This window comes from Halomonas sp. PAMB 3264 (assembly GCF_031954245.1).
In the GTDB taxonomy this organism is placed as follows: Bacteria; Pseudomonadota; Gammaproteobacteria; order Pseudomonadales; family Halomonadaceae; genus Vreelandella.
Map to the genome: position 1 here is coordinate 1,427,662 of NZ_CP134866.1, position 57,671 is coordinate 1,485,332.

Genomic DNA, 57,671 nt, shown 5'->3' on the forward strand with positions numbered 1-57,671 from the left:
CAGCCGATCACCGCTTTAATGATGAGCATATGCGTTGTAAAAGTAAAACGACATCTCGGCGAGTTGGTCGGAAAAATAGCGCGGTTGTACAGCTATTGGCATGGAGCATTAGCGGAGTAGCCTTCCAGCTGACCCAGCAAGGTCAGCTGGAAGACCACGATGGCGTATATCTCGATCACGGCGCATGTTGACTCCTTTGCTTCGGTCTTGGAGTAATGGTCAAGATCGTATTTAGACGGTAGTCATCGGGGGTGGTATAGATACGGGGATTATCGTTTAATTGAAATATTTCGTGTAATTACATGCTGGCCTCGATTGTCAGTTGAACGGTGGTTCAGGAGTTGAGTTTAGCCTTCAAGGCTATCACCGTCGCTCAGTACCTTTCGCACCTGATCAATCAAGGCAAGCCGTTTTCGCCAGAAAAAAGGACAGAGGCGAAGCCGCGGGGTCAGCTCCAGTTGAATGCCACGTTGATGGCCCCGGTTGCAGATATTATGGCTACCACGGCCGTGAAACACAGGATGCGGCTGGCTCTTCACACCGGCGCGATTCAATTCAGCTTCAAGCTGTTGCCGGATTTCAACGTTATCGCCGCCGGTGTAGGCAATGGCGCCACGGCCCATGCAACCGTGAATCGTGACCACTACCCTTGAGCGGCTTGCGAGCGCCAGTGCGGCAGGCTCGTTAAACGCCGTGCTGGTGATGTGTAAATCCCAGTTGTGGAGCCTCTTGTGTCCGCCAAAACTGTAATAGTTAAACGTATCGCCTGCGATTCGCTTAGCAAGTGACGATGTACCCGGCTCTATTTTGCCGCCATGAATAGCCATGATGGTGATTGGTGAGCCTCTATCTGCAATCTCAATCGAAAATGCCCCGTGGGGTTGCTCGCTTTTTAACTCCGCAAAGCTGTTATAGCGGTCTCCACGTTGGCGAATCCAGCCCTTTCGGCGTAGCCAAACGGTCGCGTGGCCCAGCATGGGCTGTAAACGCATTTTTACCATTCCCCGTTCTCGATACGTGTCTCGTGCTTAGTCTCGGCATTGTAGAGGTAACACCATGCCTCGCCGTGTTGGGTAGGAAAAATAGCGCGGTTATATAACCCTTTATGTGGGGCATGCGCGAAGTAGCCTTCCAGCTGATCCAGCAAGGCCAGCTGTTCAGTATTGATTGTGTAGACCTCTACCACGGCACCCGCTGACACCTCCGCTTTGGCCCCAGGGTAAGGGCCAAGGTTATAGAGAGTGAGGGTAGTTAGACGGTCATGGCCGAGTAGGGTCGCGCCTTCAAGCCAATAATGGTTATGGCAACCATGCTTGAGCGTGCCGTACACGGCAACGCGCGGGCAGCGCTGTATATCGCGTTGCAAGTGATCCATGGTGTTGGCTCCTTTGTAAGCCGCAGTGAATGGGTGGTTGCGCTACACAAACCCTATCGGCTGGTGCTCACCATGCTGTTCCCGTTCTTCCAGAGTTAGCGCATCTAGCAGTGTATTCAAGCGAATAGGCAGCCCGCGTAAATCCAGTTGGTCTAGCGCGGTGCGCACGTTGCCGGGTGTTAGTCGCCGTTGGGCCAGATGGTTCGTGGGAATGTTTGCTAAACGCATGTGATCGCGTTCAGGCAGTACCGCTTTTAACAGTTCGCGCAGCGGCTCCGGAGCTAGCGGTAAAAACTCCACTTTCAGATCAAAGCGACGCATCACGGCGCGGTCTAAGCTGTCCACGCGGTTGGTGGTGGCTAATAAGATGCCGTCGAAGTTCTCAATTTGTACCAGTAGTTCGTTTGTGTGAGAAATCTCCCAGCTTTTCATGCTGTTATCGCGCTGCATCAGCAGGGTGTCTACTTCGTCCAACAGCAGCACGGCGCCTGTTTTCCGTGCTTTGGCAAATAGCTCGGCGAGCTTTTCTTCCGTCCCGCCAACGTATTTATCCAATAAGCTGCTGGCGTGAGCGGTAATCAGCTCGCGGCCTAGGCGTTTAGCTAAATGTTTTGCTAAGGCGGTTTTACCGCTGCCCGGCAGGCCGTGCAGGCATAAACGACCACGCTGGCGGCGCGTTAGGCGGTTGACGATATTCTCAAGCCCTGGGCGAGTATTGAGCCACTCCATGCGGTAAGCAGGCATGGCAGGGCCGGTGGAAGTGTTAGCACTGGTCGTTATGGGCGCGGCCGCTTTACCTAGCGCCTGCAGGCGTTGTGCCATGAGTGTCTCAATATGCTGTTCATTACGCTGTGGAGTGCGTGGGTTAAACAGCGTGCCTAGTCGGCACAGCTGTTTAGCCGCCGCTGGGGTCATCCACGGCTGTTCTGCCAAACGCTGTCGACCTATGGGAGTGACGGGCAGTGTTTCAATTAACTGCTGGTAATGAGTATTCATCTCTTCGTTGCGATTGGCCTTCACTTCGATAATGAGGTCGAAGCGGCGCAGGTAAGCGGGGTCGAGCCAATGCACGCTGTTACTTACCCACAGGCCAGGGGTCGGGTTGTTCTCCAGCAGCTGGTTCATCCAGCCTTTGGGAAGTGCTTCTTCGTCGTTGATGACGTCTTCAATCTCATCGAACATCAAAAGCCCAGTGCGCTTCCCAATCAGCGCTTGCACGACTTGGTAGCGGCCTAGGCGTTTGCTGGGAGTAAGCACATCGTTATCTTTTTCTGCCACTGGCACGCCGTATAGCGGAACCTTGAGCAGCGTGGCGAGCGATTTTACAAACTCCGTTTTTCCCACGCCCGGCGCGCCGTAAATTAGTACGTTAGCACCGGTTTGTTGGGTGTCGATCGCGTTACGCAGGTAATCTAATGCCAGCTGGCGCAGGGGTACAGCACCAAAACTGGCGAATGAATACGCGCCAGCAGGCTGGATAGGGCAAAGGCTCATAAGACGTTCAGTGATTAAGCTGCGTAACGTGCTGGAAGCAAGAGTTGCAACATCGTGGTTCACTAGTGGCGCTAAGCTCCGCAGCATCGGGCCTGGCGATAAGGTATCGTCTAAGTCTAGTAGGCGGTGAGTGTGGGTCGTATTCAGCAGCCCGAACATTTTTAGGCGGCTTTGTTCTTGTAAACACAGGTGCACGTCATCGCTGCCATGGCGGGTCAGCTGTGCTAATAGTTTCTTAGCATGGGTGTCTTCAATGCAGGTAAGCGTAGGGTTCATTTGTGGATAGCGCAGCCGTAGCCAGCTAAGAGTGAGCAAATGCGTTTCAAGCTCAGAGAGCTGTAGCAAGCTCGCGATCTGTTCACACAGGATCACGAGTGGGTTGTTCAGATGAGTGGATGGGTTGATGGTGCCGCTCGTACGTTTCCACCAACGCTTTAGAGAGGCGCTGTAATCTTGGTAGCGATGGCTACCCTTTGCAGCGGCCGGTACTTTGAGGCCGAGCCAGCCAAACAGGCTTTCCCAATCGTCATCGTCCAGCGAGCAGTTTTTGCCTTGGAACAGAACCACGCGCACAGCAATAAGCTGCGCCATAAGACGTTCTTCTGGGTGGTGTGTCTCGTCATCACCCGAGTTGGTATGAAGATTTAAGATAGTGTCCCACTGCATGGCCGTCTCCTTTGCTGCTTATGTCAGTAGCGTAACCCTTAGGTGCGACGTTCCATGTCGCAGGAGAAACGGATGCCCTTCGTTAGCGAACGCTCTTTGTTAGCCAGTGCCAATTCAAGCGTTGTGGGAATGATTCGTTGTGAGGACTATTGGTCTGAAACGGCAAATAGGCGGCTGTAGCGCTCAATGCGCCGTTCAATCGCGCGTGTTAGCACCTCACTGTGGGTGTCGAGTAACGTAAACGTATGCTTAGCCCGCGTCACGGCGGTATAAATCAATTCTCGGGTGAGTATCGGCGAGAGTGAATCCGGCATCACCAGCGCGGTATGGCTAAACTCCGAGCCCTGCGACTTGTGAACGGTCATAGCGTAGACCGTTTCAATGCGCTGCAAACGGCTAGGCAGCACCCAGCGAATACCGCCTTGGCCATCGGGGAACGCCACACGCAGCGTTAACCCGTTCTCTTCTTTGGGTACTGTCTTGGTGTTGGTCGTAAAGTGACGTGGTGCGTTCAGGGTAATGCCGATATCCCCATTCATTAGCTTTAAGCCGTAGTCGTTACCGGTGACTAATACTGGACGGCCTTCATACCAGTGGCTTTCAGCCGCTGAGGCATCAATCCATCCCCCACGTATCAGTGCCTGCTCAATACGCTCATTGAGCGTTTCCACACCCCACGGCCCTTGGCGCAGCGGTGTTAATAGCTGAAACGTGCTGTGTGCTTTGAGAATAATGGCCGCCCAGTCGTCCCAAGTGGATTTATCGTCTTCTAGGCCAGGGCGGGTGTCTGTTTGCTGAATGCACTGCAGGTAGTGGCTAAGGCCGAGTGCGTGAGGGTTATTTTTTCGTCCTGCGACCGCTAATGTCGCTAGCTTGTGGTAAGGCGCGGTTGCTGACAGCGATAGGTGGGCAAGGTCTTGATAGCGGGCGTCTGCCAGTACGGCGTTCGCCTGCTTGGCATTGCCTGCGTTGATGGCGTCGGCGAGGTGCCCGATGCCACTTTGGCTATCAAAGCGAAAGCTGTGGCGCAGCTTGGCGACCGCCTGATCCAGCGCCTGGCCCGAAGGGTTCGTCAAGGAAGTGTCGAGCGTGTAACCCGTGGTGGCGGTGATCCATTGAGCGGTAGGGTCGCTGTAGTGCCCCTCATCAGCGCGTTGGCACAAACTGCCCAATACGGCACCGGCTTCTACCGAGGCTAGCTGATCTTTATCGCCAATTAATACCAGTCGAGCGTGGGAGGGCAGCGCATCCAGTAGTGCTGCCATCATCTCAATATCCACCATAGAAGCTTCATCCACCACCACCATGTCATAAGGTAGCGGGCGGTTAGCATGATAGGCATAGTGGCGCGTATCTGGGCGGGCACCTAGTAATCGGTGCAGTGTTTTGACCTCCTTGGGCACGGATTGCTGCGTGCCGTCAGGGAGCTCAATATCGTTCAGCGCAGCCACCTGTTGGGCAATTGATTCGTTGAGTCGAGCGGCTGCCTTACCCGTCGGTGCCGCCAGCGCAATCGTCAGCGCGGGCTGTTTAGCGAGACGCGTTAACCCTTGCAGAAGCGCCAGCAGACGAATGACCGTGGTGGTTTTTCCTGTACCTGGGCCACCGGTAATCACAGCAAAGGGGGCGCGTGCGCCAATCGCACACGCCATTTTTTGCCACCGTACATCGTCCGCATGAGGTACATCAGGCGGAAACAGACGGTTCAGCAGGTCGGCGGCTTGATCGCTGGGCCAATCGGTCACGTGTTCAAGGCGCGCGTTCACTGCCGCGGTGATGCGCTGCTCGTGCTGCCAATAGCGGCGCAGATAGAGCGTGGAGCCGACCAGTACAAGAGGCTCATTGCCGTTAGTGCCGGTGCCCACCGCCGACCAAGCCCGTAATGCTTGTTCCCAGCCGGTGTCTGCATAACGGGCAATAATTGCGTCGGGTGTGGGCAGCTCGGGCATGGCCTCCTGAGCTTGTACAGCGATCAGCGAGCGGGGCTGTTTGGTTAACGTTTTCAGATCGAGCAAGAGATGCCCTTGCCCGGCTAAATGGCTGACCATCGCCGCCGCTAGCAAGCAGGGGCCATCGGCCTCTGGCGCAAGCCGTGCTAGCTGGTCAGCGAACGCTGCATCGAGATCGCGAATCCACCCCGCGCGTGCCCAGTCGAAAAGCGTGGTCAGTAAGGATTCGTTATCCGATAAGTGCAGGGTATTCATACCGCCACCTCCTTGTGATTTTCTCCAGCCATCAGGTCATCCAAGCGCTCGATAAACGCAAGGGGTGGCTTAACACGCAGAACGCCACGGCTAGGCGCTTGTATGCCCCGCAGAAAGACCAACATGGCACCGCCAATGTGATGGTCATAGTCGTAGTCAGGCAAGGTTTGGCGCAGATGGCGATGCAGTGCCAGCAAGTAAATACACAGCTGCATGTCGTAGCGCTTATCCAGTGCTGCTCGCGCAAGTGCGTCTTGGGTGTAAGCCACTTCAGAAGGCCCCAGCCAGTTCGATTTCCAATCAATCACGTAATACTGGCCGTTGTGTTCTGCGAGTAGGTCGATAAAACCTTTCATCAAACCGTTGAGCTGTTGAAAGCCCAGCGCTGGCCGTGGCTCTCCTGGAAACAGCGTCTCCTTCACTAGCTTATCGAGTACCGGGGTCTTGGCATTGACCGTTGCAAACCAAAAATCAGGTTCAGCGCGGTAATGTGTGAGCGATGCCAACACCGGGCCTTCCTCGCCTTCTGCTGCTAGTGGGGTATGTAACCACGCCGTGATACCAGCTTTTAAGGCAGGTGCATGTGCTTCCCAACCTCGTTGAGCGCAGCGCTGCAGCATACGCTGAGTAAGCTCTGGGTCACGGCTAGCGTTATCAAAACCTTCGTTCGCCAGCGTTTCTAATACGCCGTGCAAAAAGGTGCCGGGGTTAGGGCCTTTAGGAAACGCATGCAGCGAGCCCACTTCAGGCGTGCCTTGGATAAAGGCGGTGCGTATCGGCTGATGCTCTTCCGTTTCAATTTCTGCCTGAGGCGTTTCAGGGGCATTCACACCTTTTTGCTGCAGAGCCGAGTAGCTGGCAATCCACCATGGGGTGAACGCTGGGTGGCTCGGTGTTCGTGCGGTCTTTAACTCAGGGTTGGTCGCCTGTACTTGGTAGCTAACCTCCTCGCTTGTGGCAGGATGGGAGGTAATGTGGAGGCAGGCTTCTGAGTGTACCTGCCACGCGCTTTTAATCGACCCAAGGTCGGGTAATACCTTCCCACCACCTAACAGATAACCAATACCGGATTTATCGATTTGAGCTTGTTTGCTGCGACCATGCTTCAGGGCGGCTAACCCGATAAACGTCGCGTGGCGGGCGCGGGTTAGCGCGACATACAGCAAGCGCATATCTTCAGAAAGCCGCTCATCATTAGCCGCTTCAAAGCCCTCTTTCGCCTCATCTTTACTATTGGCTAACTCTAAAAACGCGTTGCCGCTTTCATCGTGGAACAGAGGCGTGCCCCATTTCCCGCTAATTTCTTTAAACGTCGCGATAAAGGGCAGAGCGACAATCGGGTACTCCAGTCCTTTCGATTTGAAGATGGTCACCACCTGGATCAGGTCGGCATCGCTTTCTAGGCGCAGGATTTGCTCATCGCGTTTTGGGTCTTGAATATGTTCACCGAGAACGCGAATCAGCGCCTGGTCACCGTCTAAGGTATCGCTCGCCTGTTGGGCCCATTCGGCAAGGTGCAGCAGGTTAGTTAAGCAGCGCTCCCCTTGGGGTTTAGCGAGCAGCTGCTCCGGCACACGATAATCGTGCATCAGCTGACGTAAGGCAGGCAGTACGCCCTGGCGATGCCAGCGTGCGCGATACTCAGCAAAACGTTCTTGCGTTGCTTCCCAGGCGAGCTCGTTATGGTGAAGTTCATCTAGTTGAGCAAGGCTCATTCCCAGCGTTGGCGTGGCAAGTGCTGCGCGAAGCGTCGAGACCGATTCAGGATGAGCAATGGCTTTAAGCCAGCGCCAGCAATCTTTCGCTTCTGGGGTAGCAAATACGCTGTCGCGGTCAGATAGATAAACACTAGCTAGCTGGCGTTCGCTCAATGCTGAACGGATAGCAGCTGCCTCTATGCGGTCGCGCACCAAAATAGCAATGTCGCTCGCCTGAAGTGGCCGAAACGCTTGGCCGGTAGTGTTTTCAAAGCCTGAGGCGTTTGAGGCAGCGTCGTTAAGCCAGCTGGCGATTTGATTCGCGCAGTGGCGTGCGGCCTGCGCAAGGTAGCGCTTCTTATTCACCGGTTCGTCATCTTCACCCACCCACCACGCTGTCAGCGCCGCTGCCGGCTTGCTATTCAGTACTAGCGCTTCTTTTCGGCCATTCGCACCTGCCGGTGTAAACGGCATGGGGTTTTCTTGGGTTGTTTCGTTGGCAAACCTGAAGGCTTTTCGCGTAAACGTAGTTTCGGCATGCCGAAAAAGCTGATTAACAGAGGCCACCACGTTCGTGCTTGAACGGAAGTTCGTTGCCAGGGTGTGATGACGAGGATACGTGGCAGCACGCGCCTTTAAGTACGTATAGATATCGCCACCGCGAAAGCCGTAAATGGCTTGTTTGGGATCGCCAATCAGGATCAGTGCCGACGAAGGGTCGTTCTCTTGCACTTGATAGATTGCATCAAAAATACGGTATTGCGCAGGGTCGGTATCTTGGAACTCATCGATCATCGCCACGGGAAACTGCGTGCGTAGCCTGTGTGCGAGTGCATCGCCGCCTTTGCCGCTAAGGGCATCAGCAAGGCCTTGGATCATACCGTCAAACCCCATCTCAGCACGTTGTGATAGCTGCTTGTTTACTCGGTTGGAAACCCACTCGCGTGCGTCGGCCAGTACCAGCGGCTTCAGTTCTTTGGCTTGAGTGTGAAGACTAGTGGACAGCTCATGCCATGCCTCTAGCGCCTCATGAATCTCAAAGGGGGGTAGCGTGGTGCCTTTATTGACTAACAGCTGGCTGGTGGCGAGTTTAGGAACAAACTTACACGCGGCCAGGCAACGCTTTCCCTGCCCCCAGGCGTCCAGCTCTTCTAACCAGATGGCAAACGTTGCATCGTCATTCTTACCCGTAAACCTTTTACCATTGAGTTTGGGACGAAGGGTGTGCAGTGCTTGGTGTATCGCTTCTGCGTCCTGGCAATAGGCATGCCGTGCCTTATCTTCGGCCTCATTGAGCGCTTCACGATCGGTAAGCAGTCCCCGTAGCTGTACCTCCAGGTCTTTTTTGGGTAACGGCGCGCCTGCAAAGCAGAGTTGAACATCATGGCGCTGTAATAAAGTGCGTAAGGCACCATGTAGCGCTATTGGCGATGCGAATAACTCCATCATCACTCCTGCCATAGGAGCGTCCATGGGGTAAATGCGTGTCCGCCAATAATCAAATACGGCCTCCTGCGTTAAGGAGGAGAGGTCTTTCACTATCTCTTGATGAAACAGTTTCCCGCTATCGAAGGCATGCTCCTTGAGCATCCGCTGCGCCCAGCTGTGGATGGTAGAAATAGCGGCGTCATCCATCCACTCGGCGGCCACTTCTAACCTGCGGGCGCAGAGCGGCCAATGGGCGCGAGGATAATCGTCGCGCAGCTGCGCCAGCAGGGGGTCGTTTTGATGCAAGCCATCGTCACCCTCTGTTGCCCTAAACGCCTCTGCGGCTTGCACCAAGCGGGCACGGATGCGGTCTTTCAGCTCTTGGCTAGCGGCTTCTGTAAAGGTGACGACCAAGATATCCGGCGGCACCAGCGGCATCGTGAAGCCATTAGTGAAGGAGTGGCTGTCATCATCGGGCTGTCCGTGGCCGAGTACCAAGCGCACGTACAAGAGCGCAATCGTAAAGGTCTTACCCGTACCGGCACTGGCTTCAATGAGTTGGCTACCACGCAGGGGAAGGCCCAGGGCTAATGGGGTAGAAGACGACTCAGTTGAAGGGAGCGTGGTCATTAGCGTGCCTCCTGTTCAGTATCTGGCTGCTCAGCGGTTGGATGCTCAGTGGCTGTTAGCTCGGCTACCCAGTCGTAGAGGTCACGGTAAACATCCTGACAAGCAGTCAAAAACTGGTCGTTAGATAAAAAATCTTCCAGGGTAGGTAACTCACGCACTGTCATAGGACTTCGCTGCAGTAGCTGGTCGCACGCCTTTTCCCATTCCTCCACTAGCTTCTCGCTTTGGCATAACGCCTCTATGTCGAGTGGGTTAACGCCGTCAGGTGCGTATTCAAATAGCGTAAATGCCAGTGAAGAATGCGTGGGTAATGGCGTCTGCATGGCGCTAAACCATTGACAAATTAACCTATCCAACCACTCTGCCGCCTGGGCTTTGGAAAAGCCAGGTATGGTCAAGGTACCGCTTGGTGAGACCAGGTGCGTAGTTGATTCTGGGTGGGTGAGCTGTAGCGCTAGATGTGCTGGCCAGTGGCGCATGATCTGGCTCCAATGCCAGCTGTTACCTTGGTGCAGATGGCTGGAAAGTAATACGATCCGTACTGTTTCCGTCTCGCTACAGAACACATTATCCAGCGTATCGCTCAGGGTGATATGCACCGGCTGAGTTTGGTCAAAAGGCGCTAGCGTGTCAGGTGTGATCTCTGCAGCGTGAGACACCGAGACCACCGGGTGAGCGGCGTCAGGATAGCGACGCAGCAGTGTCTGGTAGGCTGAGAGGGTGTCAGGCAAATGCTCTAACAATGCGTGTTGCACAATGGGGCCTACCGGTGAGGGCGGGTAGTGGCCTGCGCGCTGGCGTGTATTGACCGTTTGTTGAAAAAGCTTGTCGATGTCGGCATTTCGATCACTAGTGAGGCGCTGGCCCAGATAATGCAATATGGCGTCGCGCTGTTGCCACTTTTCAAGAGAATCAAAGTCAAACGGTTCGTCGTCCTCACTCGTCGTGTGATCGTCATGCATGGACGTTGCTAGCCGCTGCTGAAACAGTGCACTCACGGGGTCGCGCATAAAGCTGGCCAAGGCACTCAGCGTCACCGTGCTTTCTGGTTGCCATAGCGGTAGCGGGGCAGAGGCTTGCAACAATGTGGTCTCAGCAGTTGTTGAGCGGACGCCTTGCCACTCGCGGGCATACGTAAACAGTGGTGAGGTTTTATCAAAATACGCATGACCAAAGGGCTGAAGCGGGTGCTCCACGGTTAAGGTGGCCAGCAGGCTACGCCGCTGTTTTTCGCGCTCATCGGCGGATAAACGCGCTGGCGTATCTTGCGCTGCTAGCCGCCAACCAGCGGCAATATGGTCACGCAGTTGCCCCACTAGTACGCTAGGCGGCTGTTCTTGGTTATCTTGTGCGCTAAAACCACACCAACTAATCACTAGTCGCTCGCGTGCTGACAGCAACGCTTCGAGGAACAAATATCGATCGTCGTCACGTCTTGAGCGATCACCAGGGCGGTAGTGTCCGCGAATGGCCATTAGGTCAAAGTCGGGTGCTTGGCTTTTACGAGGGTAGGCGCCTTCCTGCATACCCAACATATACACGTGGCGGAAGGGGATCGCGCGCATTGGCATAAGTGTCGCAAAGGTGACGCGCCCCACGATAAAGTTCTGTGCCAGCTGAGGTTCATCGATACGCGACAGCCAGCTCTCGCGTACCACGGCCAAGTTAATAGGCAGATCCATTTGAGCGTCGTGGATCTCTTGCTGCCACGCGTCTAACGTGGTTTGCACGTGCCCTAACAGCTGTTCTTCGCGTGGAGAAGTAGGCGCTAAGAAGGTAACGATCAGTTGGCCTAATACCGCTGACCAGTCGTCCGCTGACGGTGAGGTATCCAAGCGCTCTCGATAGTCTTCAAGGGCGGAAATGAGCCGGTAAAGCGAGCCGGCAATGCGTGCATCTAGGCCGGCAACTTCATCAAACGGCACAATGCCTTCCCAGTCATCGCCGGCCTCAGCAGGGGCACCAATGGCATACCCCATGAGCATGCGCTCAAGGCCAAAACGCCACGTATGTAACTCATCGTGCTCGGGCAGATCGAGTGAAGCGCGTTGCTGAGCAGTGAGTCCCCAGCGGATATTGGTGTCACGAACCCAGCGCTGAAGAATGGGTAGATCGCTCTCTTCAAGCCCAAAGGCATGCCGTAATGGTGGGATATCAAGGAGCTCCAACACTTCGCTGGTGCGAAAGCGCCGCTGTGGTAGCGTTAATAACGTTTCGAGCGCGACTAAGAGGGGCTCTCGGTGGCGGTACTGTTGGTCGGCAAGATGATAAGGCAGGTAGCGGCGTTCATGGGGCGAAAACTGGCCGAATACGGCTTCAATGTACGGGGCATAGTCGTTGATGTTCGGCACCATGACGATAATATCGCGTGGCTGTAGCGTGGCATCCTCCCCAAAGGCCGCTAACAGCTGGTCGTGGAGCACTTCCAGTTCGCGCTGCGGCCCATGACAGACCGTAAAGGTGATTGAACGATCCGTGGCGCTCAGCGCTGGCCAGCGGCTCTGGCTTTCAGCCACCGGCCGTAAATCTAAGAAGTCATCCTGTAACTGGCCCAATAAATAACGCGTATCCGGTGCGACAAAGCAGTCAACGGGTTGTTGGAGCGCCGTAAAGGCGTCTTGATACTGTTCTGTCGCGTCGTATTCGCTGAGCAGGTGTAGGTAATCACGCCCCTGCTTTCCCCAGGCGGCCAGAAGCGGATGCGCATGTAGATGCAGCGCTTCCGGTGTCGCGTGTAGATCGGCAGGCATGCCTTTTTTACGACGCTGTCGATGATGGCGCCGCAGTGCATCTCGCGTCTCAATAATATCGCCCCAATAGTGCTGGCAAGGATTGAGCAAACACAAAATCACTTCTGATAGCGGCGAAAGCGCGGCAAGCACTTCGATCATCTGAAGGGGCAGGGATGAAATGCCAAACACCACGATTCTGGGAGAGAGGCCTTCTGGTCGTTGAGAGAGTTCGTTAGCCGCCGTTTTAAAGCGCTGATGTATCGCGCCGCGGTGGCTATGGCGAGCCTCTTCCCCCAAGCGCTCGGCAATCGTGTCACCCAGTAAGCGCCATAGCGTGGGTTGCCATAAGTGCTCATCGTCTAACGGCTGTTGGCGTGCTGCGCTATCTAAAACCCCCTGCGTGAGGATGTCATCGCCTCGTTCCCAAGCCGTTAGCCAGTCTGCGCGATAGACCTGATACTGATCGAACAGATCGGCAATGCGTTCGGCTAACTGATACCGCTTGCGTGTATCTGGATCCTCCTCAAGATAGCGAGCCAGTGGCTCAAAGCAGGGATCCCTTAACACGTCGGGCAATAGAGTGAGGATCTGCCAACGTAGCTGGCCCTTATCAAAGGGCGAGCTTTTGGGCACGCTGTTGTCACCCGTAACGGCGTCAATCACTTGGCGGTATGCTTGCCACTGGAAGCGCGCTGGCAGCATGACATCTGCGCCAAGGCTGATGCCTCTGCCTACTCCACCCTGCGTCTCGGCCATAGAAATCTTCAGCCATTGGGCAATGCCGTTGCTTTGTACTAGAAACGTGGTTTTCTCCAGCGGATGCAGGGGGCGGTAGGCTAGCCACGCCATCGTGACATCACGCAGATCTTCCATGCGGTTGCCCTGAAGGACAATAAGGCCTTGGGTTCGTTTTTCATGGGCATTAGGAGCAGAGTAGGCAGCCATAAGAACTTCCTTGTTAAGAAAGATTTAAACGCCAGTGTAGCGCCAAACTAAGTGTATTGAGAGTATCAGTATGTCTGAATAATGCGACACAGAGCGTCGCACCCGTGCCGTATGCTGCTCCTTATGCAACGAAGAGGAGTGGGCATGGATACATTATTGCTGGACGATAATGGTGGCGGTGCTTTGGTAGGTGAATGTGGTAACGCGCATCAAGGTACTTGGCTAGTTGTTAAAGAGATGCATCTACGTGCCTTGGATATCCACGATGATCCGGTGCTGGAAGTGTTGGACTTTCGCGACTGTGGCGCGCAAACACACCTGCACATACAGCTAGACCGACTGCCTAACTTGCGCATGATCTATTTGCCTGAACTCTCCCAAGGTGCCGTTATCCATCTGTTCTGTACGGATGTGCCACGCTCATTATTCATTCATGGAAACGTCACTGAGTTAGATGCGGATTGGCAAGCTGGGACGCTGCGTTTGGTAGCTGATAAGGCTGCCTACGCGGGTGTGCGTCTTTTGGGGCATGATGCGCACAGTGACGATCTTTACCCTTCTGCAGGAAAGAAGAGTGAGGGCGGTGCATTAACGGTCAATCCCAATCAATTGTCCGTTGTGCTCAACCCAGGTCTTTTGCCTGCATGCCTACGGCTCTCAGGCGAGGGCACATGGATGCTGCCCGATGCGTCTCATGTCGAACAGTGCGTCATTGATGGCCCTGCTAAGGTGAATATAGAGAAAGCATCCGTTCTTGAAACACTGACCATTCAATCTAGCGGTTCCTGTGAGGTGTCAGGAATAAAAGCTTTAGCGACCGTAAAAGGAGCGCATAATCAATTACGTGAGACGCCGGACGCTCGGCCTCCCTCATCCTTACGCCATGCCGCTCGCAAATACCTCACGTTACGAGGGAGCGTAAAAGCACTAACCTTCGCCGACGCCTGGGATCATGTGCAGCTGCATACGCCACACTTAACAACACTCACGCTCAGCTGGGCAAAACATATCGCGTTATATCATTGCCGCGCTTTGACCACCGTATCGCTGCCCGATGGTGTGCCCGTAGACTGCTACGGCAGTGTTCCGCACTTACTGTTGAACCAGGCGCGCTTTTTTATTGATGAGTCGACGCTGGCGCAGTGCTTGACTCGAATAGAGGCGGGAGAGCATGGATTACTAGAGGGTGTGTTAAACGTGGTTGCGCAGCGCCACACTCCTCATGGCGTGTTTTACACATTAAGTACGCTGTTACGTTTGGCCAAACAAGGCATAGCGCTCAACGCGCTCTGGCAGTGCCGACGCTCTTTAAGTGGCTGGCAGCGCTTGGGTGGACGCAAGCGCAAACGCCTATCTTTAACCCACCAAGACTATCAACGTGCTGATAAGCGTTGGGCCTGGCAGCTGCCTGTGGATCGTGTTGAAGAAGGCTTTAGTGCGGATTTACACCTTTGGGCGTTGTGTATATCTCATAGTTCTGATGCTCGGGCATATCGCAAAACTCTGTTAAAAGAAGCACAAAAACGTGACTGTTTAGTTCACCTCTTACGTGTAGCAACCGTGGAGCAAGGCTTGCCCGCCTTAGTGGAGTTAGCGACGGACGTACTCGTCGCGCTGTATGGTCAGGGGGAATGGCCACGATTGTCACTACCGAATAGCCAGGCAGGCGTTGCACGCTATTTGCCACGGTTGCTACGTGCGCGAGACTTAACGCCATCGCAAACGACGGCCCTATTAAATGCTATCGCTAATCTTGCTCCTTGGATATCACTACCGGCGCTGTTAGCCCATCAGCTCGCCTACAACTCAGGTCCTACTCGGGCGCTGCTGATGACGTTATCTCGCCAGCCCGATGAATGGTTTCGGTGGCGTATGTCGGGGTTTCCAAACAGCCAGACCATTACGGCGGCTAAACAACAATTGCTGCAGTTAGCGTTAATGCCTGTTTCAAGAGCGCATGATCTGGCTCGGCTTATGAAGCATAAATAGCCGAACATAAATTTTCCGCTATGCTTATAATCTTGACGATTGAACCAGGACATTGAGTATGACATTACGCTTTGTACGATCTCTGTGGGACGCTGACCTTTAAGGCGCTGATAACGATCTAAACGCATGGAAAAAAGCCTGTCCTGCGTCGCCGTTCCCATGCCATTGTTCTGGGCTATCAGAACACACTCATGTGCCTAAAGTGTTATCAGGTTACGGCAGAGAGTATCAGATTTCTTTTGTATATTTACTTACGACATAGATATTACCCATCAAACGTGGACGCTGGTTTCAACGGTCATTCGAGCTTCAATGATACAGGACGCATCCGAGTAGGTGATTTCTAAAGTAGCGACTAGGGAGTTCGAGCGGTATTCATCCCATTCATGTTATTAACTGCGCAACATGAATGCACCTGAGAATGGGGTCACATCGGGTGTCCACTATTGCTGTGCGAGGCCAGACATCTACCACCGTAGCAGCCGTGACTCAGCTGAAGATGTGTTCAAAGAACGGATACGCAAACGCATCTTCAGCAAAACGACATTAGACGAAGGGGTGCACCCAGTTACAACTGCTTGTCGCAAGTTCTACTGCATCGTCTCGCTAAGCGGTGCCGGAAGTGCGAGCACTTTGTCTAGCCTTGTACGGATCTGACGGGCAGCTGTTTCTGCATCTTCTTCAAAACGTTTTATACCAGCATCCAGCTTCTCGATTAACGTATCACGGTGCAGGTCTTTTTTGACGAACATTAATAAAATGTTAATGCCCGGCAATAAATGCATAATTGAATTTGCGAAGTGGTCGGAGGTATCCCAGGTGATGCTGCTTGTATCCAAAAAGGCTTTGCCATTGAGGGACGTATCACGTCCAGCGCCGACGCTTTCCGGGCCGAGCTGCTCGCCGACTAAACAATAGATTACCGTCGCATCTCTAAGCGCCTGGGTTATCCACTGACGAATATCTGTTCCCAGGCAGCGGGAACCTTCCTGCACAATCGAGCCCACTTCACTCAGTACGCTGGCGTACATGCGGGTAATTCCCGCCTCATTGTCATAGTGCGCGAGTGCGTCTCGCCGCAAGGCAGCCGAACCTTCTCGGGCACGCAGCAAGAGTTGTGCTGGTATCTTCTCAATTAAGTTCTGACGAAGATTGGCCAGAATCGCCTCCAGCATTTCCTCTCGGCCGAATGCTTCTGTGCGCTGACCGCTGCGCAGAACCTGACTAAGGCTGCTTATTTCAATGATTCCGCTGTTGCAGGGAACTTGGCGGGTCAGGACCTCACGCAGCGCCTGCTTCTCCGGTTCGGACGCGATATCGGCTTTGGTCAGCACGAACAGTATGCGGTTGCCCTCGGAAATCAGGGGGGCAATGATCTTATCGAGCTCGAAATCCTCAATCCGGGCACCCTTAGCGCTGATGCAATAAACGACTGTGTGGATCCAGTCACTGATACTGTGCGAAGCGTCGCACTTTCGAGACTCTTGCTTAATCAGCGCTACCCACTTTTCAGCCTTGTTAGCCTCCATGCCCCAACTATCGTGGATTATCAGCTGCAAACCGTCCAGCGTCACCGGAGGATGGCGGTAGATGCCCTGGCTTACCCCATTGGACTCGGGCGTTACTGGACGCCCAGTCCCGACCTCTGCAACCTTGGCTCCCCATAGGTAGTTGAGGAGCGAGGACTTTCCGCAGCCAGATTTCCCGAGAATTAGCACGTTGACTTTAAGCATTTGCAACCCCGCGCCGCATGGCCTGTTTTACCATCTCGGCCATGATCTCAGTGTTGAAATATTCCGACAGCTCCTTCATGCGTCCACCTTTGAGCTCGTCGGTGACGACCTGCTCGCATATTTCCGTAATGGCATAGCCGATCGCACCAGTAAGAGCTGAGGCAACCGATGCATTCATTGCACCACCGACCCAGCTACCCACACCGGGGATGGCCTTGGCTAGATTGCCGGCAAGCGTCCGTCCAAGCTGACTCACCAGCATGCCGAATGCGCCACCGCCGGCTACCGTTTGCAACCCTGGCAAATCCCAGATAGATGCAAGTCGCGCCAGCATCGCCATTTGATTGCCAACGAGCAAAGGCGCGTCAGAGAATGGGATTGGGCTCGCCCCCATAGCTGCAGCAGTTGCAGAATGCTGCGCTACGATTTTGTGCGACTCTCTACGCTTCAGCTTAATCGCTTTTTTACTTGCAGAGATAAAACCGATCCGCAATGCTTCAGACAAGTTGTCATGCGCCCACTGAATCAGTGGATCAACGGTTAAACCGACGTCAGGATTGGTAGAGATTTCGAAAATGGTGACGCCCGGGCAGTTGTCTCTCACGGTGGCCAACATCTGCGCACTATCGGACTCTGACACCTGGTCAGCCTGCGTCATTACCACGGCGAGAGGCACTTGCATTGCGGCAACGGCGCGGACAGTCTCAAGGTCTATGTCGAACACACGGTGGTTGGCCTGACTAATGCAGTACCAAACTAAATGCACACGAGCCGTGAGGTCGCTTTCCTTCTCTTTGATGAAATTAAGGACGTGTGACTTGAAGCGTTCCTGCTGTTGCTGGCCGGACTCATAGCCTTCGCTATCATAAATACGGACCAACTGATTCTCGTAGGCGAGAACGCCCTCGGTGACGGGCTTGCCGGCACCGACCGCCGCCAGTTCCTGACCGAAGACCAGATTCACAACCGAACTCTTGCCGGCACCGGTAGCCCCCATCACAAGGATATTCGGCCGCTTTATATCTCGGCGTAACTTGTTGAATTCTTCAGAGAATTGGCCACCAAAATCATACTCGTCGCGCTTTTCCACTAGGATCCCCTATAGATTTTCGTAATGATTGCTCAAATTGTTCGGTGGAGTAAGAAGACAACGGACGTTGCTTCGGCCTCAGCCGCCTATTGCGAGGTTATCGCATAGCGTCTGCAGTACAGACATATATATCGGTGAGCCTTGTACTTTTGTACAGTTTCCCCTTTAGTAAAAAAATAAAGCGAAAGCACCGTATTGGCTTGGCACTACATGGTTGAAATATCGGCAGATGGTAAAGTAACTTTAGCCGAGTGTTGCGACGACTTATGTCGTAGCGGTAGATTTTTTCCTTCAAGACGTGCGTAAGGTGCTAGCATGGCTCTTCGCAAGTGAGCAGGCGCTCGGCTGCCAGTGCTGGGCAAAATCTCGTGGATCCGACTTATCTTCTGTGTTGGTAGGTTAGCCCGCACGTCTTTCAAATAGGCGTGCGGTTAATGGTTATTCAGCTTATTGGTCTGGATCAGTCTCATGATGTTGGGGGTGAGTGGGTCGCTGCATAGCTAGGCGGAAACTCAGCGTTTTATGCTTATAACATTAGAGTATTGCTCGTATGCGACACTTTGAGCTACGACTTCTCCCCAGCGCCGCCATACGTCTACTTGTGACTTCCAGCGAGCAGCACGGTTATAGGTTCCTATTAGCTTCGGTGGAGCGTGGGCAAGCATCATTTCCACCAAAAGTGGATCTGCCATGAGTAGTTCAGTGGCTTGAGTGGCAAAGGAACGCCTTAGATCGTGAGTGGTGAAGTGCTCAAGATAATAAAGAGGCGCGCTGTCATCGTGCTCTTTTCTGGCACGGCCTTGTAAGCGCGCGATGGTGGTGCTCAAGCTATCCGGGTGAATTGGCTTACCAGTGCCTTGAGTTGATGCAAAAACGAATTCACCTGCTGCTAGCTGGCGCTGTTCTGCCAGCAGTTCAAGCGACAACTGGCTAAGGTGAACCTTATGTTGGCGGCGTGATTTAGTGCGTTCAGCGGGTATTGTCCATTCTGTTTTCTTGATTTCATCCCAGCGCATAAATGCCACTTCACTACGGCGGCAGCCTGTCAGGATCAGCAGCTTTAGCGCATTGGCTACGGGAATACTCAGCACCGCGGTTGTAGCTTTGCCTTCGTTATCGGCACGGGTGTCATCTATCGCTTGCCACAGTTGACGTAGTTCAGGCAGAGAGAGGTGGCGTTGACGTGGAGCAGACGCAGACGCAGCAATATCCGATGGCGTTACACCATCCGTTGGATTCACGTCGATTTGCTCACGCTTTTGGCAGTAGCGTAAAAGTTGACGTAATAAGTTGAGGCTATGACGGGCTTCAACTTTGGCCTTTTTGGACGCTTGTTCTAACACTTCGATAATCAAACGTCGGGTGACATCACGCACATAAAAATCAGCGAGCTGCGGGGCTAGATGGCGTCGCCAACGTCCTTGCTGCTGAGATACCGTCTTAGTAGTGGGGAGCTGTTTATTTCGCCCAGGTGTTTGTTGGTAGGTTTCTATCCAGCGCTCAAAAGCATCCTGCATTGTCCATGCAGCCAGATTGTTGGCCTTTTCAGAAGCACGCTGTTTTCTTGGATCTAAGCCTTTTTCCACGACCTTTACAGCTTCTCGATGTGCCTGGCGGGCCTCTGCTAATGTCATAGCTGGGTAAGTGCCTAGTTGCAGCTCAAATTGCTTCCCATTGATGCGGTAGCGATAAATCCACGCCTTAGATATTCGGTCATTACGTGCCTCTAAAGCCAGTCCACCTACGCCACGATTAGTAACGCCTTCCCTTATTTTTTCCTTGCCAACCGAGGGCTTGAAGGCAATAACTTGTTTTTCAGTGCTCAGCATCGTGTCTCCTTAAATGATGGTTTTCCGCCCCCACAGGCGCCCCCACAGCTGTGGCAGTATAGCGGTGGAAAGCATGAGACACCATAAGACGATATTTAGTTTTAAATTTATGATTTTGTTGAATTAATGGGTACTTAAAGGAATGCTTAACAATGTATGAAACTAACTAAAATCCTGCTCCTAAGCGGCAGGTCGCAGGTTCGACTCCTGCCAGGGGCGCCATTCATACCGCAAAGTCTCGCCTGCCAATAGCGCCTCGAACGCTCATTGCCTGCATTCACTTTTAAAATCGTTTCTACAGTGTTTGTGTTTCAGTGCGGGATCGCCGGCAACCTGCGCTCCGGCTGCTATGGTTAAAGCGCTCACGCCGTCAATGGCGGCTACCCAGCCAGGCATGAAAACACATCAGGAGCGCCCATGAAAAAACGTCTCGGAACAAGCTTGTTACTGCTTCTCTCATGCCTGCCATGCATCGCCTTGGCGCAGGAGAGTACCGAAGGCTACACCCGTGAGTACACTGATTGCATGGAGGCGGCCGGTAGCGTGACACAATCGATGGTCGAATGCATAAGCGATGAAGTCGACGTGCAGGACAAGCGCCTTAACGATGCCTACCGTGCTATTCGTCGTGAACTACCCGAGGCTCGGCAAATAGCTCTTCGGGATGCTCAGCGCCTTTGGATTTCGTACCGGGATGCCAACTGTGGCTTCTACGCCACGGGGGAGGGCACGATGGCGCGTTTAATAAGCAACGACTGCTTTTTGAGCGAAACCGCCGAGCGCGCCACGGAGCTTGAGAACATGGTGGCGCACTAGTCGTGCCGGGCTCGAGTTTCGTGACGCTTGGCAGTAGCGGCTATAGTGAGGCGCAGGCTTGGATAGGGCGTTTGGCCCACCCCGGTTACGGCTGAGCACTGAAAGGAGATGGGAATGATTCGCTATGGATTGATACTGGTACTGTTGGCACTCATGGGTGGCTGTGCGACCCAGAACTCAAGCGGGCAGGATCAGGCCCAGCAGCTTGCCGTTGATTTCTGCGAACGCGAGGGCGGGGAAGTGGAAACCCGCCAGGAAAGCTACACTATGCGCCAGTACTGCCACTTGATGGAAGGGCGGGTGATCGAGGTGAACCGGCTTTACCGCGCCGAAGGGTTGACCATCGATTAATCGAATTACGTGTATAAACGACAACGCCAGCATTCGCTGGCGTTGTCGTTTTGAAGAAAGGTCGTAAAAAACAGGTATCAGCGCGAAGTGAATGTCCGCTTATTGGCCGAACTTCTCATTCTCGCCCATATCCGGCGTTTCATTCTTTTTGATGTTGGCCTTGGCGATTTCGTAAAGCTGATACACCTTACTTTCGTTGGCCTTCCAGTGCTCGCCCATGTGAATCTTGATTTCGAGTAACGCTACATCCGGGTCGTCCTTGCCTTCCGGGAACCAGGCGGCGATGAAGGGGCTCCAGTACTTGGCCATCAGGTCGCGGTCATCGGACAGAGTGGCCGTACCGGACAGGGATACGTAGGTGCCGTGCTCCTGGTCGGAAAAGCTCAAGCAGACGTCGTGATCCTTTTCCGCCTCGAAAACCTTTTCAGCACTGCGCCGCGTGAAGAACCATAGGGTGCCATCGTACTCTTCCTGTACCAGGTGCATGGGCCGTGCGCGTGGCATATCGTGGTCGATAGTGACCAGCATACCCACTTTGATATCCTTGATCATTGACCAGATTTTTTGCTTGTGCTCGGGGCTCGACATCGCTTCATACTCCTTATGAATGGCTCTCGATCCAGCGAAGGTCATATCACGCTTCGCTTCCAATGAGTGTAGAAGAGTCGTGCACGGTCGTCCTCTTAAAAGAGGTTAACCGGGTTACATTCATACACATAAAGCCATCGTTCGAAATATTCAGAAAGCTTATTAAACATAATTTTGTTTCTATCAGCTCTTAAATTGACGCTATAAATTGCCTCTAATAGTGTGATGAAAATAAGGTCAAAAACATTACGCTAGTCATAATAAATAGGCAGCTACTCATTTAAATCGCGTTTCTCTAATAAGTAGAGCAGTAAAGCAACGTGCTCGAGCGCGTTTGATTATCGGGCTTTGTATACAAGGCAGGTTTGTTGGATGCATTCAGGCCGGTGGTTAATCACTACAAGGATTCGTGCCGATTTACTACAAGCCGTTTGGCTTAAAATAAAAGGTGGGTTCCATGCCCTTTTTAGCAAAAGTTTCTCCATTGGATGGCAATGTACAGGCTTCGCAAGCGTTCGAGTTTGCCAACGATATGGCGTTGTCTGAGCCCAGCCGCGTACTTTTGCAGGTATCGCCGGATGAAGTTGCTTCCATGGTGCGAAGCGGCAACGATCTTGTCATCGAGTTGACCAACGGAGAAACTCTGCGCATTGCCGATTTCTATTCGAGCCTGGCCGAAGATGTGTCAAGCAAGCTCTATCTTACCGGCGAAGAAGATCAGTTCCTGCCGATCGACAAAACGGTGCTGTCCAATGGCGAGGTATCCTTCGCTCCGCAGTATCCGGCGGGGGAGTACTCGGGCTTCGAAACGGCGCGTGAAGGTTTTGCATTCTTTACAGGTAATAGCGCCGTTACTACCGCGGCCGGCGGCATTGGTTTGGGCGCGACCGGTTTAGCCGCCAGTTCAGCGCTGTCATCGTCCTCGGATTCTGGAGCAGGCAGCGATATCGACGAGCCTGCGATCCCCGGTGCCCCGGAAGAGCCGACCCTACCGGGTAATGACGAGGATCCTCAACCGGAGCCAGAGCCACAACCCACGCCCGAGCCCGGTCCGACGCCAGGGCCCACCCCTGCGCCTGAGCCAGATCCTGCGCCCGTACCCGAGCCACAACCGACGCCAGAACCTGTTCCAGAGCCAGAGCCAGAGCCAGAGCCAGAGCCAGAGCCAGAGCCAGAGCCGAACCCTGCGCCCGAACCGGCGCCCCAGCCAGAGCCACCCATCAATCCCGGCGTGCCGGCGGTACCGCTGGCGCTGCGGTTGTTTCTCGTTAATGACACCAGCGAAGGGGCCATGACGACCAGCGACGGCAGCCTTCGGATCAGTAACGTGCAAGCGGGCGCTCGCTGGTCCTACTCTCTGGATGGCGGCACGACATGGCTCACCGGCCAGGGCACGCGTTTGGTCCTGCCCGAAGGCGAATACGCCGCCGGTCAGGTACTGGCACGCCAAACCAGCCCCGAGGGGATAACCGGCCCCGCGGGCCAAATGGCGGCTGTTGTGGTCGATATGACGCCACCGTCGGCGCCTGGTGCGATACTCGCCAATAACACCGGCGTCGTCGCTGGTGTCACGAGCGACGGCAACATTACCGTGGGCGATATCGAAACAGGCGCGACCTGGTGGTACAGCATCAACGGCGGTGCTACCTGGCAGCAGGGAGGCGATAGCGCCTCTTTCTCGCTGGATGAGGGTACCTATGCCACGCGTCAGGTGCTGGTTCGCCAAATCGATCTAGCGCGAAACGTCAGTGCCGAGGGCAACCTGGGCGCGGTCATCGTGGATCAGACTCCGCCGGAAAAACCCACCCTATCGATTGCCGGAAATATCGTCACCGGGGAGACGACCGATGGCACCATCACGGTGGGAAACCTCGAGGAGAACGCGTCCTGGCAATTCAGTCTGGATAGCGGGCGTACATGGCAGTCGGGGATAGGCCGCTTTTTTATCCTCGCAGAAGGCTCCTATTCGGCGGATCAAGTGCAGGTCCGTCAGATTGACCGGGCCGGTAATGTCGGCGAGTTAGAAGCCCTGAACGCGCTGAGCGTGGTGGGTAGCGAGCCCGAGTCGCCGGGCAATCCCGACCTGGCGCCACTTCTCACGCTTGTCAACGACACGGCAGAACTCGACGGCATTACGTTCGATGGGACGATCCAGGTCGACGGTCTCCTTGCAGGGGCGAGCTGGGAGTTCAGCTTGAATGGCGGGGTGACGTGGCAACAAGGAATCGGCGAGCGCTTCGTTCTGCCTGAAAATGATTACGCTGCTGGGCAAGTGCAGGTGCGTCAAACGACCGCCGATGGCGAGCTGGGCGCGGTGGGCACGATGGGCCGGGTGATCGTCGACGTCACCGCCCCGGATCAACCGACACTATCTTTGGCCAACGATACCGGAAGCCGTGATGGGATAACGGCCGACGGTACGGTGCTGATCGGCAATATAGCCGCCGATGCCGTCTGGCAGGTGAGCTTCGATGGCGGTCAACGCTGGCAGACGGGCAGCGGTGATCGGCTGATTCTGGCCGAGGGTGATTACACCTCGACTCTTTTTCAGGTGCGCTCGATCGATCGGGCCGGTAACACGAGCGAATCGGCAACGCTATCGATCGTGGTCGACCTGAGCGCCCCCACGATACCGACGCTGTCGCTGGCTCGTTCGAACGCCATCATCAATAACCCCACGGTCACGGTGGGGGGGCTCGAGGCCGGCGCGTTTTGGGAGTACAGCCTGGACAGCGGCTTGAATTGGACGACGGGTAGCGGAGCGCAGTTCGTGCTGCCCGACGGATATTTTGAGCTCGGCCAGGTACTGGTTCGCCAAACCGACGGCGCCGGCAATCAAAGCGGTGAAGCGCCGCTTCGTGCGGTAACCATCGACACGACCCCGCCCCTGGCGCCAACGCTGACGCTGCCCGGTGGCGCCATTACCAACGTGGCTTTCGTGGAGGTCGCCGGCATCGAAGAGGGTGCCACCTGGGCGTACACCCTCAACGGCGGCGCCTCCTGGACGCTGGGTGTGGGCACACGTTTTACTCTGAACGAAGGCGAGTACGCCTTTGATCAGATACGGGTACGCCAAACCGACGCCGCCGGTAACCTGGGCGCCGAGGCAAGCCCGGGTGCGATGATCGTGGATACCACGCCGCCTTTGGCGCCGCTTTTGACACTGGCCAACGACACCGGCGAGCTCGATGGCGTGACGCTCGACGGTACCGTGCTGCTCGGCGGTCTCGAACCCCAGGCGCGGTGGCAGTACAGCCTTGATGGCGGCCAAAGTTGGCGTGATGGTAGCGGCGACCGCTTCGTGGTACCGGCGGGTAGCTATGCTCAAGAGCAAATCCTGGCGCGTCAGATCGATCGCGCTGGCAATACTAGCGACTCGACACCATTAGGACCGTTGACCGTCGAGCTATCTCAGCCGCCCTTACCGGGGGCGCCAGAGGCGCCAACGCTGACGCTGGTCAACGATACCGGTGCGGTCGATGGCATTACCCGTGATGGCACGCTGCGTATCGATAACCTGGCGGCGAACGCGACCTGGGAAATCACTCTGAATGGTGGCGCAAGTTGGCAGCCCGGCGGTGAGCAAACCTTCATTCTGGCAGAAGGGGTTTACGCGGAGGGGATGGTTGCGGTGCGCCAAACGAATCAGGAAGGGATCATCAGCCCCGTTTTTTCATTAGGCGCCGTGACCATCGATACGATCGCGCCGGTTCCACCCCGGGCGCTGCTCGACAACGATACCGGCGAGATCGACGGCATCACCTCAGACGGTACGGTACGCGTTCTGGATATCGAAGAGACGGCCACATGGGAATACTCGGTCGACGGCGGCGCTAGCTGGCAAAACGGCGCGGGGGACCGATTCATTCTGCCCGAAGGGGAATATGGCTTGGGGGCCGTACGCGTACGTCAAACCGACCCCGCCGGGAATGTCAGTGAAAGCGTCGAACTGGGCGCCGTTACGATTGTCACGGCGCTACTGGAAGCTCCCACCGTTAGCGTGGGCGGGGCGCTGACCAACAACCCAGTTGCAACGGTCGGTGGACTGGCCCCGAACGCTACGTGGGAATACTCGCTGAACGGTGGGGTTACCTGGCAAAGCGGTGAAAACGGTCGCTTCGAGATCCCCGAGGGTCGTTACGTCGCGGAGCAGATTCAGGTACGCCAGATCGATGGCGCGGGTAATATCGGTTCGCCGGCAAAACTCGATGCCCTCGAGATCGATCTGACGCCCCCCTCGACGCCAACGCTGACGCTCTCGGGTGATTCCTCGATTACCAGCGACGGCGAGGTCACGGTCACTGATCTCGAGCCCGGAGCGCGCTGGGAGGTTAGCTTCGATGGCGGGACACGTTGGGAGGAGGGTGAAGGCGGCGCTTTCACGCTCGAGCCGGGCGAATATAGCGCCGAGCAGGTGCAGGTGCGCCAGATCGATGCGGCAGGCAACGTAGGCGACCCGGCAGCGCTGGGTGCGCTGATCGTGGATACAGCGATTCCTCCCACCCCCACGCTCACGCTTGTCGAAACCCCGAACGCCGAAGGCGTCATCGTGGACGGCACCGTTTTGGTGGGTAATCTCTCGCCCAACGCGCGTTGGGAAGTCAGCTTCGATGGCGGTGTCAACTGGCAACCCGGCGGCGGAGAGTCCTTCGTGCTGGGCAAGGGGGTTTACACCGAAGGCCAGGTTCAGGTGCGTCAGCTAAGCGTCACCGGTACTCCAAGCCAGGCCGCAAGTCTTGCGCCGGTCACGGTGGATTTAACGCTTGAACCTTCCCCTGATCCGGACGCGCCTGCGGTGCCGACGCTGACGCTAATCGCCGATACCGGCGAGGTGGACGGTATTACCAGCAACGGCCAGGTACAGGTGCTTGGGCTGGTCGACGGCGGCACGTGGCAGTACAGCCTGAACGGCGGCGCGAGCTGGTTTCCGGGCAGTGGCGATACCTTTACGCTGCCTGAAGGCTTCTACCCCGCCGGGCAGGTGCTGGGGCGCCAAAGTAACGCCAGCGGTCAGACCAGCGCGGCCTCGACGCTTGGAACGGTCACCGTAGACACCACCGCCCCGCCCGCGCCGGGAGCGGCACTGCTCAACGATACCGGCACTCTCGACGACATCACGGCCGATGGAACGCTGCAGATTACCGGCCTGGAAACCGGAGCCCGCTGGGAGATCAGCCTTGACGGCGGAATGAAATGGATTCAGGGCGAGGGGGACCGCTACATTCTGCCCGAGGGGCATTTCAACGCCGGTACTATTCACCTGCGCCAGATGGACGCCGCAGGCAATGTTAGCCAGCACGGCGTGTTAGGGGCGATCACGGTCGACTCATCGATCCCGCCGACACCCCAGGTCATGCTGGTGGGCGCCCCCCTGTCCGACAGTGGCGTGGTACGCGTTGGCGGCCTCGAGGCGTTTGCTCGGTGGGAGTACAGTCTCGACGGCGGCGTTAACTGGACGCCAGGCAAGGACGACAGCTTCATACTCGGTGAAGGGCGCTATCTTGAAGGCGAGGTTCAGGTGCGCCAGATCAATCGGGTAGGTAGTACCAGCGCGCCGGGCGTGCTCGGCGAGGTGGAGGTCGATCTGACGCTGCCAGCCGCGCCGATCGCAACGCTGGTCGATGATCGCCTCATCACCAACGATGGCACCGTCGAGGTAAGTGGTTTGGAAGAGGGCGCTACCTGGTCGTACAGCCTCGATGGTGGCGCGAGTTGGCTAGTGGGTAGCGGCGATGGCTTCGTGCTGGGCGAAGGTGCCTACAAACCCAACGACGTGCTGGTGCGCCAGACCGATACGGCGGGCAATACCAGCCCGGCTGCGCGAATCGGTGCTGTCACCGTCGATACCACGCCGCCTGAAACCCCCACGCTTGCGCTTGCAAACGGGGCCAGTGCGGGTTCGGTGACCGACGACGGCACGGTAAGGGTAGACGAGCTGGAATCGGGCGGGCGCTGGGAGTACAGCCTCAATGGCGGTGAAAACTGGCAGCCCGGTAGCGGTGCCACCTTCGTACTTCCAGAAGCTAAGTACGCCCAGGGCCAGGTGCTGGTACGCCAGTTCGATGCGGCGGGTAACGAAAGCGCTATTGGCGGCGGTGAGTTCGGCCCGGTCACGGTCGATCTAACGATCGAGCTGCCCAGTGATCCGGATGCGCCGCCAGCGCTCTTGCTGACACTTTCCGAGGACACTGGCAGGGTTCCCGGTATCACGCAAAACGGCACGGTCAACGTCGACAACATCGTCGAGGGTGCGGTTTGGGAGTACAGCGTGGACGCCGGCGCCAACTGGGAAACGGGCTCGGGAACGAGCTTCACGCTGTCTGAAGGCGTTTACACTGCAGGCCAGGTGCTGGCACGCCAAACGAGCGCTGACAATGTGCTCGGTGCCACGCGAGCCCTTGGACCGGTAACCGTGGACACGAAGGCGCCTACTGAGCCCAGCGTCGCGCTCGAAACCGACACCGGAAGCCAGCCGGGTGTGACCGCCAACGGCACGCTTTTGATCGCGGACCTCGAACCCGGCGCTTTTTGGGAAATTTCGCTTAACGGCGGAGCGGATTGGCAAACGGGTAGCGGAGACCGCTTCGTGCTACCGCCGGGAAGCTACGCGCAGGGCATCATTGAAGTGCGCCAGACCGATGGCGCCGGCAACGTCAGTCCTTCGGGCACTGTGAGCAACGTCGGCGCTGGCGATGGCACCCTTACCGTCGTTACCACGCGGCCCGAAGCGCCCAGCGTTACGCTGGAGGGCGCTCCAGTGACCAACGATGCTACGGCCACCGTCGGCAATCTTCAGCCAGGTGCGACGTGGGAGTACAGTTTGGATGACGGCCAAACCTGGCAGCCGGGCACGGGCGATACATTCACGCTGCCAGAAGGCAGCTACGGCGCTGAGGTAGTGCAGGTGCGCCAAACCGACGGCGCGGGTAATGTCAGCCCCAACGCGTTGGTTGGCCCGGTAACGATCGACACCACGCCGCCAAAGGCGCCGACTCTCGAAGCGTTCGACCCCCGATCGATCACCAGCGATGCCACGATCAATGTGCGTGGGCTGGAAGCGGGCGCGACCTGGGAGTACAGCATCGATGGCGGTGAGAACTGGTTGCCGGGAGCGGGCGAAAGCTTCGAGCTGGAGGATGGCGTTTACGCACAAGACGACGTACGAGTACGCCAGTTTGATGCGGCGGGCAACCCAAGCCCGGAAGGAGCGCTTGCACCCATTACCATCGATACCCAGGCACCGGCCGCGCCCGCGCTCTCGCTCGTCCTTGACGGCGATGTGGTCAACGAGGGAGCGGTCAGCGTCGAGGGTCTGGAAGAAGGCGCCAGGTGGCAGTACAGCATCAACGGCGGAAGTACATGGCTCAACGGTACAGGCGCGAGCTTTGTGCTGCCGGACGGCGTCTACGTGGACGGCCAGGTGCTGGCCCGCCAGTTCGATGCGGCGGGTAACGAAAGTGCGGTAGGCGGTCTTGGTCCGGTCACCATCGATACGACGAGCCCCGGTGGCGAAAGCGGGCTCGAAGCGCCGTTCGTGGAGCTTCCGACGCTGACCAATGGTTTTATCAATAAGGCCACCATCGAGGCGGGCAACGATGCTATCGATGTCGTTATCGTGCTCACCGAGGATACCCAGGTCGGCGATACTCTGACTGTGTCGTTGCGTGACGCTAGCGGCACTCTATCGTTTGATTACCCCATTACCGCAGAGGATATACAGACCGGTTCGGTGCTGATCGAACTGCCCGTGGCAAGCACGCGAGGAGACGGCAGCTACGTCTTGACCGCCGCCATTAGCGATGACGCCGGCAACACGTCGGCGCCTTCCAACGCCATCGGCTTCGTACTGGATACCACCGCTCCGAACGAAGACACGACCCAGTTTCGTATCGACCCGATCAACGGCAGCGGCATTGTCAATCAGGCGTCGGCCCAGGGCCTGGTCACGCTAAGCGGTAACGTGGTAGGCGAATTCACCCCGGGCGACGCTCTGGAGCTCTCGGTCAATGGCGGCGAGTATCGTACGTTCGTCGACGCCAGCGGCGTGTTCAGCGTGGAAGTGCTGGGTAGTTTGCTGGCCAGCGCCGAGCCGCCAAGCGTCACGCTTCGCCTTTTCGCCACCGACCCCGCCGGAAATACGGGCACGGTGAGCAATAGTTACGATTTCACGGTCGACCTGGCCGCTCCGGTCGTGACGATCGATGCCGGCGGCGTGCTCAACGGGCAAACCGTGGGGGCTGGGCTGATCGTGACCGGCACCGCCGAGGGCGTACCCAACGGAACAACGGTGGCGTTGAGCCTGGCGGGTGCCACGTTTGATGGCCGAGTAGAAGAAGGCGCCTGGCGCGTGGTCGTGCCCGGCGGTTTCCTGCAGGAGATCGCCACTGGTGATGCCGGCGGCACCTCTTTCGAGATGATCGCACGCACGGTGAGCGCCGCTGGCAACCCCGGCGCCTCCGAACCAGCCACGGTGTCGATCGATATCGCCCCGCCTACGGCCAGCATCGCGATTTCTCAACCCCTGCTGGGCGTCGGCGACAGCGCGCAGGTGACGATCACCTTCAGCGAAGCAGTGGAGAATTTTGATCTCGGCGATCTTCAAGTGACCGGCGCCACGCTTGGCAATCTGCAAAGCGCCGATGGCGTCGTTTGGACCGCTGACCTCACGCCCGGCGCTACGTCCGGGCCTGCGAGCATCGTGCTGGCCCAGGGCGCGTACACCGACGCGGCGGGCAACCCAGGCGCTGCGGCGCGTCTTGATAACGTCATGGTCGATATCGATTCACCAACGCTTGAGTCGATCCAATTCGCCGCTGGCGAGGCGATCACCTCGGCGCAAACCACCGAGGTCATTTTCACCTTTAGCGAGGCGATCACCGGGCTTTCCATCGAGGACTTCAGTGTCATCGGCGGGCGGCTTTTGAATCTCTCCGCCAGTGCCAACAGCGTCACCTGGACGGCGACCTTCCGTCCGGATGGCAGTGCCAGCCAGGCATCCATCGAGCTCTCTGACAGCACCTATACCGATCTGGCCGGCAACGCCGGAACGGGCGGCAAAAGTCCGGCGCTATCCATCGAGATCCTCCAGCCGGTGCTGACCATCGACGCGTCGGCGGACGGCTGGATCAACGGAGTCGAGTCCGGGCTCGAGAGCCAGGGCGCCGAGGTCGAGGTCGGCTTTGGCGGACTGCCCGTGGCGGAAAACGACCTGGTCACGCTGACGCTAATCGCCCGTGAGGGCGGTGAGCTCACCGCGGGCGCGGCTATCGTTACCCAGAGCTATCGGCTAACGGCACAAGATGTGGCCAGAGGCTACGCGCTGTTTCCGCTCGCCGTTGGCCAGGCCTATGAGTTTCAGCCGGCGAGCGCCCGAGTGCAGATCGGTGGCAGCGCTATATCGCAAGACGTGGATTTTGTCATCGACACCGTACCGCCGGGCCGCGCGGTCGAAGAGGGTGTCGAGGTCGCGGGCAACGGTATTGTGCTTGATACGCTTTTGAACCAGGGCGAAGGGCTTTTACTGCGTATCGGCAACGGCCAGGAGACGCTGCGCGTGCTGGACGGGCGCGCCACGCCCGGACTTTTGGTGCAAAACGCCAGCGGCCAGTACGAAATCGATCTGTCCGTGCTGGCGCTCGATTTACAAGAGCTGATTCGAAACGACCCTGGCGCGCTGCTCGATCTTCGCAGCCTGAACCTGGATCTTGTCACGTATGACCCGGCCGGCAACGAAGGCGATGTCGTCACGCTAAGTGACTTCAACGTGTTGGGTCCGCTGGTCGCCATCGAATCGTTTGCCGGCGCGCTGGTGGGGACCACCGACCCCGGCGCCTCGATCGCATTGAGCGTGCGTTTGGGCGGCGTTACACAAACCGTGACGGTAAGCGCCGACGAACGTGGCGCTTTCTCGCTGGATCTGCTCGCCGACCCGCGCTTCGACTTCAATTTGAGCGAGCTTTTAAACGCCTCGATCACGGCGATAGCCACCGACGCTCGCGGTAACCAGAGCCTTGCACCGGCCACGGTAAGCCTGGCCGAGCTTCTACCCACGCCGATTTCGATTCTGGATCTCGCCCCGGTGACCGATCTCGTTACCGGCAGCCCCGGCGTGGTCAGCGCGCTGACCAACATCGTATTGCCCGAAGGCGGCAGGCTGACCGCGAAGCTCGACGCCGGTCGACTCGGCGATATAACGGTGGGGGTATCCAACAATAGCAGCGGCGCATTAACGCTCGATCTGGCAACGGCGCTTAATGATCTCGTAAGAAATTCCGGGCTTTTAAGCGGTGTCGGCAATCTTGCGGCGGGGGTAACGGCGCTTTTGAATGAAAGCGGCGTCACCCTGGCGCTGACCTACACCTCCGCCGATGGCGTGACCGGTGTGCTCGAGCGCGAGATCGGCACGGTCGACGTGGCGCTTAACGGCAGTACGCTGGTGGGACTCACCTTCGGCCCCGTGCAAAACAGCATTATCAAGGGCACCGATGAGGCAGACGTGCTGATCGTGGGGGCCAATCAGTCGGTTGAAGCCGGCGGCGGGGATGATCTGATCGTCCTGCGCTCGAACGCGTTCACCCGCATCGACGGTGGCGCGGGTACCAATACGCTGCTGCTGGATAGCCGTTTGACCCTGACGCCGGACGACTTTGCCCGAATGAGCAACGTCTCACGAGTCAACCTGGGGGATACCGGCAGTGCTATTACCCTGGATGCGCAAGCGGCGAGCGCGCTGGCCGGCGACGCTCAAACGCTTCAGATCGTGGGCGAGGGCGCAAGCCGCGTGACGATCAGCGGCGCGGTGGCGCGCGGTGATGTCGAGGTCATCGACGGGGTGAGCTATCAGGCGTTGACGCTTGGCGACACCACGCTTTTGATCAATCAGGGCGTGACGCTGGATTTCGTGCCCACCATCAATCAAAGCGCCGGCTACATCATCAGCGGCGGCGGCGAAGCCGGGGCGACGGTGGTCGTCACGGCGGGGGCGGCTACCTACAACACCCAGGTCAACGAGCAGGGCGAGTGGCGCGTGGTGCTCAATCAGCCTGCGCAAGCAGGCAGCCTGCTACGAGCGGTGGTGGGCGGTGATGCCACCGAGACGGTCGCTGTGCCCAATGCCGTTCTCGCGCCAACAGGGCTGCAGATTCGCACACCGCCGCTGGTCGGACTGTTGAAGTCTTATCTCGAGGGGAGCGCCCCGGGAGCCCAATCGGTGCGGCTGGATGTCTATCAGAATGATCTTTTCACCTCGCTTCGCAGCACGACCATCAACGTTAATACCAGCGGTGCATTCTCTGTCGGCACAACGGTTCTTAGCACTCTACTCAACGATGCTACTAGTCTGTTGGTAGGCAACCAGGAGGTTAACGTTGGGTTCACCTCTATAAGAGCCAACGGCACTCACAGCACGACGGAAATAGTCAATTTTGGTGCGGCGGAATCGGTTTTCGCAGATCCCATAGGCGCTATCACGAATAAATTGGGGGGTGTGTTGGGAGGCACTTTTGGAAGTACCAACTCCTTGCCGGTGACCAACTCCATTTATGAAGGCGGTGAAGGTGCAGACATCGTTGAAGGCAGCAATCGTGATCAGACCTTTACCATGGGGGATGGCAACGATGTCGTTGTCACCGGCACCAGCGGTCGTGACACGATCGACCTCGGTTCCGGTGACGATGTCGTCATACTGCGCACTCCGCAGTTCGAAAGCATCAAAGGCGGTGAAGGCTTCGACATGATTTTGCTGGGAGACGGCATCAATCTGAATCTGACCGACCCCAACCAGGGAACGATCAGCAACGTCGAGCGTATTTCGCTGGGCCGCGGTAACGGGACCAACCGACTCACACTGGATCGTGACGCGCTCTTCGAGCTGACCGACGAGACGAACGTGCTACAGATCACGGGTGACAGCCAGGATCAGGTGACACTGGCCGGCGGAGGCTGGAACCGTGTCGGCGCCGCTCAAACTCTCGACGGCGTAGTGTTCAACGAATACGTCACCCAGGACGCCGTTTTATACATCGAGCAGTTCATCAACGTGGTGGAGGTGACTTGATTTCCAACGTAGCGGTAAGTGCAGGATATCGTCGAGCGGGGTGCGTTGATCAGGCGCTTTCGCATTTTTTCGAACACCGGCGCCAGGTCATGAGCGCCAGAGCCTTGAACGCCAAAAGCCGGCGCGCGGGGTACGCCGTGAGCTGGCTTCTTTGCCTGGCGCCGCTACCGGCGGCGGGCATGACCCTGGAGCAGGCCGTGCGCCGCGGGCTCGAGATCAACCCGCAGGTGGCCCAAGTCGAGCAAGAGATTGGTGAGGCCGCCACGAACGTCGATATCGCCCGCGACGGTTACTGGCCCCAGGTCGGGCTCTCCGCCGGGCCGGAAGGCTTTTCCACGAGCAATTTCGGCTACGACCTGACCGCCAGCCAAACGCTTTATGATTGGGGCCGCGTGCGCTCTCAGGTGGACGGCGCCTCGGCCGGACTGCGTCAGGTCGAACAGGAGCGTGCGCTGGTGACCGAAGAGGCGGCGCTGGATATCGTTGAGGTATATCTGGACGTCATTGGCGCGCGCGAACGCCAGGCGGCGGTGGCCCGACATATCGAGGCGCTCGAGCGAGTAGCAGAGCTTGCCCGTTCGCGAAGCGAGGTGGGCTATACCGACCGCAGCGAATCCGAGCGTGCCGCGCTCGAACTGGCGCGGGCGCGCGAACAGGCCGCGCTGGAGGCGGGCGCCTTGAACGATGCCGTGCGCCAGTTTCGCCAACTGGTCGGCGAAAGCCCCGACCAGGTCACGCTGCCCGAGCCGCTGGCGCTGACTGATCTTTTGAGCGAATCCCCGGCCATGCTGGACAGCGCCGTTGTCAGCGCGCCGCAGTTTCGCCAAAACGAGGAGCGCATGGCCGAGGCCCGCGCCGGCAGCGAAGAGGCCCGCGCCGCGCTCATGCCGCGGGTCAACCTGGAAGGGTCAGCGCTACGCCGTGAAATCGGCGGCACCATGGAGGACGACATCGTGGTGGCGCTGCGCCTGCGCATGGAGCCGTTTCAGGGGCTCTCCAACGTGCGTCGCACCACCTCCGCCGACCAGCGCCTTGAAGCGGCGCGCTGGGGTGTGGAAGTCGCCCGGCGCGATGTCGAGCGCACGGTGACCTCCTTGATCGAGCACCACGAGGCGCTGACCTGGCGCCGCCAGGCGCTCGAAGCCCAGCTCGACAGCGCTCAGCGCGTGGCCGAGGCCTACGACGAGCAGTTTTCTGTGGGCTATCGCGACGTGTTCGAGCTTTTGAACCTGCAGCGCGACGCCTTCGAGGCCGAGCGGCAGCTGGTGGAGCTTGCCACCGAGCAGCGCCGGTTGCAGTACCGCGCCGCGGCTCAGCTCGGCCTTTTGTCTCCCATGATGACCCACACCGAACGCGAGATGGCGCATCTCTTAAGGACCCGTCATGCAGCGCCCTAGCGCCGATTCGAGAGCCAACGACGAGCGCCTCCAACGAAAGGCGCCGGATCGGGAAAACCTCGATCACGAGCAGCCCGATCACACGCAGCTTCATCAAACAGTGTCTCAACAGGCATCGTCTCACCAGGCGCATTCTCAACAAGCACCGCCTCGCCAAGCACCGTCTCGTCAAACACAGTTCAACGAAGGGCTGGCGCTGTTATGCCGGCAGCTCGGCCGGCCAACCGTCGCCATCGAGCTGACCGACGGTTTTGCGCTCGCCGACGAGCGTTTGCCGCTGGCGCTGGTGCCTCGCGCCTTGAACCGGATCGGCGTGACCGGCCGGGTGGTGGAGCTTACGCTATCGCACCTGTGCGATGGCCTGCTGCCGGCGCTGATACTGCTCGATAACGACGCAGTGTGTGTGCTGGTCGAGTGTCAGCAGGACGAGGCCGTGATTCTCGTGCCGGAAAGCGGCGGCGGCCAGGAGCGGCTGGCGCTATCGACCCTGGCCAAGCGCTACGCCGGCGTGGCAGTGGTGGCGCGCCAAACGTACCGGGCGGACGACCGCGCCGGGCGCTTTGCGCGTAAGCGCCCCGAGCACTGGCTGAAAGGTCCGGTGCGCCGGCAGTGGAAAACCTACGTCGAAGTGGGCGTGGCCGCGCTGATGGCCAACCTGCTGGCGATCGCCACCGCCATTTTCGCCATGCAAGTGTACGACCGCGTGGTGCCCAATAACGCCCTCGATACACTCTGGATTCTGTCAAGCGGGGTGGCGCTGGCCGCCGCCTTCGAGTTTTTGCTGCGGGTGTTGCGCGCCCGGCTCATCGACGCCACCGGCAAGCGGCTTGATCTGGGACTCTCTTCCCGGCTGTTCGAGCAGGTGATGCAGCTTCGCCTCTCGGCCAAGCCCGGCACCACCGGCGCCTTCAGCAGCCAGCTGCGCGAGTTCGAATCGGTGCGCGAGTTCTTTACTTCCTCGACGATCGGCGCCATTAGCGATCTGCCGTTCGTGGCGCTATTCATCGGCGTGATCGCTTATATCGGCGGGCCGGTTGCCTGGGTGGTGCTGGCCGCGGTGGTGCTGATGCTGTTGCCGGGGCTGATCGCCCAGCCACGGCTCGCCTCGCTTGCGCGTCAGAACCTTAGGGAGGGCGCGGTGCGCCAGTGCGTGCTGTTGGAAACTCTCGAAAACCTGGAAACGGTCAAGACCACCCGCGCCGAAGGGCGCCACCTGCGCATGTGGGACTCATTATCAGCCAGTTTGGCCGATGCCGGGGTGCGCATGCGCTCGCTCGGCGCCACGCTCGGTTTTGCCGCAGCTTTCGTACAGCAGCTTTGCTATATCGGCGTGGTGATCGTGGGGGTCTATCAGATCAGCGCCGGGGCGCTGACCGTCGGGGCGCTGATCGCCTGCACCCTTTTGGCCTCGCGCACCGTGGCGCCCATGAGCCAGGTCGCCGGGCTGTTGACCCGCTGGCAGCACGTCAAGGTGGCGCTCGAAGGGCTCGACGACGTGATGAAAGCGCCGGTGGAGCGCCCGGAAGGGCGCAGCTTCATTCACAAATCAGCGCTTGCCGGTCACTTCGAGCTCGAAGGCGTCAAGCTGGCCTATCAGCCGGAGGGGCCGCCGGCGCTGAACATCGAACGTCTGGAGGTTGCCGCCGGTGAGCGGGTCGCGTTGCTGGGCGGCAACGGCTCGGGGAAATCGACCCTACTGCGCCTGTTGGCCGGGCTTGGCGATGCCAGCGACGGGCAGATGTTGCTCGACGGCGTGGCGATCAGCCAGCTGGAGCCGGCGGACAAGCGCCGCGCGATCGGCTATCTGCCCCAGGACATTGCGCTGTTTTACGGCACGCTGCGCGAAAATTTGCTGCTGGACGGCCAGGCCCACACCGACGAGACGCTGATGGAAGCACTTGCATCGGTAGGGCTTGGAAGCTTCGTGGGTCGTCACCCGCATGGGCTTGATATGCCGCTGCAGGGCAGTCGCGCACTTTCCGGCGGGCAGCGCCAGGCCGTGGGGCTGGCGCGGCTGCTGCTTCAGGACCCGCGTATCGTGCTGCTCGACGAACCTACGGCGGCGTTTGACCAGTCAAGCGAGCGCCACGTCATCCAAACGCTGAACGCCTGGCTTGAAAAGCGTACGCTGATTCTCGCCACCCACAAATCGGCGCTTCTCACCTTGACCGAGCGCGCGCTGGTGCTGCGTGAAGGGCGCCTTGTCATGGATGGGCCGGTCGAGAGCGTGGTCAGCGGCAACCAGGTCAACACTGCTCAAAAGCCTCAGGGAGTGCGCCGCCATGACGCCTAGTGAAGCCACGCGGCGCGAGCTCGACGACCCGCGTCTGTCGCTGGCCCCGCGCCGCGCTCATGCCATCCTGTGGCTGAGCGTACTGATCATCGCCGCTTTTATCGGCTGGGCCAGCTGGGCGACGATCGACGAAGTCACCCGCGGTGAAGGCAAGGTCGTGCCCTTTACTCGCCTACAGACCATTCAAAGCCTGGAAGGCGGTATCGTCTCCGAGCTGTTGGTCGGCCGCGGGGACCGGGTGGAGCTCGGCCAACCTCTGGTGCGCCTCGACGATACCCGCTTTCGCAGCGCGTTCATGGAGACCCGCAGCCAGATCGAAGTGCTGCAAGCGGCGATCGCCAGGCTCGAAGCCGAGGTGCTGGAACAGGAGCGTATCGAGTTTCCCGAGGCCCTCGACGAAGACGGGGAGCTGGCACGCGCGGAGCGGGCGCTGTTTTTGGCGCGGCGCGAGCGTCTCGAGGAAGCGCAGCGCTCGCTCAACGAAGAGGTCGCTCTGGCCCGGCGCCAGCTCGCCCTGATCGAGCCGCTGGTCCAGCGCCGCTCGGTGAGCGAAATGGAGGCACTCAAGCTCAATCAAAGCATCGCCGGGCTGGTGGGGCGGCTGGCGGAGCTTCGTAACACCTATGTGCAGGAAGCTTATACCGAGCTTGCCGCCAAAAAGGCCGAACTCGCTACGCTCGAGCAGGTCGTCACCCAGCGAAGCGACCAGCTCCAGCGCACCGAGATCCGCTCGCCGGTGCGCGGGCGCGTCAACGACCTTTTGGTGACGACGCTGGGCGGGGTAATTCAGCCCGGCGAGCCGATCATGGAGATCACGCCGATCGAGGATCGGCTGTTGATCGAGGCACGCATCAGCCCGCGCGATGTCGCCTTCATTGCCCCGGGCATGCCGGCCAGCGTCAAGATCACCGCCTACGACTACACGATTTATGGCGATCTAAAAGGCGAGGTGGAGCAGATCAGCGAGGACACCATCGAGGAGCAGACGCCGCGCGGCAACGAAGCCTTCTACAACGTACTGATCGTCACCGATGAAACGCACTTGACCCGCCACGGCGAGCAGCTGCCGATCCGCACCGGCATGCGCGCCGACGTCGACATTCAAACCGGCAAGCGCTCGGTGTTGAGCTATCTTTTGAAACCGCTGATCAAGGCGCGGCTTTATTAATACCGGCGTGTCCAGGCGCCGGCCGCCCGGACATCGAACCGGGGAGTCGAGACGCTACAAAGCGTCACGAATCGCTGACAGGCTGCGGCGGTAGCTCGCCTGCTCGGCGGCACTAATGAATCCCTGTTCGAAAGCGAGCGCCTGAGCGCTTCGTTCGACAGCGTCGATTTCCTCGAGATAGGCGCGGCGCGTATCCGGTGCAAGCGCCGTGTGCTCCTCGATACGTGCACGTAGATCAGCTGTTTGTTTCAGCACCCAACGCTGCTGGCGTTTTGAAACCTCGAGCCCCTCGTCGGTGGTGTAGCCCTCCCAGCCCGTTCCCTGCAAAAGCGCCCAGAGCGCTTCTTCAGGGCGGTAGGCACCGTTCACCGACGAAGCGCGCAGCCGAGCAAGCTCGCGCTTGCCTTCGATGGTACACCCCGTTTGCACGGCCAGCTGCTCGAGCGCTTCGTCGAGCGGCTGTGCGGGTAGATCGATTGCCTGCGGCTCGCGCGGGCACGCCGCATGAGCGGGCAGGTTCACGAGAGCACAAAGAACGAAAAGCGTTGATAGGCGACGCATCATGGCAGCGAGCATTCCTTGGATAGTGGACATCGCCATTGTTATACGCTGTCAGGCGCATAACAATGGGGTGGACCATCGATTGTCTTCAAAGACTTCTTGCCACCCTGCGCCACTTATTAAAGGCTTGTCTCTCATGATTACACCCCGCCCCCTATTGCACGCGCTTGCCATCGCTGTCTCGCTGTCGCCGCTGGCGCTTTGGGCCCAGGATGCCCATATCGGTAGCGTACGCACCGAGTTTCGAATGCTCGGGCCGAACAACACCATCGAGGTGGAGCGCTTCGATGACCCGGACGTGCAGGGCGTTGCCTGCTATCTCTCCTACTCAAAAATTGGCGGGCTCTCCGGCGCGGTGGGCCTGGCCGAAGAGGCGAGTGAGGCGAGCGTAGCATGTCGTCAGATCGGCGAGATCGTCTTCGACCCGGCCGAGGTCGATGAGCAGGAGGTCGTCTTTTCCCAGCGCCGCTCGGCACTGTTCAAGAACATGCGCGTGGTGCGCATGCATGACGCCGAGGCGCAAACCTTCGTTTATCTCACCTACAGCACCAAACTCGTCGACGGTTCGCCGAAAAACGCCATTAGCGCCGTACACTACGGCGCGCTCACGCCGACCGAGTGATCCTTCACGCGTGCGGCCTCAGCGCGCGCTGCCAAAGGCCTGAGCCCAGTAGGTGAGATAGCGCGACTGGGTGTTGTCGACCTTGGCCATGCCCATTTCAGTAAACGCATCGAGCATGATGTTGCGACAGTGGCTGGGGCTTTCGAGCCAGGCAAGCACTACGCTCGAGGAGGTACGCTGACCGGCGGCGATGTTCTCGCCCAGCGCACGCCAACGGTAGCCGGTCGCTTCGGCGCGGTTTTGAATCTTCGAGCCGTCCAGGCCGGTATGGCTGAAGTATTCATACTCGGCCATGGTTTTGGCGTGGCCTTCGGCAGCGACTTCGAGCTGGCAGCTCCAGCTCAACGAGGCGGCCGGGGGGAAGTACTCGGTACCGCACTGACGTGCCTGGCTACGCGCTTCGTTGACCAGCCGCAGCATTTCCTGCTGCTGGCCGGTCAGCTCGCAGCGATTCTCGGCGCGGCTGTTCTGCAGAAAGTCCTCTGCGCTCGCGGCGCTGCCGGCAGTGAGGAGGGTGAGCGCGCAGGCGCTGGATAAAAGCCAATGGGGCAGGCCGAGCTTCTTGATCTTCACGTATCGACACCTTGAGTCAGTGGAAACAGGCAAGGTGTTCGTCCACGACCGAAGGGGATGCCCCTGTCTAATTCTTTTTAATTAGATCGTTTAAGGTCGATGGGTGAATAGCAAATGACTGACGAACGCCCCTGAATACCTGTTTAATCGGCGTTTCGAGGCGGAAGATTAATTTTTGAAAGCTTGATGCGTCAGTAGTCTTGTTGAAAGACTTTGTGTCAAACGGTAATGGCGTAAGTCGAATTAATGAGGCCTTGGGCGATTGGAAATGGCTCAAACCCATGCCATGACAGGGTTTTTAGTCACTCGAAGCAGTAGAGAAAGCGCCTGGAAGAGAGGCCGCGCTCGAAGGGCAGCACAGGTTAAAACGTACAAAAGGGCAGCGCTTGGGCCGCTTATTGGGAAATCGTTTGGCTTAAAGAAGGGGCGCTAGCGCCCCTGATAGTGTGAGTGGTATTAAAAGCGACGCTGTCGCAGGCAGGTCGCGTCGAGTGCGTCAAGGTGCGTATGCCCGAGAAGCCCAAGCGTCGATTCCATCTCCTTTTTGAGCAGCGAAAGCGCATGGGCGACGCCGGGCTGGCCGCCGGCGGCCAGCCCGTAAAGCGTAGCTCGGCCAAGCCACACGGCGTCGGCGCCGAGCGCACGGGCCTTAATGATATCGGTGCCGCGCCTGAAGCCGCTGTCGACGAACAGCTGACAGCGCTCGCCCACGCGCGCTTTCACCTCGGCCAGCGTATCCATCGGCGACAGCGAATGGTTGAGCTGGCGCCCGCCGTGATTGGACAGCACGATCCCGTCGACGCCGTGATCCACGGCCATTTCAGCTTCATTGGGTGACAAAATCCCCTTGAGCATGAGCTTGCCGGGCCAGAGCTCGCGAAGCCAGGCGATGTCGTCCCAGTTGAGCGTCGGATCGAGCTGCGGGCCGATGATCTGCGAGGCGCCCTGGGCGTTACGCTTGTCCGGCGGCAGCAGGTCGTCCAGGTTCTTGAACGTGGGCAGCCCGTCAGGCCACAGCACGTCGCTCATCCAGCCGGGTTTGGTCAACAGGTGCAGCAGGTTGGCAAGCGTGGGTTTCATCGGCTGGCGAAAGTTGCGCACGTCCCACTCGCGGTTGCCGTAGATGGCGCTGTCGGTGGTCACTACGATGGCGTCGAAGCCGGCATCCGCACAGCGCCGGATCATCGATTTGACGAATTCGCGATCGCGATAGAAGTAGATCTGCATCCAGGCCGTGAGGCCTTCGACGGCGGCGATCTCTTCAAGGCGCGTGGTGGAGACGCTGCTGAGTACGAAGGGAATGCCGGCGTCCCGCGCCGCCCGGGCGAGCTTCAGGTCGCCGTCGCGGGTAAGCATGCCGTTGAACCCGGTCGGGCCAATGGCCAGTGGCATAGGGTGGGTGCGTCCGAACAGGGGGGTATCGAGTTTTCGCGGGCCGACGTTGGTCATCGTTTTGGGTTCGAACAGATACTGGTCGAACACCGAGCGGTTGTGCCTGAGCGTATGCTCGTCGTCGCTTCCCCCGTAAACGTACTCGAACACGAAATTGGGCAGTCGCCGCTTGGCGATGCGCTCCAGGTCCTCGATATTCAAAGCTTTTTTATAGTTCTTACCGGTATAACGCGGGCGTTTCATGTGCTCTTACCTTAAACCAAAGTATAGGGTCCGGGGGCTTTTGTTTGTCTCGCCATACTACCATACTAGCGCCATTGGTTTTGGGTCGAGACCCTCTCTCAGGCGGTATCCATGGGCGACGTCAATCTTACACTACAGGCACTATGGCAGGAGACTTCGGAAACCGAGTCCGTGCGCCAACGCCTTTATCAGGTGCTTCGCCAATCCATCATCCAGATGGTGCTGGCACCGGGTAAAGCGCTGTCCGAAAAGGAAGTGGCGGATGCCTTCTCGGTGAGCCGCCAGCCGGTGCGCGAGGCGTTCATTCGCCTGTCAGAGTCGGGGCTCGTCGAAGTGCGCCCGCAGCGGGGCACGTTCGTCGTCAAGATTTCCCAGCGCGCGGTGCTCGAGGCGCGCTTCGTTCGCGAAGCCGTCGAGGTCGCTGTAGTGCGCCAGGCAAGCGCCAAGGGGCTTGCGGCCTCCGTGATCGACGAGCTCAACGAGCTGATCGCACGTCAGCGCCGCTGCATTCAGCCCCACGATGCCACGCGTTTTTACCAGCTCGACGAGCGCTTTCACAAAACGCTGTCGCTGGCCGTTGGTCAGAACGCGGCCTGGAAGGTGATCGAGGAGGTGCGCGTGCAGCTCGACCGAGTTCGCTATCTGAGCGTGCCGGATACCACGCCCATCGCGCGGCTGGTCGAGCAGCACGTCGACATCGTCTCCGCCATCGAAGAGCGCGATGTGACGCTTGCCGAACAGGCCATGCGCCGCCACCTGCGCGAAATACTCGTTTCTCTACCCGACCTGGTTCATCGCTTTCCTGAGATGTTTGATGCTCAGGAAACGCAATCCCTCATTGAAGAGGCAGCTCCATGAAGATCGAACACGCCTATACCATCGTTACCTCCCCGGGGCGTAACTTCGTTACCCTGAAGATCGTCACCGACGAGGGCACCTACGGCATCGGCGACGCCACCCTCAACGGACGCGAAATGGCCGTGGTCGCGTATCTGGACGAGCACGTCATTCCGGCGCTGATTGGCCGCGACCCGCAGCGTATCGAGGATATCTGGCACTATCTGTATCGCGGTGCCTACTGGCGGCGTGGGCCGGTCACCATGAGCGCGATCGCCGCGGTGGACATGGCGCTTTGGGACATCAAGGCGAAGCTCGCCGGCATGCCGCTTTACCAGCTGCTCGGCGGCAAGAGCCGCGAGCGCGTAATGGTCTACGGCCACGCCACCGGCCGCGACATCGAGTCGTGCCTTGAAGAGGTTGCCCGCCACGTCGAGCAGGGCTACAAGGCAGTGCGCGTTCAGGCCGGCGTGCCGGGCATCGCCAGTATCTACGGCGTCGCCAAAAAAGAGGGCGAGCCCTACGAGCCGGCGGATGCGGACCTGCCCGCCGAGCACGTCTGGAGCACGTCCAAATATCTGAACCACGTGCCGAAGCTTTTTGCCGCCGTGCGCGAGCGCTTTGGCGACGACCTGCACGTGCTGCACGACGTCCATCACCGCCTGACGCCCATCGAAGCCGCACGCCTTGGCAAGGCGGTGGAGCCCTATAACCTTTTCTGGCTCGAGGACTGCGTGCCGGCGGAAAACCAGGAAGGCTTTGGGCTGATTCGCCAGCACACCACCACGCCGCTGGCGGTGGGCGAGGTGTTCAACAGCCTGTTCGACGCCAAGGCGTTGATCGAGAATCAGTGGATCGACTACATTCGCGCCACGCTCACCCACGCCGGCGGCATCACCCACGTGCGCCGCCTGGCGGACCTGGCCGGGCTCTACCACGTACGCACCGGTTTCCACGGACCGACGGATCTTTCGCCGGTGTGCATGGGCGCGGCGATCCATTTCGATACCTGGGTGCCCAATTTCGGCATTCAGGAGTACATGCCGCACACCAGCGCCACCAACGAAGTATTCCCCCACGACTACCGCTTCGAGGATGGCCATTTCCTCGTCGGCGAGAACCCGGGGCACGGCGTCGATATCGACGAAGAGCTGGCCAAGCAGTACCCCTACAAGCGTGCGAGCCTGCCGGTCAACCGGTTGGAAGACGGCACTCTCTGGCACTGGTAAGGAGTTTTGTATCCATGAAAGCATTTCAGGTAAGCGCGCCCCACGACTACCGCGTCGCCGATGTCGATGCGCCGACCCCCGGTGCGGGTGAAGTGCTGGTGCGCGTGGCGTTCGCCGGGATCTGCGGCTCCGACATGCACATCATCCACGGCGACAACGCCTTCGTGCGCTTTCCGCGCATCACCGGCCACGAGTTCGCCGGCGTGATCGAAGCGGTGGGCGAAGGTGTCGACGGCGTGAGTGCCGGCGAGCGCGTCTGCGTCGATCCGGTCATCAGCTGCGGGCAGTGCTATCCGTGCCGCATTGGCCGCCCCAACGTGTGCAGCGCGCTGGAAGTGATCGGCGTGCACCGCCACGGCGGCTTCGAAGAGTTCGTCGCCGTCCCGGCCGCCAACGTGCATAAACTTCCCGAGCATATCGGCCTGGACGCCGCCGCGCTGGTCGAGCCCTACACCATCGCCGCCAACGTGCTGGATCGTATGCAGCCGCACCCTGGCGATCGCCTGCTGATTCTGGGCGCCGGTGTGATCGGCATGACCATTCTGCAGATGGCCAAAGCTCTGGGGCTCGAGGAGATCATCGTCACCGACGTGATCGACGAGCGCCTGGAGGCGGCCAAGAGCCTGGGTGCCACCCACGTCTTCAACAGCCGCACCCAGGATGTCGAGCAGGAAATCACGGCGCTGACCCAAGGCGAGGGCGTGCCGCTGATCGCCGACGCTGCCTGCGTGCCGGCGCTGTTACCGCAGATGCTGCGCCTGGCCTCGCCGGCGGGTCGCATCGGACTTTTGGGCTTTAGCGCCCAACCAAGCGATCTGGTGCAGCTCGAAGTGATCAAAAAGGAGCTGACGCTGGTCGGCTCGCGGCTCAACAACCGCAAGTTTCCGGAGGTGCTCGAACTCATGGCAAGCGGTAAGCTGGACCCGCTGGCGCTGGTCAGCCACCGGCTGCCGCTCGCCGAGATGCCCGATGCCATCGAGATGCTCGACCATCGCCCGGAAGAAGCCCGCAAGGTGCTGATTCAGATCGGTGCTTGAGGAATATGACGACTCAACACGCTAACTCACCAACCCCACGCGCGATCAACAACCAATAACGCAAAAGTGCAGGAGTGACGAAAATGATCAAGAAACTACTTACCAGCGCGGTTCTCACCACCATGGTTTTCAGCGCGCAGTCGGCGCTGGCGGCCGACTACACGCTGCGCTTTGGCCACCTGGCCAATGAACAGAACATCTGGCACCAGGCCGCCGAGAAGTTCAAGGAGGAGGTCGAAGCCAACTCCGACGGGCGCATCGAGGTTCGTCTCTACCCGAGTGAGCAGCTGGGTAACGAAATGGATGTGATCAACAGCATCCAGCTCGGTACTGCGGACATGACCATCACCGGTGAGAGCCTGCAGAACTGGGCCCCGAAGGCGGCCATGATGGCGGTGCCCTACGCCTTCCGTGACTCCGAGCATCTGCACGCGGCGGTCGATGGTGAAATCGGCAGCGAAATCGAAGAGCAGATCATCGAGCGCACCAACCTGGTGCCGCTGGCCTGGTTCGAGCGCGGCCCGCGTGAGCTGACCTCCAACCGCCCGATTCGCACGCCGGACGATCTGGACGGTCTGCGCCTGCGCGTGCCCAACGTGCCGCTGTTCGTCGATGTCTGGCAGGCGCTCGGTGCTCGCCCGACCCCGATGGCGTTCAGCGAAGTGTTCACTGCGCTTCAGCAGAACACGCTGGAAGGCCAGGAGAACCCGCTGAGCTTGATCGAAAGCGCGAGCTTCAACGAGGTTCAGGACTACGTGAACATGACCGGCCACGTACGTAGCTGGATCTACGTGGTGATCGGCCGCAATCAGCTCGAAAGCATGCCCGACGAGCTGCAGACCGTCGTGCGTGAAGCGGCCCAGACCATGCAGAGTTTCGAGGCCGACCTGTTCGTCGAGGATCAGGCGCGTCTGGAGCAGGCACTCGCCGAGCGCGGCATGGAGTTCATCGAAGCCGACGTCGACGCCTTCGCCGAGCAGGCACGCCCGGCGGTGATCGAGGCGCTGACGCCGGAGCAGCGCGAGCTCTTCGAAGCCATTCAGGACCTGTAACGCCGTTAGGCAATCAAGGTGGGCTGGTCGCAAGGCCAGCCCACTTTTGTATAGGCCATGTTGAGAGCTGCAATCGTCTGAACCGCAAGATAGTTACTTGCAAACACATGCATTGCAAAAACCGAATTGCAAGAGTTTCAACTTCTAGAGCGGCTAGCCCCTCGAGGATACGTTTATGAGCTCGGATCAACACGCGCTCGAGCACGAAGCGCTACAGAGTCTGGATTCGATGTCGACGGTACCCAAACTTCAGGGGCCGGTGGGTCGCCTGATCGGCTGGGTGGATACCTGCTTTTTGACACTCGCCGTGCTGGCGCTGGTCGCCATTGCGGGAACGGTCCTGCTGCAAATCTGTTCGCGGCTGTTTCTGCCGATCTCCATCTCCTGGACCGAAGAGCTTTCGCGCTATCTCTTCATCTACATGGTGTCGCTGTCCGCCGGCGTCGTGCTGCGCCAGAACCGCAACATCAGCGTCGAGCTTTTCCACCACATGCTGAGCCCGCGCCTGCGCGCGCTGTTTCAGGCGCTGATCTGTCTGGGCATCGGCGCGTTCGCGTTCATGATACTGCCCTACGCCTGGCAGTACGCTCAGAACGGTACCTGGCAGACCTCGCCGACGCTCAAGCTGCCCATGCTGTATATCTTCTTCTCGACGGTCGTCACCTACGCGCTGCTACTGGTTTATAGCGCCCTCGGTGCCCTCGAGGGGGTATTGGCGATGTGTCGCCCCGCCGTGCGTGAACAGGAGTCCTGAGCATGGAAGTCATCATTTTATTCAGTGTGTTTCTGGTGCTTCTGGTGGTGGGTATGCCCATTGCCTTCGCCCTCGGCATCTCGTCGATGTCCTATCTACTGATGGAGGGCATTTCGCTGACCATCGTGCCTCAGCGCATGTACGCGGGTATCGATACCTTCGTGCTGTTGTGCATCCCCGGCTTCGTACTGGCCGGTAACCTGATGAACGTGGGCAATATCACCGAGCATATCGTGCGCTTCTCCAACGCGCTGCTGGGCCATATTCGCGGCGGGCTCGGCCTGGCCAACGTGGGCGGGTCGATGATCTTTGGCGGTATCTCGGGCACCGCGGTGGCGGATTCGGCGAGCATCGGTTCGGTGATGATTCCCGGCATGGCGCGCTCGGGCTACGACAAGCCCTTCGCTGCCGCCGTCACCGCCGCCTCGTCCACGGTCGGGCCGATCATTCCGCCCAGTGTGCCGATGATCATCGCGGGCTCCTTGAGCGGTATTTCTGTAGGCCGCATGTTCCTGGCCGGCGCCGTGCCCGGGCTCTTGATGGGCGTGGCGATGATGATCACGGTGTACATCCTCGCCGTTCGCCGCGGCTATCCGAAAGAGCAGCGCGTGCCGTTTTTGCAGCTGCTGCGCGAAGCCAAAACCGCATTTTGGGCGCTGCTGATGACCGTGATCATCCTCTACGGCATCATCGGCGGCTTCTTCACGCCGACCGAGGCGTCGATCGTCGCCTGTGTCTACGCGCTCGCAGTGGGCATGTACGTCTACAAGGGACTGACCTGGCGCAAGCTTCCGGGCATTCTGGTCGACACCGTGCTGACTTCGTCATCGCTTTTGCTGATGGTCGGTCTTGCCAATCTGTTCGGCTGGATTCTGACCAGCGAGCAGATTCCGCAAATGATCGCCACGCTGATCCTGTCGATCAGCGAGAACCCGCTGATCGTGCTATTGATTCTCAACCTGATTCTTTTGTTCGTCGGCGCGTTCATGGAAACCATCGCCGCGCTGATCATTCTGTTTCCTGCGCTTGTCGGCGTGGCGACCGGCGTTGGCGTCGACCCGGTGCACTTCGCCGTGATTGCGGTGCTCAACCTGATGATCGGCCTGACTACGCCACCGGTCGGCGTGTGTTTGTTCGTGGTCGCCGGCATCGGCAAGCTGCCGATGCTCTCGGTCGCCCGCGCCATCGTCCCGTTTCTGCTCTGCAACCTGGGCGTACTGCTGCTGGTCACCTACGTCCCGGCCATTTCACTGTGGTTGCCGAATCTGCTGATGGGGAGTAACTAACGGAAAGGGCCGCGACGAGGAGAGCTCTCAGCGTCACGGCTCGAATCCATGGTGTGAGAAATGGGGCATCAGGAGGGAGGCAGCGGTACGCGTCAGGCGTATCGCTGCTTTTTTATGGCCGGTGGCGTTATCTTCTTTTCGAATAGCGTGCTATTTCTGCCGAATGGGTTGCTCGACCAGCGGCGCTCAACCCGGTTTATGCGGGTCAAGCAATGCTGTCTTTTTCAAGGCCAGCTTGTTGGCAAACAGGTAGTAGTCGGTTTCGTCCTCTTCTTCCAGCGTGCTGGCTTTGAAGAGCATTTCCCGGGTGTTTTCCAAGTGCTGCCACATGGCCTTTTGCGCGCCATCACTGTCGCGGCGCATGAGCGCCTTGAGAATGACGTCATGATCGTCGCACCAGCTGTCGAGAGATTCGCGATTGCCGATTCGATCGTGAAGCTTTTGCCAAAGCGGGTTTTTGTCGCGCTGGTGCCAGAGTTTCTCGACCAGGTAGACCAGTACGGCGTTCTGGGTCGATTCGGCGATTTTCAGGTGGAAACGCTTGTCCCACTCGGAATCCTGGGAGCGGTCTTCGAGCCGCGCCTGCTGACTGATCTCCACCAGCCGCTGGATATCGTTTTTGGTGATTAGCGTCGCGGCAAAGGCGGCGATCTGGCTCTCGATGAGCTGGCGCGCCTGGAGCATCTCGAAGGGGCCGGCGGTCAGGGCGTCTTCTGCATCGTCATCTCGGGTGGCCTGAGGCTCGTCGGGCGGGGCGAGCACATAGATGCCTGAGCCCTTGCGTACTTCGACGAGCCCCTGCAGTTCCAGCATGATTAGTGCTTCGCGCACCACCGTGCGGCTGACGCCGAGCTCTTCGGCCAGCTCGCGCTCGGCGGGCAGGCGTTCACCCTCCTTGAAACGGCCGGACAGAATACGCTCTTTCAGCTGTCGCCCGGTTTTCTGATAGAGACGTTGCGGAGCGGGCAGTTGCATCGTGGTCATCCATGGGAAGGGCGCGACGCATCGGCCTTGGAAGCCGATGCGCCGGCGGATTTACAGCGCTACGGTAGCCGGTTGACCAGCGGCCTGCGCTTCGCCGTTGATGTAGAGCGTCCGGTCGTCGTCCGTGGCCAGTGTGAAGATGGCCGTCTCGAAGGGCAGCCGATAGCCGTTGTCGACCACCTCGGTGGTGACGTGGATCGCCTCGGCGCTGGTGCGCATGTGCAGCTCGACCAGCGCGTGGGCGCTTTGCCACTGGCTCGTTTCGCCGTCGTCCTCGAAGAGCGTGTAGCTGGAGACGCTATCGTCGCTGCGGGGCGGGAACAGCAGAAAGCCGCGCTGATCCTCGTCCTTGCGCTCAAAAGTACGCGGCGCTTCGTTGGTCGGAATGATCGCGCCGGCCTTCACCAGCAAGGGCGTCTGGTGGTAGGGCGCATCGAGTGTGGTGTACGTACCGCCTTCAATGAACCGGCCGGTGTAGAAATCGAACCAGCCGTCGGCGTGTAACGGGGCGTAGACCTCGCGGGTCGAGACGCCCGGCTCGACGACGCTTGCCACCAAAAGCGATTCGCCCACCATGAAGTCGTCGTTCTCCTGCCAGGTACGCGCATCTTCCTCGAAATCGAAAAAGGTGGGCTTGATCAGCGGCTCGTGATGGACGTGGGCCTTGTAGAACGCGCTGTACCAGTAGGGCGTGAGCTTTGATCGCAGCTTGATCAGCTCACGAATGGGGGCCACCGCGTCTTCGTACATCCAGGGCTCGTTGACCGTGGCATCCTCGTTCCAGGAGTGGATGGTGAACCGGGGGTGGAAAATGCCGTTTTGCACCCAGCGGATGAACAGTTCCTGGTCCGGTTTGGGGCCGGCGAAACCGCCCACGTCGTGACCGACGTTGAACACGCCGGACAGACTCAGGCCCAAGCCAGTCTTGTTGTTGAAGCGGATGGTCTTCCACTCGGTGCGGTTATCGCCGGTCCAGGTCTGCACGTAGCGGTGCATGCCCGGCGCGCCAGAGCGCGAAATGAGAAACGGGCGTTTCTCGGGGGCGTATTCCGTCTGCGCCTCGAAGGAGGCCTTCATCATCAAAAGCGGAAAGAGCGCACGAATGCTGGTGAAGGGAAGCGGCGTGCCGAAGCCAGCGGCCTGGGTGGCCTTGTTCCAGATCTCGTACTCGTTGTTGTCGTTCCAGGTCGTCTCGATGCCGTACTCGAGCAGTTGCCGGGTGACTTCGTTCTTCCACCAGCCGTAGGCACCTTCATGGGTGAAGTCGACGTGGGCGCCGCCGCCGTCCCAGAACTGGGCAAGCTCGGTGCCGCCGTTGGCATCCTTGAGGAAATAGCCCTGAGCCTCGAGCTTCTCGTACTGGGGGTGGTCGGTCAGCAGCGCCGGCTTGATGTTGGCCGCCAGGCGAATGCCTTTTTGCTTGAAATCCGCCGACAGCTTTTTGGCATCCGGGAATTTTTGCGTGTTCCAGTTGAACACGTAGCGCTTGTGGTCGATCGAGGTATAGCCCGAGGAGAGCTGGAACGAATCGCACAGGATGTCGTGCTTTTCGCACTGCTCGATGAACTCCCATACCTGCTCCTGGGCGTTGGGGGCGTCGGTGTAGCTCATGGTCGAGCCCGAATAGCCGATGCTCCACTTGGGCGGCAGGGCGGTCTTGCCGGTCATCCAGGTGTAGCTGGCCACCACGTCGCGCACCCGGGGGCCGGCAATCATGTAGTAGTCCAGATCGCCTGACTGCGCCTCGAAGTAGCGGTAAAGGCCGTGGTAGTTATCGAGCTCGCGGCCCAGGTCGAAGTAGCCAGGGGCCAGGTTGTCGTAGAAGAGCCCGTAGGAGAAGCCCTGTTCTGGCTTGCGCGTGATGTAGAACGGAATGTGCTTGTAGAGTGGATCCGAGTACTCGGCGTCGTAGCCCATCGCATCGATGGTGAGGTTGCGATAGCGGCCATGGTGATGGTCGAGCTGGCCGGTGCGCTCGCCAAGGCCGAAGTACTGCTCCTTGATGTCTCGTTTCAGGTAGTGCTTGATCTCGCTACCCAGCTCCCCGGCGAAGTTGTAGGCTTGGGTCTGACGATCCTGGGCGAAAAGCTGCCACTGTCCTTGAGTGGCCTGATACCAGGTGATCCGAAAGCCTTCCTTCTGAATGACGGCTTTCAATTGACGCGTCTGAATCGTGACGCTCTGCTCATCCTCGTCAAGCTCGAATGCCGGCAGGTTGAAGTGCTCGGTGCTGAAGCGGTCACGGCCCTCGGCGGGCAAGTCGTCCTGACCCGGCGCGATGCTCCAGGTTTGGCCGACGTCGAGCCCCTCGCGTTTCTCAAAGAGAACGCGAAAGATGCCCTCCTCGAGAATAAAGACGTGGGCGGCCACGTCCTCATCCGTTGATGCAAAGGTAAGGTGGTTTTGCTGGGTATTCGCCAGGTGAAAGCGATAGCGCGCTTGAATATTCATCCAGGTCAATCCTTGAAAATTACATGAGGCCAGCCAGGCGCGGTAGCCACTCGCTGAGCATCGGCACCAATGTTATCAGCATGAGCACCGTGATGACCGCTGCGTAGAACGGCAGAAGAGGCTTGATTACTTCTTCCATTTTCAGCTTGGCAACCGTGCTACCCACGTACAGCGCGCTGCCGCCGGGCGGTGTGATATTGCCGATACACAAGTTGACGACCAGCAGGACACCGAAGTGCACCGGGCTCATGCCGAACTCGGAAACCACCGGCAGGAAAATGGGCGTGAAGATCAGGATGGCCGGCGTGACGTCCATGAAGGTGCCGATCAGTAGCAAAATGACGTTGATCAGAATGAGGATCAGGATAGGGTTGTCGGTCAGCGCAAGGATACCGGCACTAATCGCGGCCGGAATACCGGTGAAGGCCATGACCAGCGCCAGCATGGCAGAGGTGCCGATGAGGAACATGATGACCACGGTCAGTTCCGCAGTTTCCTTCAAGATGCCGGGTATCTGCTTGAGCGACAGGCTGCGATAGGCCAGGGAGAGCAGCAGGGCGTAGACCACGGCCACCGCCGAGGCTTCGGTCGCGGTGAAAACGCCGCCGATGATGCCGCCAATGATGATGAAGATCAAAAACAGGCTGGGAATGGCGTCCCACAGCACCTTGAATACCGAGCGCAGCGGGACCTGATGCGGTGAGCGATAGCCCTTGCGCTTGGCGATGACGAAGGCCACCGCCATGGTCGCCAGGCCCCAGAGTAGACCGGGAATATAGCCTGCCAAAAACAGCGCGGCCACCGAGGTGCCGCCGCTCACCAGCGAATAGATGATGAAAAGCCCGGTGGGCGGAATGATCAGGCCCGTCGGCGCCGAGGCGATGTTGACCGCCGCTGAGAACTTGCGGTCATAGCCTTCCTCGTCCTGCAGCGGATGCATGACCTTGCCGATGGCCGCCGCCGAGGCCACCGACGAGCCCGCCAGAGAGCCGAACAACATGTTGCCGACGATATTGGTGTGGGCAAGTGACCCCGGCAAGCGGCCGGTGAACAGGCGAGCCACGTTGACCAGGCGCATCGCGATGCCGCCCTGGTTCATGATGATACCGGTCAGTAGAAAGAAGGGGACGGCGAGCAGCGTGAAGCTGTCGATACCGGTCACCATCTTCTGCGCCGAGGTGAACACGGCGACATCGAACGGCGCGATGAGCAGCATCGTCACGATGGACGCGCCGGCCATGCTGATGGCGATCGGTACACCGATGAACAAAAAGATGAAAAACGAAATGAGTAGACTGAAGCCTGCGATGATCGTCATGGCGCGAATGCCTTATTGTTGATTAAACGTCCAGGGTCTGGTCGAAATCGTTGGGAGTGCCGGCAGCGGCATTGAACAGCTCGGCAATGCAGAACCAGAAAACCAGCACGCCCGAGACGGGCAGCGACAGATAGATATACCCCATCGGAATACCCAGCGAGACGGTCTGCTGCGACATGGTTAACGAGACGAGCCAGATGCCGCCGTAAATCATCACGAGGGCAGAAAAAAGGATCAGCAACACGAGCACCAGGTAGCGAACCATTTTCTGAGAGCGCGCGGAGAACCGGTTGACGAGCATCTCCACCGCGATGTGCTTTTTGGTATGAAACGCCAGCGCTCCGCCGATCATGGTGATCCAGATCAGCGAGTAGCGAAGAAACTCCTGGGAAAAAGTGCTGGGGTCATTGAGCACGTAGCGGCTTACTACCTGCCAAATGGCGACCAGCACCATAACGGCGAGCATGGCCGAAGTGAGTACCGTGATGAGTTTGCTGAGCAAACGATTGATCGTGTTTATCATGGCCTCAAGACTCCGTTTCTAGTGCCTGAATGCGCTCGTAAAGCGGCGCCAGGGTCGGGTTTTCGAGAACCCGTTCGTGCATGGGAGCGACCGCTTCCCGGAACGCATCGACGTCCACATCGCGGTGGAAGTGAACGCCCATCTCCTCGGCCTGGGTCACCGCTTTTTCGATCTCTTGCGCCCAGAGCTCCTTGTGGAACTCGGTCGATTCGACCGCCGCTTCTCTCAACCACTGCTGCTGCTGGGGCGTGAAGCTTTCCCAGCGGTGCTGGCTGAAGATCAGAAGGTCGGGAACGATGGCGTGGGCAGTGTAGGAGTACTCCTTGGCCACTTCGCCGTGATTCGATGAGGTCAGCGCGGTTTCGTTGTTCTCGGTGCCATCGATGACGCCCTGCTGCAGCGCCGTGTAGACCTCGCCGTAGGCCATCGGCGTCGGCGCGCCGCCCATCAGACGAATCATTTCGAGGGCGGTCTGGCTGGGCTGTACGCGAAACTTGAGCCCGCGCATGTCGGCCGGGGTGCGTACCGGCGTATCGATGGTGTAGACGTTGCGAATGCCGGCATCATAGTACGTCAGTCCGAAGAAGCCGTTGTCGGAGGTTTGCTGGTAGATATCCGTGGCGACGTCGCTATCCATGACGCGATAGTAGTGATCGGGGTCGGCAAAGAGATAGGGCACGCTAAACAGGGAATAGACGTTAGAAAAGCTTTCGAGCGCGGTGGCGCTCACCTTTGTGACGTCCACCGCACCTGTCTGAACCAGCTCGATGACTTCCCGCTCGGAGCCCAGCTGACCGTTGGGATAAAGCTGGAAAACGAGCTCACCGCCGCTTATCTCGCGCACGCGCTCGGCGAAGTGGGCAAGCGACTTATGTACCGGGTGGCCTTCGTTCATGTTGTGAGCGAGCCTTAGAAGGGTCACGTCCGAGGACACTTCCGAGGGCATCGAGCAGCCCGAAAGCGCGATCAACGCGCCCGACAAGACTGATATAACGCCTTTATGCATGTTGCCCCATCTCCTGAAAAGCTGTCTTTGATGTAGTACTTGTACGATACGGTCGTTGGGCCAATAAAAATGACCGGCTAAATTGGACTAACCGGTCTGATTATTAAATAAGCCTTTGGTCGCATTGGGTTGATAAGAGGTTGACAATAAAGGCGGTCAAGTCGACTCTTTGGCCCAACCAATTTCATGAGCGCGCCTTTGCCTGCGCCAAGGCACGCACCGATCGCAATGGAGCCTCTGATGGCAGCATTTCTGGATGAGGATTTTCTTCTCGATAGCGAGATGGCCAAACGTCTATACCACGGCTACGCCAGCACTCAGCCCATCTTCGACTACCACTGCCACCTACCGCCTCGGGAAATTGCCCAGAATACGCGCTTTGACAACCTCACCTCGATTTGGCTGAAAGGCGATCACTACAAGTGGCGCGCCATGCGCTGGAACGGCGTGGACGAGCGGCTCTGTACCGGTGATGCGAGCGACTACGATAAATTTCAGGCGTGGGCGGCCACCGTGCCTCATACGCTGGGTAATCCGCTCTTTCACTGGGCTCATCTCGAGCTAAGGCGCCCCTTCGGCATCACTGGCAAACTGCTTTCGCCCTCGACTGCAGATGCCATCTGGGACGAGGCCAACGCGATGCTGGCAACGCCCGAATTCTTTGCGCGGGGAATTCTCGAGCAGATGAACGTCCGTCTGGTCGGCACTACCGACGACCCGGCGGACGATCTGAGCCATCATGCCGAGATTGCCGCGGATCCGAGCTTCGCCGTAAAAGTGCTGCCGAGTTTTCGGCCCGACCGCGCTTTTAAACCGGCCGCCGAAGATTTCCCGGCGTATCTCGAAAAGCTGGGTCGCGCCGCGGATGTCGAGATTCGCGATATCGCCTCCCTCTACACCGCGCTCGAAAAACGCCTGAATCACTTCCATGCCCATGGCTGCCGGATTTCTGATCACGGCATCGAACGCGTCGCCTACGCCGAGGCGACCGATGCCGAGCTCGATGCCATTCTCGAGCGTCGTCTGAACGGCACGCTGCCCGACGAGCACGAGCAGGCGCAGTTCATGACCGCGGTGCTGATCTTTTTGGGCCGGGAATACCACCGTCGCGACTGGGCGCAGCAATACCACATGGGGCCGCTGCGCAATAACAGTGCCCGCGGCTGGCGCGAAATCGGCGCCGATGCCGGTTTCGACTCCATGGACGACCGGCCCATGGCCGCACCGCTCAACCAACTGCTCAATGCCCTTGATCGGGATGACCGGCTGCCGCGTACCATCCTTTATTGCGTCAACCCGGTCTTCAATGAAGTATTGGCGACCACGGCGGGCAATTTTCAGGGCAACGGCATTCCCGGCAAGGTGCAGCTTGGCTCCGGCTGGTGGTTCAACGATCAGCTCGACGGCATGGAGCGTCAGATGACCCAGCTTTCGCAGTTGGGGCTTTTAAGCCGCTTCGTGGGCATGCTGACGGATTCGCGCAGCTTTCTTTCCTACACCCGCCACGAGTATTTTCGTCGCCTGTTATGCCGCATGCTGGGGCGCTGGGTCGAGCAGGGCCAGCTCCCCAACGATGACGCCTGGCTTGGCAGCATGGTCAACGATATCTGCTTCCACAACGCGCGCCGTTATTTCGGTATCGATGTGTAGGAATCGGTTCAGGAGAGTAGAAAAGTGAGTGTACAAACCATCAAGGCCAGCCAACGCGCTGGTCACATCGGCATCGTCCATCTGGGCCTGGGCGCGTTTCATCGCGCCCACCAGGCGGTGTATCTCGAACGCTATCGATGCCGTACCGGCGACGATCAGTGGGGCGTGAGTTCGGCGAATCTGCGCCGCGGCGCCTCGCTGGTCGACTCCCTGATTGATGCGGGCTTTCGCTACCACGTGGCCGAGTACCGCGATAGCGACAACGTGACGGTTCGCGAAATAGGCGCTATCGAAGAGTCGCTGTTCACCGGCCAGGGCGCGGACGGGCAGTGGGGGCGCGACCTTGCGGCGCTGCTTGATCGCCTTGCGAATGTCGAGACGCGTATCGTCACGCTCACCGTCACCGAGAAAGGTTATTTTTTGAATCCGGCCAGCGGCGAGCTTTTGCAAAGCGACCCGATGATCCAGGCGGATATCGCCGCACCGCAAACGCCGCGTACCGCACCGGGTATTCTGGTCGAGGCGCTGCGCCGGCGCCGTGCAGCGGGCACGCCACCGTTCACGGTACTCTGCTGCGACAACATGCCGGACAACGGCGAGCGCACCCGCCAGGCGGTGGCCCAGCTTGCCCAGGTTCAGGAGGCGGCGCTCGCCGACTGGATCCTGGAGCACGTCGCGTTTCCCAGCAGCATGGTCGATCGCATCGTGCCTGCCATGACCGAGCAGGACTTCGCCGCCCTCAAAACGCTTGGCGTCGAGGATGCCAACGCCGTGGTGTGCGAGGCCTTCTCGCAGTGGGTCGTTGAAGACCACTTCCCCGAGGGCCGCCCGGTCTGGGATACGGAGGGCGTGACCATGGTCGCCGATGTCGCGCCGTTTGAGACCATGAAACTTCGTATGCTCAACGGCAGCCATTCGCTGCTCGCCTATCTCGGTTCGCTCGCCGAGATCGAGACCGTGTTCGACGCCGTCTCTGAAGAGTCGTTTCAAGCGCTTTTAAGCCGCTACATGAATGAGGAAGCCGCCCCGACGCTCGAGACGCCCGCCGAGATCGATCTGAACGCTTACGCGGATTCGTTGTTGGCACGCTTTGCCAACGACAGCCTGCGCCACAAGCTCCAGCAGATCGCCATGGACGGCAGCCAGAAGCTGCCTCAGCGCTGGCTGCAGGTGGCCGAAATCAACCTGTCCGCCAGCCGCGACACCGCCTGCGTGGCGCTGGGTCTGGCCGGTTGGATTCGCTACACCGCTGGTACGACGCTGGCCGGTCGCGCGTTTCGCGTCGACGACCCGATGGCCGAGCGGCTTACAGCGCTCCACCACCGGCACGGCGATGACGCGGCCGCGCTGGTCGACGCTTTCTTCGGTCTTGAGGCGGTGATGCCGGACACCGTGGCGCAAAGCGAGCGTTTCAAGCAGCAGGTGCTTGATGCTTACCGCGCACTGACCGAGCGCGGCGTCGGGCCGGCCATTGCCGAGCTTGCCACCCAAAGCGCTCGCTAAAAGGAGACTCCATGGAACATACCTGGCGCTGGTTCGGGCCCAACGACCCGATCCGACTCAGCGAGATTCGCCAGACCGGCGCAACCGGCATCGTCACCGCGCTGCACGATATTCCCAATGACCAGGTCTGGTCGGTGGAGGCGATTGGCGAGCGCAAGGCGATGATCGAA

35 protein-coding genes (1 of these 35 running past the window's edge) are annotated in these 57,671 nt (G+C 58.8%); 17 read left to right on the plus strand and 18 right to left on the minus strand.

The window, feature by feature from the left end; translation table 11 throughout:
- Positions 1-347: 347 nt before the first annotated feature.
- The 6 genes from RN347_RS06380 to recC form a co-directional block, all read right to left on the minus strand.
- A complete protein-coding gene (locus RN347_RS06380; protein ID WP_311960587.1) occupies positions 348-1,001 on the minus strand; it encodes a poly-gamma-glutamate hydrolase family protein in 654 nt (217 codons plus the stop codon).
- Positions 995-1,375: a gamma-glutamylcyclotransferase family protein gene (locus RN347_RS06385; protein WP_311960588.1), complete on the minus strand. Its 381-nt coding sequence runs from the start codon at positions 1,373-1,375 to the stop codon at positions 995-997. Before RN347_RS06385 ends, RN347_RS06380 begins: the two co-directional genes overlap by 7 nt.
- Before the next feature lie 42 nt (positions 1,376-1,417).
- Positions 1,418-3,535, minus strand: coding sequence for an ATP-binding protein (locus RN347_RS06390; RefSeq protein ID WP_311960589.1), 2,118 nt, complete (start codon positions 3,533-3,535; stop codon positions 1,418-1,420).
- Between the two features lie 146 nt (positions 3,536-3,681).
- Positions 3,682-5,739, minus strand: coding sequence for an exodeoxyribonuclease V subunit alpha (recD, locus tag RN347_RS06395; protein ID WP_311960590.1), 2,058 nt, complete (start codon positions 5,737-5,739; stop codon positions 3,682-3,684).
- Positions 5,736-9,494, minus strand: a complete 3,759-nt coding sequence (recB, locus tag RN347_RS06400; RefSeq protein ID WP_311960591.1) for an exodeoxyribonuclease V subunit beta — start codon at positions 9,492-9,494, stop codon at positions 5,736-5,738. Before recB ends, recD begins: the two co-directional genes overlap by 4 nt.
- The gene (gene recC, locus RN347_RS06405) at positions 9,494-13,171 is read right to left on the minus strand and encodes an exodeoxyribonuclease V subunit gamma (protein ID WP_311960592.1); all 3,678 of its coding nucleotides are present in this window, start codon (positions 13,169-13,171) and stop codon (positions 9,494-9,496) included. The genes recB and recC overlap by 1 nt, the downstream gene beginning before the upstream one ends.
- Positions 13,172-13,315: 144 nt before the next feature.
- Here recC and RN347_RS06410 point away from each other — a divergent pair, with 144 nt between their 5' ends.
- On the plus strand, positions 13,316-15,160 hold the full coding sequence (locus RN347_RS06410; RefSeq protein ID WP_311960593.1) for a hypothetical protein: 1,845 nt from the start codon (positions 13,316-13,318) through the stop codon (positions 15,158-15,160).
- Between the two features lie 590 nt (positions 15,161-15,750).
- Here RN347_RS06410 and RN347_RS06415 read toward each other — a convergent pair.
- The 3 genes from RN347_RS06415 to RN347_RS06425 all read right to left on the minus strand — a co-directional run bounded on the left by RN347_RS06415 (position 15,751) and on the right by RN347_RS06425 (position 19,812).
- Positions 15,751-16,893, minus strand: coding sequence for a GTPase domain-containing protein (locus RN347_RS06415; RefSeq protein ID WP_311960594.1), 1,143 nt, complete (start codon positions 16,891-16,893; stop codon positions 15,751-15,753).
- Positions 16,886-17,983 carry a GTPase gene (locus tag RN347_RS06420; protein WP_311960595.1) on the minus strand — a complete coding sequence of 366 codons (1,098 nt, stop codon included), beginning with the start codon at positions 17,981-17,983 and terminating at the stop codon, positions 16,886-16,888. The genes RN347_RS06415 and RN347_RS06420 overlap by 8 nt, the downstream gene beginning before the upstream one ends.
- A gap of 512 nt (positions 17,984-18,495) precedes the next feature.
- Positions 18,496-19,812, minus strand: a complete 1,317-nt coding sequence (locus tag RN347_RS06425) for a tyrosine-type recombinase/integrase (RefSeq protein ID WP_311960596.1) — start codon at positions 19,810-19,812, stop codon at positions 18,496-18,498.
- 417 nt (positions 19,813-20,229) lie between these two features.
- Here RN347_RS06425 and RN347_RS06430 point away from each other — a divergent pair, with 417 nt between their 5' ends.
- A complete protein-coding gene (locus RN347_RS06430) occupies positions 20,230-20,628 on the plus strand; it encodes a lysozyme inhibitor LprI family protein (RefSeq protein ID WP_311960597.1) in 399 nt (132 codons plus the stop codon).
- Between the two features lie 114 nt (positions 20,629-20,742).
- The gene (locus tag RN347_RS06435) at positions 20,743-20,979 is read left to right on the plus strand and encodes a DUF333 domain-containing protein (protein WP_311960598.1); all 237 of its coding nucleotides are present in this window, start codon (positions 20,743-20,745) and stop codon (positions 20,977-20,979) included.
- Positions 20,980-21,078: 99 nt separating this feature from the next.
- On the opposite strand, the gene RN347_RS06440 is transcribed toward RN347_RS06435, so the two are convergent.
- On the minus strand, positions 21,079-21,567 hold the full coding sequence (locus tag RN347_RS06440; protein WP_311960599.1) for a pyridoxamine 5'-phosphate oxidase family protein: 489 nt from the start codon (positions 21,565-21,567) through the stop codon (positions 21,079-21,081).
- A 457-nt stretch (positions 21,568-22,024) separates the two neighbouring features.
- Here RN347_RS06440 and RN347_RS06445 point away from each other — a divergent pair, with 457 nt between their 5' ends.
- The 4 genes from RN347_RS06445 to RN347_RS06460 all read left to right on the plus strand — a co-directional run bounded on the left by RN347_RS06445 (position 22,025) and on the right by RN347_RS06460 (position 38,480).
- The gene (locus RN347_RS06445) at positions 22,025-33,622 is read left to right on the plus strand and encodes an Ig-like domain-containing protein (RefSeq protein ID WP_311960600.1); all 11,598 of its coding nucleotides are present in this window, start codon (positions 22,025-22,027) and stop codon (positions 33,620-33,622) included.
- An 89-nt stretch (positions 33,623-33,711) separates the two neighbouring features.
- The gene (locus RN347_RS06450) at positions 33,712-35,019 is read left to right on the plus strand and encodes a TolC family protein (RefSeq protein WP_311960601.1); all 1,308 of its coding nucleotides are present in this window, start codon (positions 33,712-33,714) and stop codon (positions 35,017-35,019) included.
- Positions 35,006-37,312 (plus strand): type I secretion system permease/ATPase, encoded by a 2,307-nt coding sequence (locus RN347_RS06455; RefSeq protein WP_311960602.1) that lies wholly within the window; start codon positions 35,006-35,008, stop codon positions 37,310-37,312. The genes RN347_RS06450 and RN347_RS06455 overlap by 14 nt, the downstream gene beginning before the upstream one ends.
- Positions 37,302-38,480: an HlyD family type I secretion periplasmic adaptor subunit gene (locus RN347_RS06460; RefSeq protein WP_263584438.1), complete on the plus strand. Its 1,179-nt coding sequence runs from the start codon at positions 37,302-37,304 to the stop codon at positions 38,478-38,480. The genes RN347_RS06455 and RN347_RS06460 overlap by 11 nt, the downstream gene beginning before the upstream one ends.
- A gap of 54 nt (positions 38,481-38,534) precedes the next feature.
- On the opposite strand, the gene RN347_RS06465 is transcribed toward RN347_RS06460, so the two are convergent.
- Entirely contained in the window at positions 38,535-39,044 is a 510-nt protein-coding gene (locus RN347_RS06465; RefSeq protein ID WP_311960603.1) for a hypothetical protein, read from the minus strand.
- Positions 39,045-39,177: 133 nt separating this feature from the next.
- Between RN347_RS06465 and RN347_RS06470 the strand changes: the two genes are divergently transcribed.
- A complete protein-coding gene (locus RN347_RS06470) occupies positions 39,178-39,663 on the plus strand; it encodes a CreA family protein (RefSeq protein WP_263584436.1) in 486 nt (161 codons plus the stop codon).
- 18 nt (positions 39,664-39,681) lie between these two features.
- Here the strand turns inward: RN347_RS06470 and RN347_RS06475 are convergent, their stop codons facing one another.
- Positions 39,682-40,236, minus strand: a complete 555-nt coding sequence (locus RN347_RS06475; protein WP_263584435.1) for a CAP domain-containing protein — start codon at positions 40,234-40,236, stop codon at positions 39,682-39,684.
- Positions 40,237-40,692: 456 nt separating this feature from the next.
- Positions 40,693-41,871, minus strand: a complete 1,179-nt coding sequence (locus RN347_RS06480; RefSeq protein WP_311960604.1) for an alpha-hydroxy acid oxidase — start codon at positions 41,869-41,871, stop codon at positions 40,693-40,695.
- 111 nt (positions 41,872-41,982) lie between these two features.
- Here RN347_RS06480 and RN347_RS06485 point away from each other — a divergent pair, with 111 nt between their 5' ends.
- The 6 genes from RN347_RS06485 (at position 41,983) to RN347_RS06510 (ending at position 48,066) form a co-directional block, all read left to right on the plus strand.
- Positions 41,983-42,729, plus strand: coding sequence for a GntR family transcriptional regulator (locus RN347_RS06485; protein WP_263584433.1), 747 nt, complete (start codon positions 41,983-41,985; stop codon positions 42,727-42,729).
- Positions 42,726-43,937 carry a D-mannonate dehydratase ManD gene (gene manD / locus RN347_RS06490; protein ID WP_263584432.1) on the plus strand — a complete coding sequence of 404 codons (1,212 nt, stop codon included), beginning with the start codon at positions 42,726-42,728 and terminating at the stop codon, positions 43,935-43,937. The genes RN347_RS06485 and manD overlap by 4 nt, the downstream gene beginning before the upstream one ends.
- A 14-nt stretch (positions 43,938-43,951) precedes the next feature.
- The gene (locus RN347_RS06495; RefSeq protein ID WP_311960605.1) at positions 43,952-44,974 is read left to right on the plus strand and encodes a Zn-dependent oxidoreductase; all 1,023 of its coding nucleotides are present in this window, start codon (positions 43,952-43,954) and stop codon (positions 44,972-44,974) included.
- 83 nt (positions 44,975-45,057) lie between these two features.
- Positions 45,058-46,026, plus strand: a complete 969-nt coding sequence (locus tag RN347_RS06500; protein ID WP_263584430.1) for a TRAP transporter substrate-binding protein — start codon at positions 45,058-45,060, stop codon at positions 46,024-46,026.
- Between the two features lie 175 nt (positions 46,027-46,201).
- On the plus strand, positions 46,202-46,780 hold the full coding sequence (locus RN347_RS06505; protein ID WP_263584429.1) for a TRAP transporter small permease: 579 nt from the start codon (positions 46,202-46,204) through the stop codon (positions 46,778-46,780).
- A 2-nt stretch (positions 46,781-46,782) separates the two neighbouring features.
- Complete coding sequence (locus tag RN347_RS06510) at positions 46,783-48,066, plus strand: TRAP transporter large permease (protein ID WP_311960606.1); 1,284 nt, start codon at positions 46,783-46,785, stop codon at positions 48,064-48,066.
- 186 nt (positions 48,067-48,252) lie between these two features.
- Here RN347_RS06510 and RN347_RS06515 read toward each other — a convergent pair whose 3' ends face one another.
- The 5 genes from RN347_RS06515 to RN347_RS06535 are packed head-to-tail and all read right to left on the minus strand — an operon-like array spanning position 48,253 to position 54,348.
- Positions 48,253-49,041: a GntR family transcriptional regulator gene (locus RN347_RS06515; protein WP_263584427.1), complete on the minus strand. Its 789-nt coding sequence runs from the start codon at positions 49,039-49,041 to the stop codon at positions 48,253-48,255.
- Positions 49,042-49,101: 60 nt separating this feature from the next.
- A complete protein-coding gene (locus tag RN347_RS06520; protein WP_311960607.1) occupies positions 49,102-51,501 on the minus strand; it encodes a glycoside hydrolase family 31 protein in 2,400 nt (799 codons plus the stop codon).
- 19 nt (positions 51,502-51,520) lie between these two features.
- Positions 51,521-52,819: a TRAP transporter large permease gene (locus RN347_RS06525; protein WP_311960608.1), complete on the minus strand. Its 1,299-nt coding sequence runs from the start codon at positions 52,817-52,819 to the stop codon at positions 51,521-51,523.
- A gap of 22 nt (positions 52,820-52,841) precedes the next feature.
- Positions 52,842-53,342 (minus strand): TRAP transporter small permease, encoded by a 501-nt coding sequence (locus RN347_RS06530; RefSeq protein ID WP_263584424.1) that lies wholly within the window; start codon positions 53,340-53,342, stop codon positions 52,842-52,844.
- A gap of 4 nt (positions 53,343-53,346) precedes the next feature.
- The gene (locus tag RN347_RS06535) at positions 53,347-54,348 is read right to left on the minus strand and encodes a TRAP transporter substrate-binding protein (RefSeq protein ID WP_311960609.1); all 1,002 of its coding nucleotides are present in this window, start codon (positions 54,346-54,348) and stop codon (positions 53,347-53,349) included.
- 240 nt (positions 54,349-54,588) lie between these two features.
- Here RN347_RS06535 and uxaC point away from each other — a divergent pair, with 240 nt between their 5' ends.
- The 3 genes in view from uxaC to uxuA are tightly spaced (at most 24 nt apart) and all read left to right on the plus strand, a layout consistent with a single transcriptional unit that may run on beyond the window.
- Positions 54,589-55,998, plus strand: coding sequence for a glucuronate isomerase (uxaC, locus tag RN347_RS06540; protein ID WP_311960610.1), 1,410 nt, complete (start codon positions 54,589-54,591; stop codon positions 55,996-55,998).
- Positions 55,999-56,022: 24 nt separating this feature from the next.
- Positions 56,023-57,501: a mannitol dehydrogenase family protein gene (locus RN347_RS06545; protein WP_311960611.1), complete on the plus strand. Its 1,479-nt coding sequence runs from the start codon at positions 56,023-56,025 to the stop codon at positions 57,499-57,501.
- Positions 57,502-57,512: 11 nt separating this feature from the next.
- Positions 57,513-57,671: the 5' end (the start) of a mannonate dehydratase gene (gene uxuA / locus RN347_RS06550; RefSeq protein ID WP_311960612.1), read on the plus strand. Its footprint extends 1,020 nt past the window's final position; only the first 159 of its 1,179 coding nucleotides appear in the window; the start codon lies at positions 57,513-57,515; the stop codon falls past the right edge of the window.

Bases quoted from the DNA above. Each gene is read 5' to 3' on its own strand.
- RN347_RS06380 (WP_311960587.1), bottom strand. From the start codon at position 1,001: ATGGTAAAAATGCGTTTACAGCCCATGCTGGGCCACGCGACCGTTTGG.
- RN347_RS06385 (WP_311960588.1), bottom strand. From the start codon at position 1,375: ATGGATCACTTGCAACGCGATATACAGCGCTGCCCGCGCGTTGCCGTG.
- RN347_RS06390 (WP_311960589.1), bottom strand. From the start codon at position 3,535: ATGCAGTGGGACACTATCTTAAATCTTCATACCAACTCGGGTGATGAC.
- recD (WP_311960590.1), bottom strand. From the start codon at position 5,739: ATGAATACCCTGCACTTATCGGATAACGAATCCTTACTGACCACGCTT.
- recB (WP_311960591.1), bottom strand. From the start codon at position 9,494: ATGACCACGCTCCCTTCAACTGAGTCGTCTTCTACCCCATTAGCCCTG.
- recC (WP_311960592.1), bottom strand. From the start codon at position 13,171: ATGGCTGCCTACTCTGCTCCTAATGCCCATGAAAAACGAACCCAAGGC.
- RN347_RS06410 (WP_311960593.1), top strand. From the start codon at position 13,316: ATGGATACATTATTGCTGGACGATAATGGTGGCGGTGCTTTGGTAGGT.
- RN347_RS06415 (WP_311960594.1), bottom strand. From the start codon at position 16,893: ATGCTTAAAGTCAACGTGCTAATTCTCGGGAAATCTGGCTGCGGAAAG.
- RN347_RS06425 (WP_311960596.1), bottom strand. From the start codon at position 19,812: ATGCTGAGCACTGAAAAACAAGTTATTGCCTTCAAGCCCTCGGTTGGC.
- RN347_RS06430 (WP_311960597.1), top strand. From the start codon at position 20,230: ATGAAAAAACGTCTCGGAACAAGCTTGTTACTGCTTCTCTCATGCCTG.
- RN347_RS06435 (WP_311960598.1), top strand. From the start codon at position 20,743: ATGATTCGCTATGGATTGATACTGGTACTGTTGGCACTCATGGGTGGC.
- RN347_RS06440 (WP_311960599.1), bottom strand. From the start codon at position 21,567: ATGTCGAGCCCCGAGCACAAGCAAAAAATCTGGTCAATGATCAAGGAT.
- RN347_RS06445 (WP_311960600.1), top strand. From the start codon at position 22,025: ATGCCCTTTTTAGCAAAAGTTTCTCCATTGGATGGCAATGTACAGGCT.
- RN347_RS06450 (WP_311960601.1), top strand. From the start codon at position 33,712: ATGAGCGCCAGAGCCTTGAACGCCAAAAGCCGGCGCGCGGGGTACGCC.
- RN347_RS06455 (WP_311960602.1), top strand. From the start codon at position 35,006: ATGCAGCGCCCTAGCGCCGATTCGAGAGCCAACGACGAGCGCCTCCAA.
- RN347_RS06460 (WP_263584438.1), top strand. From the start codon at position 37,302: ATGACGCCTAGTGAAGCCACGCGGCGCGAGCTCGACGACCCGCGTCTG.
- RN347_RS06465 (WP_311960603.1), bottom strand. From the start codon at position 39,044: ATGATGCGTCGCCTATCAACGCTTTTCGTTCTTTGTGCTCTCGTGAAC.
- RN347_RS06470 (WP_263584436.1), top strand. From the start codon at position 39,178: ATGATTACACCCCGCCCCCTATTGCACGCGCTTGCCATCGCTGTCTCG.
- RN347_RS06480 (WP_311960604.1), bottom strand. From the start codon at position 41,871: ATGAAACGCCCGCGTTATACCGGTAAGAACTATAAAAAAGCTTTGAAT.
- RN347_RS06485 (WP_263584433.1), top strand. From the start codon at position 41,983: ATGGGCGACGTCAATCTTACACTACAGGCACTATGGCAGGAGACTTCG.
- manD (WP_263584432.1), top strand. From the start codon at position 42,726: ATGAAGATCGAACACGCCTATACCATCGTTACCTCCCCGGGGCGTAAC.
- RN347_RS06495 (WP_311960605.1), top strand. From the start codon at position 43,952: ATGAAAGCATTTCAGGTAAGCGCGCCCCACGACTACCGCGTCGCCGAT.
- RN347_RS06500 (WP_263584430.1), top strand. From the start codon at position 45,058: ATGATCAAGAAACTACTTACCAGCGCGGTTCTCACCACCATGGTTTTC.
- RN347_RS06505 (WP_263584429.1), top strand. From the start codon at position 46,202: ATGAGCTCGGATCAACACGCGCTCGAGCACGAAGCGCTACAGAGTCTG.
- RN347_RS06510 (WP_311960606.1), top strand. From the start codon at position 46,783: ATGGAAGTCATCATTTTATTCAGTGTGTTTCTGGTGCTTCTGGTGGTG.
- RN347_RS06515 (WP_263584427.1), bottom strand. From the start codon at position 49,041: ATGCAACTGCCCGCTCCGCAACGTCTCTATCAGAAAACCGGGCGACAG.
- RN347_RS06520 (WP_311960607.1), bottom strand. From the start codon at position 51,501: ATGAATATTCAAGCGCGCTATCGCTTTCACCTGGCGAATACCCAGCAA.
- RN347_RS06525 (WP_311960608.1), bottom strand. From the start codon at position 52,819: ATGACGATCATCGCAGGCTTCAGTCTACTCATTTCGTTTTTCATCTTT.
- RN347_RS06530 (WP_263584424.1), bottom strand. From the start codon at position 53,342: ATGATAAACACGATCAATCGTTTGCTCAGCAAACTCATCACGGTACTC.
- RN347_RS06535 (WP_311960609.1), bottom strand. From the start codon at position 54,348: ATGCATAAAGGCGTTATATCAGTCTTGTCGGGCGCGTTGATCGCGCTT.
- uxaC (WP_311960610.1), top strand. From the start codon at position 54,589: ATGGCAGCATTTCTGGATGAGGATTTTCTTCTCGATAGCGAGATGGCC.